General features: G+C 68.6%; 53 protein-coding genes and 2 pseudogenes (1 of these 55 only partly in view). 20 read left to right on the top strand and 35 right to left on the bottom strand.

The features are described from left to right. The 9 genes and pseudogenes from QFW81_RS13065 to QFW81_RS13025 form a co-directional block, all read left to right on the top strand. Nucleotides 1-295: pseudogene (locus QFW81_RS13065) on the top strand (PAS domain-containing protein); its annotated part reaches 80 nt to the left of the window's first position; the annotation flags it as partial. A gap of 24 nt (nt 296-319) precedes the next feature. Continuing rightward, nucleotides 320-1,258, top strand: coding sequence for a sensor histidine kinase (locus tag QFW81_RS13060; protein WP_280579446.1), 939 nt, complete (start codon nt 320-322; stop codon nt 1,256-1,258). Nucleotides 1,259-1,352: 94 nt separating this feature from the next. Then, the gene (locus QFW81_RS13055) at nt 1,353-1,721 is read left to right on the top strand and encodes a response regulator (protein ID WP_280579325.1); all 369 of its coding nucleotides are present in this window, start codon (nt 1,353-1,355) and stop codon (nt 1,719-1,721) included. A 234-nt stretch (nt 1,722-1,955) separates the two neighbouring features. Continuing rightward, nucleotides 1,956-2,360 carry a hypothetical protein gene (locus tag QFW81_RS13050; protein ID WP_280579323.1) on the top strand — a complete coding sequence of 135 codons (405 nt, stop codon included), beginning with the start codon at nt 1,956-1,958 and terminating at the stop codon, nt 2,358-2,360. Nucleotides 2,361-2,564: 204 nt separating this feature from the next. After that, entirely contained in the window at nt 2,565-2,843 is a 279-nt protein-coding gene (locus tag QFW81_RS13045; RefSeq protein WP_280579322.1) for a hypothetical protein, read from the top strand. Between the two features lie 142 nt (nt 2,844-2,985). Beyond that, the gene (locus QFW81_RS13040) at nt 2,986-3,180 is read left to right on the top strand and encodes a hypothetical protein (protein ID WP_280579320.1); all 195 of its coding nucleotides are present in this window, start codon (nt 2,986-2,988) and stop codon (nt 3,178-3,180) included. 196 nt (nt 3,181-3,376) lie between these two features. Then, nucleotides 3,377-3,871, top strand: coding sequence for a transporter substrate-binding domain-containing protein (locus QFW81_RS13035; protein WP_280579319.1), 495 nt, complete (start codon nt 3,377-3,379; stop codon nt 3,869-3,871). Between the two features lie 106 nt (nt 3,872-3,977). After that, complete coding sequence (locus QFW81_RS13030; protein WP_280579318.1) at nt 3,978-4,940, top strand: cation efflux transmembrane domain-containing protein; 963 nt, start codon at nt 3,978-3,980, stop codon at nt 4,938-4,940. A gap of 280 nt (nt 4,941-5,220) precedes the next feature. Continuing rightward, nucleotides 5,221-6,345, top strand: a complete 1,125-nt coding sequence (locus tag QFW81_RS13025; protein ID WP_280579317.1) for an ATP-binding protein — start codon at nt 5,221-5,223, stop codon at nt 6,343-6,345. A 233-nt stretch (nt 6,346-6,578) separates the two neighbouring features. Here QFW81_RS13025 and QFW81_RS13020 read toward each other — a convergent pair whose 3' ends face one another. Continuing rightward, nucleotides 6,579-7,907, bottom strand: a complete 1,329-nt coding sequence (locus tag QFW81_RS13020) for a DUF2254 domain-containing protein (protein ID WP_280579315.1) — start codon at nt 7,905-7,907, stop codon at nt 6,579-6,581. Nucleotides 7,908-8,076: 169 nt separating this feature from the next. Between QFW81_RS13020 and QFW81_RS13015 the strand changes: the two genes are divergently transcribed. From QFW81_RS13015 to QFW81_RS13000, 4 genes are all read left to right on the top strand, one after another. Continuing rightward, nucleotides 8,077-9,198: an ATP-binding protein gene (locus QFW81_RS13015; protein ID WP_280579314.1), complete on the top strand. Its 1,122-nt coding sequence runs from the start codon at nt 8,077-8,079 to the stop codon at nt 9,196-9,198. Nucleotides 9,199-9,227: 29 nt separating this feature from the next. Further along, nucleotides 9,228-9,374, top strand: a complete 147-nt coding sequence (locus tag QFW81_RS13010) for a hypothetical protein (protein WP_280579313.1) — start codon at nt 9,228-9,230, stop codon at nt 9,372-9,374. 301 nt (nt 9,375-9,675) lie between these two features. Beyond that, nucleotides 9,676-11,160: a SulP family inorganic anion transporter gene (locus QFW81_RS13005; protein WP_280579312.1), complete on the top strand. Its 1,485-nt coding sequence runs from the start codon at nt 9,676-9,678 to the stop codon at nt 11,158-11,160. 10 nt (nt 11,161-11,170) lie between these two features. Then, nucleotides 11,171-12,064 carry a universal stress protein gene (locus QFW81_RS13000; protein ID WP_280579311.1) on the top strand — a complete coding sequence of 298 codons (894 nt, stop codon included), beginning with the start codon at nt 11,171-11,173 and terminating at the stop codon, nt 12,062-12,064. Between the two features lie 69 nt (nt 12,065-12,133). On the opposite strand, the gene QFW81_RS12995 is transcribed toward QFW81_RS13000, so the two are convergent. The 5 genes from QFW81_RS12995 to QFW81_RS12975 form a co-directional block, all read right to left on the bottom strand. Beyond that, on the bottom strand, nt 12,134-12,442 hold the full coding sequence (locus QFW81_RS12995) for a hypothetical protein (protein ID WP_280579310.1): 309 nt from the start codon (nt 12,440-12,442) through the stop codon (nt 12,134-12,136). Nucleotides 12,443-12,535: 93 nt separating this feature from the next. After that, on the bottom strand, nt 12,536-13,042 hold the full coding sequence (locus tag QFW81_RS12990) for a YciE/YciF ferroxidase family protein (RefSeq protein WP_280579309.1): 507 nt from the start codon (nt 13,040-13,042) through the stop codon (nt 12,536-12,538). Nucleotides 13,043-13,203: 161 nt separating this feature from the next. After that, nucleotides 13,204-13,722, bottom strand: a complete 519-nt coding sequence (locus QFW81_RS12985) for a glycine zipper domain-containing protein (protein ID WP_280579308.1) — start codon at nt 13,720-13,722, stop codon at nt 13,204-13,206. Nucleotides 13,723-13,912: 190 nt separating this feature from the next. Next, a complete protein-coding gene (locus tag QFW81_RS12980; RefSeq protein WP_280579307.1) occupies nt 13,913-15,436 on the bottom strand; it encodes an XVIPCD domain-containing protein in 1,524 nt (507 codons plus the stop codon). A gap of 12 nt (nt 15,437-15,448) precedes the next feature. After that, nucleotides 15,449-15,928: a hypothetical protein gene (locus QFW81_RS12975; protein WP_280579306.1), complete on the bottom strand. Its 480-nt coding sequence runs from the start codon at nt 15,926-15,928 to the stop codon at nt 15,449-15,451. A 122-nt stretch (nt 15,929-16,050) separates the two neighbouring features. Between QFW81_RS12975 and QFW81_RS12970 the strand changes: the two genes are divergently transcribed. From QFW81_RS12970 to QFW81_RS12955, 4 genes are all read left to right on the top strand, one after another. Next, nucleotides 16,051-16,242, top strand: coding sequence for a hypothetical protein (locus QFW81_RS12970; protein ID WP_280579305.1), 192 nt, complete (start codon nt 16,051-16,053; stop codon nt 16,240-16,242). Between the two features lie 427 nt (nt 16,243-16,669). After that, nucleotides 16,670-18,463, top strand: coding sequence for a sensor domain-containing diguanylate cyclase (locus tag QFW81_RS12965; RefSeq protein WP_280579304.1), 1,794 nt, complete (start codon nt 16,670-16,672; stop codon nt 18,461-18,463). A gap of 371 nt (nt 18,464-18,834) precedes the next feature. After that, nucleotides 18,835-21,645, top strand: a complete 2,811-nt coding sequence (locus QFW81_RS12960) for a PAS domain-containing protein (RefSeq protein WP_280579302.1) — start codon at nt 18,835-18,837, stop codon at nt 21,643-21,645. 323 nt (nt 21,646-21,968) lie between these two features. Next, a complete protein-coding gene (locus QFW81_RS12955; protein WP_280579300.1) occupies nt 21,969-22,322 on the top strand; it encodes a response regulator in 354 nt (117 codons plus the stop codon). Nucleotides 22,323-22,488: 166 nt separating this feature from the next. On the opposite strand, the gene QFW81_RS12950 is transcribed toward QFW81_RS12955, so the two are convergent. From QFW81_RS12950 to QFW81_RS12940, 3 genes are read right to left on the bottom strand one after another with little or no spacing between them, the layout of a single operon-like run. Continuing rightward, entirely contained in the window at nt 22,489-23,073 is a 585-nt protein-coding gene (locus tag QFW81_RS12950) for a DNA-3-methyladenine glycosylase (protein ID WP_280579298.1), read from the bottom strand. Beyond that, the gene (locus tag QFW81_RS12945; RefSeq protein ID WP_280579295.1) at nt 23,054-23,269 is read right to left on the bottom strand and encodes a hypothetical protein; all 216 of its coding nucleotides are present in this window, start codon (nt 23,267-23,269) and stop codon (nt 23,054-23,056) included. Before QFW81_RS12945 ends, QFW81_RS12950 begins: the two co-directional genes overlap by 20 nt. Before the next feature lie 57 nt (nt 23,270-23,326). Then, nucleotides 23,327-23,647: a hypothetical protein gene (locus tag QFW81_RS12940; RefSeq protein WP_280579293.1), complete on the bottom strand. Its 321-nt coding sequence runs from the start codon at nt 23,645-23,647 to the stop codon at nt 23,327-23,329. A gap of 240 nt (nt 23,648-23,887) precedes the next feature. Here QFW81_RS12940 and QFW81_RS12935 point away from each other — a divergent pair, with 240 nt between their 5' ends. Beyond that, a complete protein-coding gene (locus tag QFW81_RS12935) occupies nt 23,888-24,676 on the top strand; it encodes an alpha/beta fold hydrolase (RefSeq protein ID WP_280579292.1) in 789 nt (262 codons plus the stop codon). A 279-nt stretch (nt 24,677-24,955) separates the two neighbouring features. Here QFW81_RS12935 and QFW81_RS12930 read toward each other — a convergent pair whose 3' ends face one another. The 13 genes from QFW81_RS12930 to QFW81_RS12870 all read right to left on the bottom strand — a co-directional run bounded on the left by QFW81_RS12930 (nt 24,956) and on the right by QFW81_RS12870 (nt 42,440). Next, on the bottom strand, nt 24,956-25,333 hold the full coding sequence (locus QFW81_RS12930) for a VOC family protein (protein WP_280579291.1): 378 nt from the start codon (nt 25,331-25,333) through the stop codon (nt 24,956-24,958). Nucleotides 25,334-25,452: 119 nt separating this feature from the next. Further along, nucleotides 25,453-25,851 carry a VOC family protein gene (locus QFW81_RS12925; protein WP_425604042.1) on the bottom strand — a complete coding sequence of 133 codons (399 nt, stop codon included), beginning with the start codon at nt 25,849-25,851 and terminating at the stop codon, nt 25,453-25,455. A gap of 184 nt (nt 25,852-26,035) precedes the next feature. After that, entirely contained in the window at nt 26,036-28,042 is a 2,007-nt protein-coding gene (locus tag QFW81_RS12920) for a BCCT family transporter (protein ID WP_280579289.1), read from the bottom strand. A gap of 320 nt (nt 28,043-28,362) precedes the next feature. After that, nucleotides 28,363-28,662, bottom strand: coding sequence for a type II toxin-antitoxin system RelE/ParE family toxin (locus QFW81_RS12915; RefSeq protein ID WP_280579288.1), 300 nt, complete (start codon nt 28,660-28,662; stop codon nt 28,363-28,365). A 1-nt stretch (nt 28,663) separates the two neighbouring features. Continuing rightward, entirely contained in the window at nt 28,664-28,948 is a 285-nt protein-coding gene (locus QFW81_RS12910) for a ribbon-helix-helix protein, CopG family (RefSeq protein WP_280579286.1), read from the bottom strand. Between the two features lie 264 nt (nt 28,949-29,212). Continuing rightward, nucleotides 29,213-29,701, bottom strand: a complete 489-nt coding sequence (locus tag QFW81_RS12905) for a hypothetical protein (RefSeq protein WP_280579284.1) — start codon at nt 29,699-29,701, stop codon at nt 29,213-29,215. Nucleotides 29,702-30,289: 588 nt separating this feature from the next. After that, entirely contained in the window at nt 30,290-33,073 is a 2,784-nt protein-coding gene (locus QFW81_RS12900) for a DEAD/DEAH box helicase (protein WP_280579283.1), read from the bottom strand. A gap of 10 nt (nt 33,074-33,083) precedes the next feature. Then, on the bottom strand, nt 33,084-33,581 hold the full coding sequence (locus QFW81_RS12895) for a hypothetical protein (protein ID WP_280579281.1): 498 nt from the start codon (nt 33,579-33,581) through the stop codon (nt 33,084-33,086). Then, complete coding sequence (locus QFW81_RS12890; RefSeq protein ID WP_280579280.1) at nt 33,578-36,802, bottom strand: DUF1156 domain-containing protein; 3,225 nt, start codon at nt 36,800-36,802, stop codon at nt 33,578-33,580. The genes QFW81_RS12895 and QFW81_RS12890 overlap by 4 nt, the downstream gene beginning before the upstream one ends. Further along, nucleotides 36,802-37,740, bottom strand: coding sequence for a hypothetical protein (locus QFW81_RS12885; RefSeq protein WP_280579278.1), 939 nt, complete (start codon nt 37,738-37,740; stop codon nt 36,802-36,804). Before QFW81_RS12885 ends, QFW81_RS12890 begins: the two co-directional genes overlap by 1 nt. Next, nucleotides 37,737-38,729 carry a hypothetical protein gene (locus tag QFW81_RS12880; RefSeq protein ID WP_280579277.1) on the bottom strand — a complete coding sequence of 331 codons (993 nt, stop codon included), beginning with the start codon at nt 38,727-38,729 and terminating at the stop codon, nt 37,737-37,739. Before QFW81_RS12880 ends, QFW81_RS12885 begins: the two co-directional genes overlap by 4 nt. Further along, nucleotides 38,729-41,440 carry a DUF499 family protein gene (locus QFW81_RS12875; protein ID WP_280579276.1) on the bottom strand — a complete coding sequence of 904 codons (2,712 nt, stop codon included), beginning with the start codon at nt 41,438-41,440 and terminating at the stop codon, nt 38,729-38,731. The genes QFW81_RS12880 and QFW81_RS12875 overlap by 1 nt, the downstream gene beginning before the upstream one ends. A gap of 103 nt (nt 41,441-41,543) precedes the next feature. Then, on the bottom strand, nt 41,544-42,440 hold the full coding sequence (locus tag QFW81_RS12870; RefSeq protein ID WP_280579275.1) for an AraC family transcriptional regulator: 897 nt from the start codon (nt 42,438-42,440) through the stop codon (nt 41,544-41,546). A gap of 86 nt (nt 42,441-42,526) precedes the next feature. On the opposite strand from QFW81_RS12870, the gene QFW81_RS12865 reads away from it, so the two are divergent. Next, on the top strand, nt 42,527-43,072 hold the full coding sequence (locus tag QFW81_RS12865) for a carboxymuconolactone decarboxylase family protein (RefSeq protein WP_280579274.1): 546 nt from the start codon (nt 42,527-42,529) through the stop codon (nt 43,070-43,072). Nucleotides 43,073-43,160: 88 nt separating this feature from the next. Here QFW81_RS12865 and QFW81_RS12860 read toward each other — a convergent pair whose 3' ends face one another. The 13 genes and pseudogenes from QFW81_RS12860 to miaA all read right to left on the bottom strand — a co-directional run bounded on the left by QFW81_RS12860 (nt 43,161) and on the right by miaA (nt 54,865). Continuing rightward, a complete protein-coding gene (locus tag QFW81_RS12860; protein WP_280579273.1) occupies nt 43,161-43,481 on the bottom strand; it encodes a type II toxin-antitoxin system RelE/ParE family toxin in 321 nt (106 codons plus the stop codon). Beyond that, complete coding sequence (locus QFW81_RS12855; RefSeq protein WP_280579271.1) at nt 43,478-43,717, bottom strand: type II toxin-antitoxin system ParD family antitoxin; 240 nt, start codon at nt 43,715-43,717, stop codon at nt 43,478-43,480. Before QFW81_RS12855 ends, QFW81_RS12860 begins: the two co-directional genes overlap by 4 nt. 141 nt (nt 43,718-43,858) lie before the next feature. Continuing rightward, nucleotides 43,859-44,368, bottom strand: coding sequence for a hypothetical protein (locus tag QFW81_RS12850; protein ID WP_280579270.1), 510 nt, complete (start codon nt 44,366-44,368; stop codon nt 43,859-43,861). A gap of 329 nt (nt 44,369-44,697) precedes the next feature. Then, nucleotides 44,698-46,050 (bottom strand): annotated as a pseudogene (locus QFW81_RS12845) (XVIPCD domain-containing protein); the annotation flags it as partial. Nucleotides 46,051-46,065: 15 nt separating this feature from the next. After that, nucleotides 46,066-46,749: a hypothetical protein gene (locus QFW81_RS12840; protein ID WP_280579267.1), complete on the bottom strand. Its 684-nt coding sequence runs from the start codon at nt 46,747-46,749 to the stop codon at nt 46,066-46,068. A gap of 79 nt (nt 46,750-46,828) precedes the next feature. Beyond that, complete coding sequence (locus QFW81_RS12835) at nt 46,829-47,560, bottom strand: hypothetical protein (RefSeq protein WP_280579265.1); 732 nt, start codon at nt 47,558-47,560, stop codon at nt 46,829-46,831. A 29-nt stretch (nt 47,561-47,589) separates the two neighbouring features. Beyond that, nucleotides 47,590-48,882, bottom strand: coding sequence for an adenylosuccinate synthase (locus QFW81_RS12830; RefSeq protein ID WP_280579263.1), 1,293 nt, complete (start codon nt 48,880-48,882; stop codon nt 47,590-47,592). A gap of 316 nt (nt 48,883-49,198) precedes the next feature. Continuing rightward, nucleotides 49,199-49,387, bottom strand: a complete 189-nt coding sequence (locus tag QFW81_RS12825; protein WP_280579261.1) for a DUF2065 domain-containing protein — start codon at nt 49,385-49,387, stop codon at nt 49,199-49,201. Between the two features lie 303 nt (nt 49,388-49,690). Continuing rightward, nucleotides 49,691-50,554, bottom strand: coding sequence for a protease modulator HflC (hflC, locus tag QFW81_RS12820; RefSeq protein ID WP_280579260.1), 864 nt, complete (start codon nt 50,552-50,554; stop codon nt 49,691-49,693). Then, nucleotides 50,551-51,696 carry an FtsH protease activity modulator HflK gene (gene hflK, locus QFW81_RS12815; protein ID WP_280579259.1) on the bottom strand — a complete coding sequence of 382 codons (1,146 nt, stop codon included), beginning with the start codon at nt 51,694-51,696 and terminating at the stop codon, nt 50,551-50,553. The genes hflC and hflK overlap by 4 nt, the downstream gene beginning before the upstream one ends. 148 nt (nt 51,697-51,844) lie before the next feature. Next, nucleotides 51,845-53,200: a ribosome rescue GTPase HflX gene (hflX, locus tag QFW81_RS12810; RefSeq protein WP_280579445.1), complete on the bottom strand. Its 1,356-nt coding sequence runs from the start codon at nt 53,198-53,200 to the stop codon at nt 51,845-51,847. A 97-nt stretch (nt 53,201-53,297) separates the two neighbouring features. Further along, the gene (gene hfq / locus QFW81_RS12805) at nt 53,298-53,573 is read right to left on the bottom strand and encodes an RNA chaperone Hfq (RefSeq protein ID WP_280579258.1); all 276 of its coding nucleotides are present in this window, start codon (nt 53,571-53,573) and stop codon (nt 53,298-53,300) included. A gap of 335 nt (nt 53,574-53,908) precedes the next feature. Continuing rightward, nucleotides 53,909-54,865, bottom strand: a complete 957-nt coding sequence (gene miaA / locus QFW81_RS12800; RefSeq protein WP_280579257.1) for a tRNA (adenosine(37)-N6)-dimethylallyltransferase MiaA — start codon at nt 54,863-54,865, stop codon at nt 53,909-53,911. Between the two features lie 115 nt (nt 54,866-54,980). Between miaA and QFW81_RS12795 the strand changes: the two genes are divergently transcribed. Continuing rightward, a partial coding sequence (locus tag QFW81_RS12795) for a vWA domain-containing protein (RefSeq protein WP_280579256.1) occupies nt 54,981-56,778 on the top strand: 1,798 nt, incomplete at its 3' end.

The following is a 56,778-nucleotide window of genomic DNA, read 5'->3' as shown; positions in this document are numbered from 1 at the left end:
CAACCAGGCCCTGCTCACGATGTGGGGCATGGAGGCCGAGCAGGCCATGGGGAAGACCTGCCTGGAGCTGGGGTATGCGCCCTGGCATGCGGCGATGCACGACGAGGAGATCGAACGCGTGGTCGCCACCCGGGCCCCGATCCGCGGCGACGTGCCGTTCCACCACGCCACGCTGGGAACCCGCGTCTACGACTACATCTTCGTGCCGGTACTCGGCCCGGATGGCGAGGTCGAGGCGATCGCCGGCACCACCCGCGACGTCACCGACCGCAAGCGCCAGGAAGAGGCGCTGCGCCACAGCGAGGAGCGGTTCCGGGCGATGGTGACCGCCAGCTCGGACCTGATCTACCGCATCACGCCGGACTGGCGCGAGGTCGAGGTGGTGGGGGGACGCGCGGTCAGCAAACTGCCGCGCGGCCAGCCGATCGACTGGTCGACCGAGCATATCCATCCCGAAGACCGTCCGGCCGTGCTCGACGCCATCCAGCGCGCGCGCGCCACCACGGAGTCCTACCAGGCCCAGCACCGGGTCCGGATCGACGGCGAGCAGTGGAACTGGATCAGTTCCCACGCCGTCCCGGTGCAGGATGCGGAGGGCCAGGTGCTGGAATGGTTCGGCGCGGCCACCGACATCACCGAGCGCGTGCACCACGAACAGCACCTGCACCTGCTGATCAACGAGCTCAACCATCGGGTCAAGAACACGCTGGCGATCGTGCAGTCGATGGTGCTGCAGACGCTGCGCACCTGCCCTGACGCCGGGCGCGCCGCCGAGCTGATCGAAGCGCGCCTGCAGGCTCTGGCCGGCACCCACGACATGCTCACGCGCAGCATGTGGACCGGTGCCACCGTGGACGAGATCGTGCGCATGGCGATGGGGCATTGCCTCGAGGTCGACCCCGACCGCTTCGACGTGCAGGGTCCGCAGGTGACGCTGGAGCCCAAGCGCGCGGTGGCGCTGGCGATGGCGCTGCACGAGCTGTGCACCAACGCGCTCAAGTACGGGTCGCTCTCCGTGCCCGGCGGGAGCGTGCGCATGCACTGGACGCGCAAGGACGGCGAGAACGCGCGCCTGGTCATCGACTGGGAGGAAACCGGTGGTCCGCCGGTCGAAGGCCAACCGGAGCGTCGTGGATTCGGCACGCGGCTGCTGCAGCGTGGACTCAAGCACGACCTGGGCGGTGACGTCTCGCTGGAATTCGCGCCAGCCGGTGCACGTTGCCACATCGAAACGCCGCTGCCGGCGCAGGTCTCGTGAGGCGCCCGCTTCCGCGCGCCCGGGGTCCGCGCTTGCATCCCGGACCGGGTCGCGCCGATGCTGTGCTCCGCCACCCCTGTCCATGAGGAACGCCATGCCACGCCGGGTACTCATCGTCGAAGACGAATCGCTCCTGGTCATGGTGCTCGAGGACGTGTTGCCCGCGCTGGGCTGCGAGGTCGCCGCCACCGCGCATTCGGTCGAGTCCGCGCTGGCGGCCCTGGCCGACGACGACGAGGTCGACCTCGCGATCCTCGACGTGAACCTCGCCGGGGACGATTCCTTTCCGATCGCCGATGCGCTGCACGCGCGGGGCATCCCGTTCTTCTTCGCCACCGGCTACGGCGCGTCGGTGCTGCCCGAACGCCATGCCGATGCTCCATTGATCAAGAAGCCCTACGGCCAGCGCGATCTCGAAACGGCCCTGGCCCGCGTGCCGCAGCGCAGTTCGCCGCCGAACTGAAGCGGCGCCCCGCGCGCCACGCCCACAGTGCGGACAGGCCAGCGGCTTTCGACGCGCGCCCTTGATCTCGTTCCCTTCGCGACGGTACCCCAGGCGTGCACCGCATCGCGATCGCGTGAGCCTGCTTCAGGCAGCTGAACCCGCTCGTCGTGCGTTTTCACGATGCCGTGGCGATGGCTGGGCCACATTGCATGCGTCGGGGACGCCCCTCCCCGCTCCACCGGAGCCAACGCAATGCCCGCCGTTTCCATGGAAGATTCCTTCGGCACTCCCACCCGGCCCACGGTGTGCGCCGTGCCGCGTCGCGCAACCACCCCGATGCGCCGCGGGCCGGACGTGCTCGAGGAGTGCGTGACCGAATTCACCCAGCGCCTGCGCGCCTGCGTGTCGCTGCCCGAGGACGACGAGCACTTCTGGGCCCGCGTCGCTGCCGACATCGATGCGCTGAAGTCCCGCTGCCAGCCGCAGGATGCGTTCGCATTCGAACTCAAGGCCGCGCGCATCCTGGCCGAATACGGCTTCACCGCGTGGCCGGAGGCGTTGAAATCCTCGGCCCACCAGGATTCGGTTCCGGAAGAATCGCCGGCGCCGGTGCCCTTCGTCGTCGGCGACGCCGCCGCCCCATCGAAGCGGTTCTAGCGCGCGGACCGAAGAGGGCGGTGTTCGCCCGCTTCCATCGTCTCCTGGCTGCGATCGGCTTCCGGCGCGGGAACGCTCTGCCACTGCCACCGCCCGACACGCGTCCACTCAGGCGCCTCGGCGCTGCATCGGCGCCCTGTATGCGGTCTTGACGAGGCCAAGCCTAGGCTGGCCCACACCGGTCCTCGCGGCTGGAGACACCCCATGCAGATGACATTCCTCGGCGGCCCGTGGGATGGGGCCTCGCGTCCCTGTCCTGCGACCCTGCCCGATCGCATCGAAGGCCCCGGCCTGACGATCTATGTACGCTGGCGCGACCACCCGGCGGTGGGCGGCCTGCTCGCCGATCCCTCGCCGGACACCTACACGTTCGCCGCGGTCGCGCTCGGTCCACGCGAACTGCTCGACCGCGCCGAAGACCTGCAGGACCGCGTCGACCGTGCGGCCTCGGCGCTGGCAGATTCCGGCGAGGGTCCGGATTGAGCGCACTCCACGGCCAGTGCGCGGCGCCGCGGCGCATGCACGCCACCCCGCCTCCGAGCCCTCCACGCCCCCGACCAGGCCCGATCGTTCCCTGGAACGGCGCGTGCACACACGTCTCCCATCGCTTCGCCGGGATCCGCCCATGACACCTCTCGACAAACCCCTGCGCCGCGAAGTCCTCATCGACGGCAAGCCCCATACGCTCACCCTCGACCCCGACGGGTTGAAGCTGGTGCCCAAGGGCCGGCGCAAAGGCCTCGAACTGCGCTGGCAGGACCTGGTCAGCGGCGATGCCGCGCTCGCCACCGCACTGCAGGCGTCGCTGGAAACACCGTGACGCGTCCCCCGCGGAGCGCACCTGCGCCGTTGGAACCGGCACCCTCGTCACCGCTCTACGTCGTCCGCGGCGCTCCTGACCCGGGCAGCTCGCCCGCAGCCCTGCCGTCTGCCGACACTGGTGTGGACGCGCCCCCGATCGACACGCGCGCGTGATCGCCCACGGTGCTTTCACACCCGTGCGTCCATAAGGCCGCATGCCCGCACGCACGCAACCGCATCCCTGGATCCGCACCGCCCTGTCGCTGGCGCTGACGCTCGTCCTGGCGGCCTGCAGCGGCTATCCGCGCGACGCCGACGACATGACGCAGCGCGCGGACGAACAGGGCATGCGCGTGGGCGCGAGCCACGATCCGCCGTGGGTGCTGGTCGCACCGGACGGGCGTGTATCCGGGCCGGAACCCGAGCTGCTGCAGCGCTACGCGGATGCGCGGGGCTATCGCCTGGAATGGGTACCCGGCGGGCACGATGCGCTGATGCGCGACCTGGAACGCGCCCACCTGCACGCCGTGGTCGGCGGTCACCATCGCACCTCGCCGTGGAAGCCGAGGGTCGGCTGGTCGCAGCCGCTGCGCGCACGCCCTGGCGGGGATGCCCCCCTGCCCGAGCGCCGCATCGCGCTGCCGCCGGGTCAGTCGGCCTGGCACCTCGCGTTCGACAGCTTCCTCGTGCAGCACGGGGACCGGCGATGAGCGGGTCGCCGCCGCTTCGCCCCCGCGACCCGCCGCCCGGCAGTCGGGCCGCGGGCGACCGCCGCGCGACCCGCCGGCCACGCGCTCCGCGGCGGAGCGACCTCCCGTGAGCGTCGCGCCCCGCCCTCCTTCGCGCGAACTTCCGGAGGAACAGCGCCAGGCGCTGCACCGCGCCGAGCGGCTGTGCGCCTGGACGCTGCTGTGGATGTCGCTGGTCTCGGTGCTGATGTTCCTGGCCATGGGCGGATCGCAGGCGATGAAGACCGCGCTGGTCGAGGACGTGCTGAGCCTGCTGCCGTCGGTCGCGTTCCTGGTGGCCAGCCACTTCCGCCGCAAGGGCGTGGACCACGAATACATCACCGGCCGCGAGCGCGCGTTCGACACCAACTTCCTGATCTCCGCGGTCGCGCTCACCGGCGTCGGCCTGGCGCTGGTGTACGAGAGCCTGCATACGCTGTTCACCGCCACGCGTCCGGTCGTGGGCAGCGTGGTCGTGGCCGGCCACGTGGTCTGGCAGGGCTGGATCATGATGGCGGCGCTCGCGGTGTCGGCGATCCCGCCGGTGATCCTGGGCCGCAAGAAGCTCGCGCTGGCGAAGGCGCTCTCGCTCAAGCCGCTGCATACCGATGCCGACGTGGGCAAGGCCGACTGGATGACCGCCGCCGCCGGCATCGTGGGCGTGGCGGGGATCGGCCTGGGCTGGTGGTGGGCCGACGCGGTGTCCGCGCTGGTGATCGCGGCCAGCATCCTGCACGACGGCGCCACCAACCTGCGCGGCGCGGTGCGCGACCTGCACGATGCACGCCCGCAGAAGCTCGACCGCAGCGAACCCGATCCCCTGCCCGCACGGCTGTGCCGTGAAATCGCCGCGCTGCCGTGGATGGAGGGGTGCGGCGTGCGCCTGCACGAGGAAGGATTCCATCTGTCCGGCATCGTGCTGATCGGCAACCGCACCCTGACTGCCGCGCAGGTGGAAGAGGTGCGCGCGATCGCCCACGCGCTGGACTGGCGCCTGGACCAGATCGACGTGTCGCTCTCGGGCGGCGTTCCGGATCGCCCCACCGTCTAGGCGATCACGCCCGGGCCGACGGGGCGCGCGGGCGCAGGTTCCACGGGGACCAAACAGACCTGGTCGCCCTCCGCGCGACGTGCGTCCGGCGCGTGGGCGCCGAAGGGGAGATGGCCGCTTTCACCACCCGATCACAAACCCGAACGCTGGTCCGGCGACGCCCGCCCGCCTAACGGATCCACCACGGCGCCCTTGGCAAGGTGAACAACCTGAACGGGCCAGCGCTTCCCCAAGCAACGCCCGGACACGTACAAGCAGCCCCAGTCAAAGGGACCCTTGCATGGACCAGAGCCTCGCGGACTTTCTCGAACACAACGCCGAAACCATCATCGCGGACGCCGTGGAATTCGCCCGCACCATCGACGTCGGGCGCACCCTGGACGACGTCACCCTGCGCGATCACCTGCCCGAGATCATCGCCTCCGTCGTGGCCGACCTGCGCCGGCCCCAGACCCGGAGCGAGGAGATCGAAAAATCCGAAGGCCGGGCCGTCCCGGTCGCGGGTGCACCGATATCCGCGGCCGGCACCCACGCCCTGCACCGCGCCCTGAGCGGCTACAGCATCTCGAACCTGGTGGCCGAGTACCGCGCCCTGCGCGCGTCGGTGCTGCGCAAGTGGATGGAAGTGCCCGAACGCGCCGCGCGCGCGCCGGGCGAGATCACGCGCTTCAACGAGGCCATCGACGAAGCGATCACCGAATCCGTGCGCCACTACGCCGACGAAGTCGAGCGCTGGCGCAACCTGTTCCTCGGTGTGCTGGGCCACGACCTGCGCAGTCCGCTCACGGCCATCCTGCTCACGTCCGAGAGCATCGCCCGCAGCGTGGCCGGGCAGCCGGTGGAGCGCGCAGCCCAGCGCCTGGTGCGCAGCACCGAGCACATGTGCGACCTGCTGGACAAGCTGCTGGTCTACAACCGCGCGCAGATGGGCATCGCCTTCGAGATCCGCCGCGAGCCCGTCGACCTGGGCGTCGCCTGTGCCGAGGAGATCGAACACCTGCGCTCGTCGTTCCCGATGGCAAGCATCCGCTTCGATGCCGAGGGCGACCTGCAGGGCCGCTTCGATGCCGCCCGCATCCGCGAGGTGCTCGACAACCTGGTGGTGAACGCCGACAAGTACGGCACGCGCGGGGAGGAGATCCAGGTGCGGCTGCGCGGGGACGGCGGCAAGGTGCACCTGTCGGTGCGCAACGCCGGGCAGGCGATCCCGCGCGAGAAGCTCGAGGTGCTGTTCGAACCGCTGATCCGCGGCGCAGTGGTCGCCTCCAGCGACGAGGAGGAACGCACCAGCCTGGGCCTGGGCCTGTTCATCGTGAGCGAGATCGTCAAGGCGCACGGTGGCCGCATCCACGCCGAATCGGACGACGGATTCACAGCGTTCCACATCGAACTGCCGCGCCACTGACGAGCGCGGGGCGCGCCGTTCCCGGATCGGCTTGCCGGGCACGAGGACATGCGTGCCTTGGCGACCGCATCCGGGTTGGCACATGCGGGGCGTATCGCCCCTGCACGCCATCACTTCGAACAGCACCATCTCGCCGCGCCGCACTGCGCCGTCGTCGCCTTCCCGGGCGCCGATCGCCTGCGTGCGCCCGAACGCGGTCCCGCCACAGCGGTTCGGGGCATCCCGACCGCAGACTAGGCACCGGTCGTGTCGTCCCCCGCGATCGCACCGGCCAGCTGCGCCTCGATCCGTCGACGTGCATCGCTGTCGGGAGCCGTCCGGCGCGCCACCTCCGCGACCACGTCGCGCCTGGCATCGAGCAACCGCTGCCGGGCGGGAGACGCGGTCCCGCCGCGCACCTCCTCGAGCGCCCGCAGCAGGCGCAGCAGTACGGTGGTATTGCCGTGCGCATTCTCGAGGATCTGGTCGAACGCCAGCGCCAGCAGGCGCTCGAACCCCGGGCCGGCGGGCAGCACGCGCAGTTTCTGCGCGTCGCGCAGGGGACGGGGTTGGACGCGCCGTCCGGCGAGGCGCCGCAACAGCAGCGACAGATAGTCCAGGCTGGTGACCGCGGTGGTGCTGTCGTTGATGGCGGGAGACAGCGCCTTCAGGGCCACGTCGACCAGCTGGCGGATGCCGAAGGCCACGTCCTGCTCGATGGTGCGGTAGGAATCGATGGCATACATCCCGGCCAGGCGGCGCGAGTCCCCGGCCCCGGGCGCACGCGCCGTGCCGATGCTCGCGATCGGCAGGTCGGGACTGGCGAAGTCGCCGAGGCTGGCCTTCATCCGCACCACCACGTCGCGTTCGCGGGCGAACGCCAGCAGGGCGTCGTAGTCCACCCGCTCGATGTAGCCCATCTGCGTCGCGATGACCGGATGCCAGTGCAGCCCGTCGCCGGCCTCGTTCCCGGGCACGACCTCGTCGCCCTCGAGCGGGTCGGGAAACAGCGTGTCGATCGTGCACAGGGTGTCGGCGGCAATGCCGTGGGCGATCGCGCCCGACTGGATCGATGCCGCCACGTGGTGGATGAAGAACACCAGGAACGCCACCGCCACCAGCGCCAGCCCCAGGCCCGAGGTCACCGCCACCTGCGGCACGAAGCCCTCGCTTTCGTTGCCGGTAATCGTGCGCATCACGCACAGGCAGTAGGCGAACACGCCGAGAAACACGCCGAGCACGACCTGGTTCCCCCGGTCGCGCATGAAGTTGCGCAGCACACGCGAGGTGTACTGCGTGGAAGCCTGCGCGAGCGCGACGATGGTGATCGAGAACACGACGCCGGCCACCGTGATCATCGATCCTGCGATCGTGGCCATCAGTTCGCGGGCCCCGTCGGCACCGACCGCCCACAGCGCGGCCCCGCGCGCGTCGGCGCCGTTCCCCGACTGCCGGTCGAGCGCCACCAGCCCGACGGCCAGGCCGATCGACGCCAGCACGATGCAGCCGGGCAGGAACCAGAAGCTCGACCGCAGGCTCACGGCGAGCTTGCCCAGCGCCCCGCTCGAGATCCGGTCGGCCATGCTTCGCCCCAGTGAGAGCGCGGAGTGTGGTCCGGTCCACGTGGAGGGCGCGAGAACGGTCGCTCGCCGGGTGGACGGGAATGCGCCGCCGTTACGGGAGGGTGACGGGAGGCGCGCCCACAGGGGCGTAGCATCGACCCCGGGGGATCCCCACGCAGGGGGACACGACATGGACAGCACGCTGGCGGACTTCATCGAGGAGAACGCCGAGACGGTCGTCGAGCAGGCCATCGCCTTCGCGCGCACCGTCGACGTGGGACGGCCGCTGGATGAAGCCACCTTGCGCGACCACCTGCCGCAGATCATCGAGACCGTGGTGCAGGACCTGCGCACGCCGCAGACGCGCGCGCAGGAGATCGAGAAATCCGAGGGCCGCACCCAGGGCGATCCGGACCAGGCCATGTCCGCGGCCGGGACCCACGCCCTCCACCGCGCGCGCAGCGGATACAGCATCGCCGACCTGGTCGCCGAGTACCGCGCCCTGCGGGCGTCCGTGCTGCGCGGCTGGGCCGACGCGCCCGACCGCTTCGCGCGCTCGACTGTCGAGATCGCGCGCTTCAACGAGGCCATCGACGAGGCCATCGCCGAATCGGTCAGCCACTATGCGAGCGAAACCGAACGCTGGCGCAACCTGTTCCTCGGCGTGCTGGGCCACGACCTGCGCAGCCCGCTGACCGCGATCCTGATCACGTCGGAGATGATCGGGCGGATGGCCGCCGGCGAGCCGCTCGCGCGGGCGGCGCAGCGCCTCCTGCGCAGCGGGGAGCACATGCGCGACCTGCTCGACAAGCTGCTGGTGTACAACCGCACGCAGATGGGCATCGGCTTCGAGGTCCGTCGCGAGGACACCGACCTCGCCGACGCCTGCGCCGAGGAAATCGAGTTGTTGCGGGACTCGATGCCTGAGGCGCGGATCCGCTACCAGGCCGACGGCCCGGTGCACGGACTGTTCGATGCCAGCCGCGTGCGCGAGGCGCTGGCCAACCTGGTGGTGAATGCCCACAAGTACGGGACTGCCGACTGCACGATCGACGTCGAACTGCGCACCCGGGGCGAGGACGCGCAGCTGTCGGTGCGCAACCCCGGGGCTCCGATCCCTCCCGAGACGCTGGAAAGACTGTTCGAGCCGCTCAAACGGGGCGGCGTGGCCGCCTGCGACCAGGCCGAGCGCGCGAGCCTGGGCCTGGGACTGTTCATCGTGAGCGAGATCGCCAAGGCGCACGGCGGCAGCATCCAGGCCGACTCGCGCGACGGATCGACCACCTTCCACCTGCAGCTGCCGCGCGGCTGATCGGCGGTGTTCGCCCGGGCCTCCAGCCCATGCGAACGAGGCCCCGGAACCGCGGCCTCGAAGTCGCGCTGGGTCCGTTCATCGTGAGCGGGATCGTCAAGGCCCACGATGGCCGCATCCGCGCCGGATCGGACGATGGCTTCACCGCGTTCCATATCGAACTGCCGCGTCACTGACGCAACGCTGGGCGTCGCCCCCCTGGTACGCGCCGCTCGGCGCGTCGGCGCATTCGGTTGCCGAGCGCAATGGCGGATCAAGCATCTGCGGCGCCCGCTGTCGCATGACGCAATGCAGCATGCCATGGTATGCTTCGCCGCCTCGCTGGCACGCCAGCCGCCGCCTCGCCCGACCTCCTCTGTGATCACGCCACCCTAGTCTCTCCGTTTCCGACCCGAGAGTGCCCTCGCTGCAGGGCAGGTGCCGCGCCATCCCGTCACAGACGTCCCGGCCCACGCCGGGTGCATCGGATCATCGACCTTGAACAGCTTGTCCAACCTGCGCCAGGAATGGCTCGGGAACATCCGCGGCGACCTGCTCGCCGGCCTCGTCGTCGCGCTGGCACTGATCCCGGAATCGATCGCGTTCTCCATCATCGCCGGCGTCGATCCCAAGGTCGGCCTGTACGCCTCGTTCTGCATCGCTGTGGTGATCTCGTTCACCGGTGGCCGCCCGGGCATGATCTCGGCCGCGACTGGCGCGATGGCCCTGGTCATGGTCGGCCTGGTCAAGGAACACGGCCTGCAGTACCTGCTGGCCGCCACCCTGCTCACCGGCGTGCTGCAGATCATCGCCGGCATGCTCAGGCTGGGTTCGCTGATGCGTTTCGTCTCGCGCTCGGTGGTCACCGGGTTCGTCAACGCGCTGGCGATCCTGATCTTCCTCGCCCAGCTGCCCGAACTGATCGACGTGCCGTGGACGGTCTATGCGATGACCGCCGCCGGCCTGGCCATCATCTACCTGTTTCCGCGCCTGACCCGCGCGGTGCCGTCGCCGCTGGTGGCGATCGTGGTGCTGACGGTGGTGGCGATCGCGCTCGAGCTCGATATCCGCACCGTGGGCGACATGGGCGAACTGCCCGACAGCCTGCCCGTGTTCCTGTTGCCCGACGTGCCGCTCAACCTCGAGACGCTGGCGATCATCTTCCCGGTCTCGGTCACGCTGGCGATCGTCGGCCTGCTCGAATCGCTGCTCACGGCGAAGATCGTGGACGAACTGACCGATACGCCCAGCAACAAGAACCGGGAATCCGTGGGCCAGGGCGTGGCCAACATCGCCTCAGGCTTCATCGGCGGCATGGCGGGCTGCGCGATGATCGGGCAGTCGGTGATCAACGTGAAATCCGGCGGCCGCGGCCGCCTCTCGGCGCTGGTGGCCGGCGTGTTCCTGCTGTTGCTGGTGGTGTTCGCCGGTCCGTGGGTGAAGCAGATTCCCATGGCTGCCCTTGTCGCGGTGATGATCATGGTCTCGATCGGGACCTTCAGCTGGGCCTCGCTCAAGGGGTTGAGGACCCATCCGAAAACCTCGAGCCTGGTGATGATCGCCACCGTGGCGGTCACGGTGATGACCCACGACCTGGCCAAGGGCGTGTTCACCGGCGTGCTGCTGTCGGGCCTGTTCTTCGCACGCAAGGTCGGCCAGGTGCTGCACATCGGGTCGACGTCCGAGGACGAGGGTCGCGCGCGCCACTACACCGTCACGGGCCAGGTGTTCTTCGCCTCGGCCGACCAGTTCGTGGCCGGGTTCGATTTCCGCGAAGCCATCGAGCGGGTGCGGATCGACGTCGGCCGCGCGCACTTCTGGGACCTCAGCGCGGTGGGTGCGCTGGATTCGGTGGTGCTGAAGTTCCGCCGCGAAGGTACCGAGGTCGAACTGCTGGGCATGAACGAGGCCAGCGCAACGCTGGTCGACCGGCTGGGCGTGCACGACAAGCCCGACGCCGTCGAACGGCTGATGGGTCACTGAGGAGAGGGCGATGACAGAGCAGACGATCGGACAGTCCCACCTGAACATCGGCGGACGCGTACTGGCGGCCATCGATCCATCGGTCTACAGCGAGAGCGTGGCGCACTACGCGGCATGGGCGGCGAAGCGGCTGGATGCACCGCTCGAGTACCTGCACGTGCTAGACCGCCATCCGGAACACGCCCCCAGCAGCGACCTGAGCGGCAACCTCGCGCTCGGCGCCCGGGAAACCCTGCTCCAGGAGCTGGCGGCGCTCGACGAATCCAGGAGCCGGCTGGCGCAGGACTGCGGGCGCGCGCTGCTCGGGCACGCGCAGGCGATCGCGGTCTCGTTCCACGGCGTGCAGGCCGAGAGCCGTCTGCGCCACGGCGCGCTGGTCGACACCCTGGCGGAGCACGAGGCGCAGGTGCGCCTGTTCGTGCTCGGCAAGCGCGGCGAACACGCCGATTTCGCCAGGGGCCACCTGGGTAGCGAGGTGGAGCGCGTGGTCCGCGCCATGCACCGGCCCATCCTGGTGGTGTCGCGCGCCTATGCCGAGATTACGCGGGTGCTGGTGGCGTTCGACGGCAGCGCCACCACGCGCAAGGGCGTCGAGATGGTCGCCGGCAGCCCGCTGTTCCGGGGCCTGAATATCGAGGTGGTCACGGTGGGTGCGCCATCCGATGCCAACCGCCGCAACCTCGAGTGGGCGCTGGCCACACTGGCCACCGCCGGAATCGACGGCCAGGGCGCCATCGTCGAAGGCGAGGCGGACGACGTGATCGCGCAGCAGGTGAAATCGCAGCAGATCGACCTGCTGGTGATGGGCGCCTACGGACATTCGCGCATCCGCCAGCTGATCGTCGGCAGCACCACCACCAGCGTGCTGCGGACCTGTCGCGTTCCCGTGCTGTTGCTCCGCTAGCCGGCGGCGACGTCATGTGCGCAGCCTCGACGGCCGCCGCGGTGCCTGCCACCGCCTGATCCAAGCCGTCTACAGCCGCTCCATCGCGCTCGCGCGGATCAGGATCTCGTCCTGACGGAAACGCCGTTCCAGTTCGTCCCGATACGTGGCCCACCAGCCATGGTCGACATGTGGCGTCATCACTTCGAACAGGACGACCTCGTCCCGACGCACCCGGCCGCCGTCATCCTCCCAGGCGCCGACGGCAGGCGACCTGGCGAATGCTGTCACGCCGCCGAAGCGATCGGCGAGTTCAACATGCACGGCAGCGAGCGCCGCCTTGGCGAACGGCTTGCCGTCGTTGTCGTACAGGGGAAGGAACAGCTGGATCAGGTGCATTGCAAAGTCGCGTCCGATCTGCACGCGGGACAGGCCAGCGCCACCCCGCCCGGAGGCGGAGCGGCACCGGCCCGAGCGCATGCTGTCGGACGGTCAGGCGGCCTTGCTGTCGGCCTGGGCGCGCTCGTTGCCGCCCTGCTCGGCCAGCATGGTGAGCTTCTCGTCGGTCGCCTTCTCTTCCTTGAGCGTCTCGAGCAGCAGCTTGAGCGCATCCCGCTGGCCCTGCTGCTTGGCGAGCGCCGCCAGCGTGCCGTAGGCCGCGATCTCGTAGTGCTCGACCTTCTGCGCGCCGCCGATCAGCGCCGCGTCGCGCAGCGGCCCCTTCTCGATCGAGTCGATGACGTCCTTGCTTTCCTCGACCAGCCCTTCCATCGCGGCGCACTTGATGCGCTTGAGCTTGATGCCCATCAGCTCGACGATCTGGTCGATGCGCTCGATCTGCACCTGGGTCTCCTCCAGGTGAGCCTCGAACGCCGCCGCGAGCTTCGGGTTGTCCGCGGCGCGTACCAGCCGGGGCAGTGCCTTGGACATCTGCTTCTCGGCGCTGTAGGTGTCCGAAAGCTCATGGATGAACAGTTCTTCGAAGTTCTTCACTGACATGTCGCTTGCTCCGTTACGGTAGTGGAGGATGCGCTCCGGAGCGCGGAGCGCCGATGGCCGGTCCGACGGCGGCGGTGCTTATGCGGCCACCGTCATACCGGGGAAGACAACCAGGCCCGGCGTGGGGCCTGGTTGTCGGGTTCACGCGAATGCGCGCGGGATCAGCGGCCGTCGCCGTCCGCATCGCCCGGCAGGGCGCGCTCGACGCGGTGCCAGGCGGCACGGGTGGCGTTGCGCGCATCGTCCCACTCGAGCCGCGAGTTGCCGCGGCCGCGCTCGTACTCCGCGCGCAGGTCGCCTTCAACCGCGTCGAAGTCGCGATCGCTGTAGCGCGCGCGGCCTTCGTAGCCGGTGCGGTACGCCGGTGCGTAGTCCTCGTAGCCGAATTCCGGCTTGTGGTAGCTCTCGGCGCTGTAGTTCTCGCGCCAGTAGGCCTCTTCCACGGTCGGGTTCACCCGCTCGCCCACGGCCTTGCCACCGAGGCCGCCAGCCACCGCGCCGACCGCAGCACCGACCATCGTGCCCACCGGACCTGCGACCGACCCGACCGCGGCGCCGGCCACGCCGCCTGCGGCAGCGCCGACACCCGTACCGACGGGATGCGCGCCGGGGGTGCCGGTGATGGGATCGCGGTTCGCGTCTTGCTTGTCGAGACGGCTGTCATCGTTGGGGTTCGTCATTGCCATGCTCCTGGAAGTGGGGTCGGCTGAATGCCGGCGCCAAAGGTGCGACTCGCCCTGTGAGAGGGGCGTGTTGCGGGCGCAGGCTTCACTGAACGCGGCGGTTCCCGAGTTCAGACACGTGGAGGAAACGTTGCGCGGTGGGCACACGGATTCCGGTTCGGTCGACCGGCCGCCCTCACCGGAGAACTCATCCGAGTGCGTGGACGTCCTGTCCCGGCGGCCCGATCGCGTGTTCGACCGCAGCGTTGCGCACGGCAGTGCGTTCGCGGTCGATGCGCTCGAGCTGCGCATAGTGCTGGTCGACCGGGATCGCGAGCGCATCGACGACGCGCACCCGGACGAGGTTCTCCGCGGGATCGGGCGAAGCCGTCGGGCCGTGACGCAGGAGACAGACGAATTCGCCGGCGGCGGACGCATCCGTCGGACGGCTGGCCGCGACGCGCACCGCGTCGCCGCCATCGAACCCCGACGCCTTCGCACGGACCAGCAGGCCCGCGCTCAGACGCTCGCTATACGTGTCCCAGGGCTTGCCGGCATCCGCGTCGAACGCACGCACGCCGTCGCGGATGCGCTCGAGCAGGACGTGGTCCGGATGACCGGGTGCGTCGGGCTTGCGCGGGCGTTCGAGCGGCGGAGTGGGATCGTGGAAGGGATGGGCATGGTGGCGGGGAGCGCGCTGCGTACGCGCCGGGTCGGCAGGATGGCCGGCATCGGGCGCGGGTTCGCCGTGGCGCGGCGTGAACCGTGGATCGAGTCCGAGCCCGATCTCGCGCAGTGGGGATGGCAAGGCGTCGATCGCAGGAAGCGGCGTCCGCCCCGCCGGTCCCAATGGCCGGTCCAGATTCACCCGCAGCGCCACCTGCACCGTCGCCGGATCGACATCGCCGGTCTGCGGGATCCGATGGTCCTGCTGGAACGCGAGCAGCGCACCCTGCATGTCGGCGCGATAGACGCCATCGACGGTGATGGGGCGTTCGCCGGTGGCGCGATAGCCGTCGGCGGCCAGGGCGCGCTGGACGGTGGCGATGCGGTCGCTGGAGGTGCCGATACGGAACGTGCCGTCGCTGTCGAGCGGTCCCGGTGGGACGTTGGAACGGTGCCGCGCCTCCACTGTGAGCCTTCCGCTCGCCAGATCATCGACGTAGCGCCCAAACTGTTGGTAATGCTTCGTGTCCATCTCGATATGGACGTGGACACGCGACCCACGGGGAAGTCGCAGACCCTGGTTGTTCTGCGTGCCGAGCGTATCGCCATACGACACGTGATCGCCGCTGGCCACTGCAATCGGATTCAGATGTCGAACGCGTGCGACGACATCTCCGCCTTCGCGATCAAGCACCTCGACCATCCCGTTTGGCGCATCGACCCTACCTACAACACCTGAGATGGGGGCGGGTACGTCCAGCGCCCTGCGTCCATTCTGCTCAAGAATGAAGTCCTTGATCAGCAGGACCTGGTCGGGTTTCAACGTCCGGTACTCATCGGTCCTGGCCGTTTCCACTTCCTGATAGGCACCGCCGATGAACGCATGCGAGCGCCTGGAGGGCCGTTCCACCTCGATGATCCGGCCATCTTCCATCTGGGCGTCGGCATTTGCGCGCGGATGGTGGGTGACCAGGTCTTCGAACCGCCTGACATCTTCATTGCGCTCCCCACGCGCGTCGAACACGTACTGTCGTACCGTATAAGCCGTCCCTGGCTGATTCGACATGGCCGCTCTCCGTTACTGGCACTTCCGGTATTGCTGTGTCTCTGCCCCGCTCGTGATCACGAGCCTGTCACCATCGGCCACAAAGATCCGCACGTCGTCGGTGACCTGGCTTCCCAGATAAGTTTCCGACGTCGTGATGCGCCAGGCGGTGGGCATGTCTGAAATGCGCTCCACCCTGACGGGCGTTTCGAAATGCTCGTATCCCTGTATCAACTCCGCTTCGATCCGGATCGGCGAATCGCTGTCTTCGTTGACCGGAAGGCGGCAGGGCCTCGGGCCAAGATCCCAGGTTCCGAACAACTGGGATGGAAAACGATCGATCGATTGGGCCGCCGGGACGTCACCCGCACGTGCCGCGACCCGCTCCGCAATGGACCGCGATTCATCCTTCGCAGTTCTGCCCGTTTCGGATTCACCGGGTGGGGTGCCATGGACGGAATCCGGCACGATCAGGATGGCGGCCAGAAACAACACGGTGCCTAGACGTTCCATCGCCTTTCTCCATCCCCGCGCTGGGCCATGCGGGCTGATGGATCGATGTTATTCAGAACCGGGCCCGTTCACAACCAGCCGACGCCCACCCGCGCAGGCTTGGGGCATTCGAGTCAGGACACATGCCGATGACCACTCCAGACAAGCCCAACGCGCAGGAATTCCGCCGGCCGGACCGGCGTCTCGGCAAACTCATCGGTTACGGGTTTCTGGTGTTGTTCGCGCTGGCGATCACGGCCGCCGTACTGCAGGCCACGCTCGGGACGCCGAAGAACGGCACGCCGGAGATTCCGCCGCCGGCGGGGATGCGCTAGGCGCCAAGGGCGCGGTGTGGGATGAAGCCGGACGTGCGCGGGCGACAGCGGCGTCTTGATGCGTTGCCCGCCCCAGCGTCCTCGTACACCCTCGTCCATCCTTGACTGTGCTTCGCTCCCTTCTACCGTGAAGCGGCAGGAGCACGCGCCAGGACGCGTGATTGCGCCTGCAGGTGGCTCGCATGGTGGTCGCCTGGAAAGCGCGGCGCATCCCGGGCGCCGTGAGATCCCGGATGCGCTGCGCTTATCCGGGCTACGCGACCGGGCTACGCGACCGGGATACGCGTCCGGAATACGCGTGCAGATGCGCGATTGCCTTCGTCGAGCGGGCATCGATGGATCCGACTGCGGCGCCGTGACGCGACCGCGGCATGACATCGCGCCGTCATCTGCCTACAGTGCACGCGATCCCGCACGCGAGGCCCGCATGGCCACTCGCCCGACCTGGTCGCGCACCTACTGGTTCGACCGCTGCATCCTGGCGGCGCTTATCGCCTCCACTGCATGGCTGTCGCTCACGCTGGCACGCGGACCGGGCGAACTCGCGGCGATCTGGGTCGGCAACGGCATCCTCGCCGGGTGGCTGCTCTCGCGACGCACCGCGAGCTGGCCGGGCTATCTCGCGGTCGCGTTCGTCGCCGAACTGCCCGCGCGCATGCTGGCGGGGGACGAACCCCTGTATGCCGTCGCCATCGCGGCGTGCAACCTGATCGAAGCGCTGGGCGTGGCCGGCGCGGTGCGGCGACTGGTGCCGGATACGCGCGATCCGCGCAACTGGATGCGCATGGGCGGCATCGCCATCGCCGCCACCCTGCTGGCCTGCGCCACCTCGGGCGTGCTGGCCGCGGGCGTGGCGCATGCGCTGCACGCGCAACCCTTCCTGCCCGCGGTGGGCCGCTGGTTCTCCGCGCACGTGCTGGGCATGGTGGTGGTGGCCACGATGACGCTGGTCGCACAGCGCGAACGCTCGCGCCTGTTCGTCGCACCCGGGCGCACCACCAGCCTGGTCGCCACGCTGGCGCTGCTGGTGGCGGTCACCGCCGGCGCGTTTCTCACCGAGTACGCGGTGCTGTTCCTCGCGTATCCGCCACTGCTGCTGGTGGCGATGCGGCACCGGTTCGTGGGCGCGGGCGTGGGCGTGATCGCGATGGCGCTGGTGGCCGCCACGCTGACCACGCTCGGCCACGGCCCGCTGTGGCAGCAGGGGCTGGACGACACCGGCCGCATCGCGCTGATCCAGCTGTACATCGCCGGCGGTTGCCTGATGGCCATCCCGGTGTGCCTGGCCCTGGCCGAGCGGGACCGGCTCGCCAGCCGCCTGCGCGACAGCGAACGGCGCTACCGCATGCTGGCCGATCACTCGCACGATGCGATCACCCGCCTGCGTGCCGACGGCCAGCGCATCTACGTCTCGCCCGCGGCGATGGACATGCTCGGCTGGGAGGCCGGGGAACTGCTCGGATCGCGCTGGGAGATCGTGCACCCCGACGACCGCCAGCCCTTGGAGCTGGCGATGGCCGACGCCCTGGCTTCGGGCGAGCCGCGCACCGACACGTACCGCCTGCGCCACCGCGACGGCCACTACGTCTGGGTCGAAGCCGTCAGCCGCGCGATCCCGGCAGACGACGGCAGCGGCCGCACCGACCTGATGATCACCGCGCGCAACATCAGCCGCCGTGTCGCCGCCGAACAGGCGCTGGAGGAGAGCCGGCGCGAGCTGGAGCGACAGTCGCGCGTGGATGCGCTCACCGATCTCGCCAACCGCCGCCAGTTCGACGAACGGCTTTCGCTGGCGTGCAAGCGCCTGCAGCGCCACGGCACGCCGGTCGCGCTGCTGGGCATGGACATCGACCGGTTCAAGACCATCAACGACGACCACGGCCACGCCGCCGGCGATGCCGTGCTGCAGGCCTTCGCCAGTCGCCTGTGCGAGAGCGTGCGCGAGACGGACCTGGTCGCGCGCCTGGGCGGCGACGAGTTCGTGATCCTGCTCGAAGACGGCTCCGCCGACGGTGCCGAGGCGGTGGCGCGCAAGGTGATCGAGGCCATGGGCCGGCCGATCGTCGCCGGCGGGCTCACGCTCGAGGTCACCACCAGCATCGGCGTGGCGCATGCGCAGCAGCCGGTGGACGCCGCCACACTCATGGCCCGCGCCGATGCCGCGCTGTACGTGGCGAAGAAGGCGGGCCGCAACCGCTACCACGTCGCGACGACCGGCTGATACGCCGCCGGCACACACGCGCCCGGTGCGCCCCCGGCGCAGACCACGACGGGCACCCTGCGCTGCGGAGCGCGCAGGTGGCCGGTCGAGACGACACCGCCCCGCTCGCGCCGCACGGCCACGCGCCCGGCACGCGACCGGCACGTGGGCTTTCTCCGTTGCCTTCCGGCTGTCCTCGGCCGCAGCGGCCCTCTCCGTGCAGGCCTCCCCACGCATGCGAACCGGTCCGTTGCGCCGCCGATCGCCCGCTCCATGCGCGCCGCCACCATCGCCTCCGGCATGCTGGTCTAGACTTCCGGCTCGGCCCCGCCGCAGGTGTGCGCCGGTGCGCTGCGGCATGGCGCGTCCCTCCCCATCCAGCGAGCACCCCAGTGCCCCCTTCGTACGACCGCGACACACCCGCCTTCCGCGACGCCGAGCGCGTGCAGATGGCCATGGCCGCCGGTGCCATCGTCGGCACCTGGTTCTGGGACGTCGTTCGGGACCGGCTGAGCATCGACGAGCCGCTGGCCCAGGCCTTCGGCCTCGATCCGGCGCTGCCGCGCGAGAACCTGCGCGTGGAGCAGGTGGTCGCCACCGTGCATCCGGACGACCAGGCCGGCCTGGCCGAAGCGATCAACGCCGCGCTCGCGCACGGCGGCCGCTACGTACACCAGTACCGCGCCCTGAGCGCGGACGGCGGATACCGCTGGCTCGAGGCGGTCGGTCGGGTCGACCTCGACGCCGACGGCCGCGCCCTGCGCTTTCCCGGCGTGCTGATCGACATCGGCGAGCGGCGGCGGCTCGAATCCGAGCGCGACCAGGCCCGCAGCCTGCTGGACTCGTTCACCGAAGCCGTGCCCGGCGTGGTCTACGCCAAGGATCGCCAGGGCCGGCTGCTGATCGGCAACCGTGGCACCACCGAGCTGATCGGACGGCCGCCGGAAGCCTACATCGGCCGCACCGATGCCGAAGTGCTGGCCGATCCGGCGCAGGCCGCCGCGGTCATGGCCGCCGACGCGCGGGTGATGGCCAGCGGGCAGACCGAACAACTGGAAGAAGAGGTGAGTTTCCCCGACGGCCGTCGGGCGTGGTGGCTGTCCACCAAGGCCCCGCTGCGCGACGAAAGCGGCGCCGTGGTCGGCCTGGTCGGCACCTCGCTCGACATCACTTCGCGCAAGACCGCCGAGCAGCGACATCGCGAGATCGAGGAGCGCTACCGCCTCGCGGCGCAGGCCACCAACGACGCCATCTGGGACTGGCGCATGGTCGACGGTCACGTGATCTGGAACGAAGCGCTGCGCGCCCTGTTCGGCCACGACATCACCCAGACCAGCGCGCAGTGGTGGATCGAGCACATCCATCCCGACGACCGCGCGCGCATCGATGCGGCGATCCACGCCGTGATCGAGGGCGGTGGCAGCGCGTGGACCGGCGAATACCGCTTCCGTCGCGCCGACGGCAGCTACGCCTCGGTGTTCGACCGCGGCACCGTGCTGCGCGACGCCGCCGGCGCACCGGTGCGCATGATCGGCGCGATGCTCGACCTCACCGCGCGCAAGCGCGCCGAGGCGGCGCTTGCCGAGCGCGAGGAGCGCCTGCGCCTGGCCACCGACGCCGGCGACCTGGGCTTCTGGGATGTCGACCTGGCGCACGACCAGCTGATCTGGCCGGCGCGCACCAAGGCCATGTTCGGCATCCCGGCCGACGCGCCGGTGTCGCTGCGCGACTTCTACGACGGCCTGCATCCGGACGACCGCGAGGCGACCAGCGCCGCCTTCGCCGCCGCCGCCGATCCGGCCCGGCGCGCGCTCTACGACGTCGAGTACCGCACCGTCGGCAAGGAAGACGGCGTGGTGCGCTGGGTCGCGGCCAAGGGCCGCGGCCTGTTCGACGAGGACCGCTGCGTGCGCGTGGTCGGCGTGGCGATCGACATCACTGCGCGCAAGGCCGCCGAGGCGCAGCTCAAGGAGCTCAACGAACGGCTCGAAGCCCGCGTGGCCGAGGAAGTGGCCGGCCGCCTGCAGGTGGAGGAAGCGCTGCGCCAGGCGCAGAAGATGGAAGCGGTGGGCCAGCTCACCGGCGGCATTGCGCACGACTTCAACAACATGCTGGCCACCGTCATCGGCCCGCTCGACGCGCTGGCCAGGCGCCTGGGCGACGCCGATCCGCGCAACAAGCGCTACGTCGATCTCGCCCTGGACGGCGCCACCCGCGCCGCGCAGCTCACCCAGCGCCTGCTGGCGTTCTCGCGCCAGCAGCCGCTGCAACCGGTGGCGCTGGATCCCAACAGGCTGGTGTCCGGCATGTCCGGCCTGCTGGCGCATTCGCTGGGCAGCAGCGTGCGGCTGGAGACGGTGCTGGCCGGCGGCATCTGGTGGATCAGCGCCGACGAGAACCAGCTCGAGAACGTGATCCTCAACCTCGCCGTCAACGCGCGCGACGCCATGCCCGATGGCGGCCGGCTCACCGTGGAGACCGCCAACTGCGACCTGGACCATCGTTACGCCGCCGACAACCTCGGCGTGCAGGCGGGCCAGTACGTGCTGATCGCCGTGACCGACACCGGCGCCGGCATGCCGCCGGAGGTGATGGCCAAGGCCTTCGATCCGTTCTTCACCACCAAGGAAGTGGGCCGCGGCACCGGGCTCGGGCTGTCGCAGGTGTACGGCTTCGTCAAGCAGTCCGCCGGCCACGTCAAGATCTATTCCGAGGTGGGCCAGGGGACCACGGTCAAGGTGTACCTGCCGCGCCTGCTGCGGCGTCCGCTGCAGGTGTCGACCGAGCCAGTGCGCGCGGCGCACGCGCTGCCGCTCGGCGAATCGCAGGACGTGGTGCTGGTGGTGGAAGACGAACCGGCGGTGCGCGAATTCTCGGTCCAGGTGCTCACCGACCTGGGTTACCGCGTGCTGGAGGCCGACGGCGCCGACGCCGCGCTGCAGTTGCTCGCGGCGCATCCGGACATCAGCCTGCTCTTCACCGACGTGATCATGCCCGGCCTCAACGGCCGCCAGCTCGCCGACCGCGCGCGCGAATCGCGCCCCGACCTCAAGGTGCTGTTCACCACCGGCTACAGCCGCAACGCCGTGGTCCACAACGGCGTGCTGGATCCCGGCGTGCACCTGATCGGCAAGCCGTTCACCGCCGAGGAACTGGCGCAGCGCGTGCGCGCGGTGATCGACGGACTCGCGCCGCTGCGGTAAGTGCGCCCCCGGGTGCGCTTCGCTTACCCGGGCTACGGGCTCGCTTGGATCAGGCAGCGGCGGACGGCCGACCGGTTGGGAGGGGCCCGGGTAGCCCGGGTAAGCGAAGCGCACCCGGGAGCGACGTCACTTTGAACCGCGTCGCCGACCTCGCGCGTAATTCCCCAACGCTCCGCCCACCTCGTGGCGACGCGCTGCGCGCTCGCGTTGACGGAATCATCACATCGGCGTGCGAGATTCTGCGGCCCCGCGGCGCGTGCCCGGGAAGCACCGCCCGTCCGGGCATGCGGCACGCACCCGACCTCCGGCAACGAGTGGACACGATGCGCAATCAGGCGGTGCTGTTGGTCGACGACGAATTCGCGATCGTGGAACTGGTGGGCGACGAACTCTCGGACATGGGCTTCGAGGTGGTCACCGCGCGCACCGGCGCGGAAGCCCTGGGCCACATGGCGACGGACAAGGTGTTCGACTTCATCGTCAGCGACGTGAGCATGCCCGAGGGCGTGTCGGGCGTGGACGTCGCCCGCAAGGCGCGCGAACTGCAGCCGCGGGCACGCGTGATCCTGTCCTCGGGCCGCACCCGCGCGCAGCTGCCCGACATTCCCGATGACGCGGAGTTCCTGGCCAAACCCTACCGGCTGGCGCAGCTGCTGCAGCTGCTGGAGCCTGTGTAGCGTTTTCGTTCACCTCCCAGGTGCCCCGGGTGCGCTTCGCTTACCCGGGCTACGCGACTGGAGCCTGTCTAGCGTTTTCGTCACCTCCACGTGCCCCGGGTGCGCTTCGCTTACCCGGGCTACGCGATGGCGACGCGACTGCACATCCCCAACACGACCCACACCGCTACCCCAGCGGCGTACGCCACCGCCACGGAAAATCGATCGCCTTCGAAATCCCCACGCGGGGCCCGATGCGGGGATGCGATGGCGGCGGCATGCCATCGCTGACGATCCGCACGCCGCGATCGCCGGTGACCAGGTCGGCGCCGTCGTGCGCGCGGGTGAGGCCCATCGCCTGCGACAGCTTGCCGGGGCCATTGGCGAGGTCGCGGTCGCGGCGCGCGGCCGGGCGCAACGCGCGCATGCGCTCGATGCCGGCAAGCGGCTCGAGCGCACGCAGCAGCACGCCGGCGCCCTCGCCCACCTCGCCGCACACGGCGTTGCTGCCCCAGTGCAGGCCGTAGATGAAATACACGTACAGGTGGCCGGGCTCTCCGAACATCGTGGCGTTGCGCGGCGTGCGGCCGCGGAACGAATGCGCGGCGGGATCCTCGGCACCCGCATAGGCCTCGACCTCGACGATGCGGCCCGCGCGGCCGTCGTCGTGCACGAGGATCTTGTTCAACAGCTCCGGTGCCACTTTCGCCGGATGCCGGCGGTAGAACCCGCGCGGCAGCGCCGTCCAGGGTTCAGCGGTCGAGGCCGGCACGTTCGACCATGTCCTGCACGCGGCCGCGCACCTCGTCGCGCTCGGACGGTTCGACTTCACGGCACAGCGCGTCGGCGCGGTCCTGGAGTTCGCTGAAGAACGTGTTCATGTCCCGGCGCAGCAGCGGAAGTTCGGCCTCGATGTCGGCCAGGCGCCGTTCGATCGCGGGGCGGTCGAGCTTGGGAGTCGGCTTCATGCCGACATGGTCGCGCCCGCGGCGTCGGGCGCGCGTCAACGGCGCGGCCCGGAGCCGTCAGCCGCGCAGCTTCAGCGTCGGCTGCTCGTCCAGCGTGCCGTCCTCGCGGATCACCACGTGGCGGGTGTCGTCGGCGTCGAACAGCACCGGGATCGGCGGCTGGAACAGCGGCCGGCGCACGAAGGCCAGGCGCCAGCGGAAGATCTCCATCGCCTCCAGCGTGACCAGCTGCGGCGGCGTGAGGCTTTCGCGCAGGGCCTCGGCGGCGAGCGATGGCGCGGGCTTGCGGCGCTCGGGCGTGCGGCGGGCCGGTGCGGCAGGCCTGGCGGGCTGCCAGGGACCGGCGACGACGTTGGCAAGGGCGGGACCGGGTGGCATGGCAGGAACTCGCAGCGGATGCGTGGACGGGGCCTGCGCCTGCCCCGGCTCGACCGGTCCAAGGCGCATGCGGGACCGTATGCAAACCACGTGCCAGACCCGCGGAGACGGCGCCCGGACGCCAGATCCATACGAACGATCAAGTTTTCCGGACGATGTCGCACCCATCGTGCGCCCCGCCCCGGCACAGTGACCTCACGGCCCCACTGGCCGCCCACCACCCCGACCGAGGCCACCACCATGCGCATCCTGCTCCCCACCCTCCTGGCCGCCGCCATGGCCACCACCGTCGCCGCGCCGGCCCGGGCCGCCACGCCCGCCAACGCCGCCGAGCCCGTCCGCAACATCGTGCTGGTGCACGGCGCCTTTGCCGACGGTTCGGGCTGGCGCGGCGTGTACGACGACCTCACCGCCCGCGGCTACCGCGTGAGCATCGTGCAGAACCCGCTGACCTCGCTGGCCGACGACGTCGCCGCCACCCGCCGCGTGCTCGACCGCCAGGACGGCCCCGCGATCCTGGTCGGCCATTCCTGGGGCGGCACCGTGATCACGGAAGCCGGCGTGCACGACAAGGTGGCCGGCCTGGTCTACGTGTCCGCGCTGGCCCCCGACGCCGGCGAGAACACCGCGCAGCAGTACCAGGGCTTCGCCGCCACGCCCGAGTTCGTGATCGACGTGCATCCCGACGGCATCGGCTACCTCAACGGCGCGAGGTTCAAGGCCGGCTTCGCACACGACGCCAGCGATGAAGATGCCGCCTTCCTGCGCGATTCGCAGGTGCCGATCACCATGGCGGAGTTCGAGACTCCGGTGCAGCACGCCGCGTGGCGCAGCAGGCCCAGCTGGGCGGTGATCGCCACCGAAGACAAGGCCTTCGACCAGGCGATGCTGGTGCACATGGCGCAGCGGATTGGCGCGGAGGTCAGCTACGTCAAGGCGAGCCATGCGCTGTACTTCACCCAGCCGAAGGCGGTGGCGGATGTGATCGACACTGCGGCGAAGGGAGCGGCGTCAGCGCAAGGACAATAAGCCCGCGTACCAGGCGGTCAGCCGGCATGCCCACTTTGCGGGGCCTCGGTCCCCTTCAAGGGGGGAAGGTGGCCCGAAGGGCCGGATGGGGAGGCGACGCAGCGCCGGACACGCCCCCATCCGCCTTCGGCACCTTCCCCCGCCAAGCGGGGGAAGGGACAGCTACGCGCGACGCGGGGGAAAGACCAGCTTCGCGCGAAGCGGGGGGAAGGAACAGCTTCGGGCGAAGCGGGGGAAGGAACAGCTTCGCGCGAAGCGGCAAGGAACGGCATTGCGTTCCTACAGACTGTTGACGTGCAGGACGTTGCCGTCCGGGTCCTTGAACCAGATCGCCGCGAAGCCGTCGTCCAGGTGCACGCCGTCCTCGATGCGCATGCCCATGTCCGGATATTCCTCCAGGCGTAAGCCCTTGCCGCGCAGATCCTCCGCGATGGCCGCGACGTCGTCGCCGCCGCTCCAGACCACCGCGTTCCCGGTCCCCGGCCGGAGGCCCTTGGACGGATACACCACCAGCCAGGTGTCGCCGGTGCGGAAGGTCAGCACCTCGCCGCTGCCGTCGCCGTCCAGTTGCAGCCCGAGGGTGCCTTCGTAGAAGTCGCGTGCGCGGGCGAGGTCGCTCACCGCGACGATGGCCGACGAGGTCTTGTGCTTGAGCATGATGGCGCTCCAGTGGTGTGGGAAAACGATGCGGGCCAATCGCGGGGGCTGCGGTGGCGCGCGGTGGCGTCCGTCCAGTGGGCCCCGATTGCCCGGCGCAGCCCGGCGGGTCTTGCGCCTCACTCGGTGGGCACGGCCGCCGGGTCCATCCAGAAGGCTTCCCACACATGCCCGTCCGGGTCGGCCAGGGCGCGGCTGTACATGAAGCCGTGGTCCTGCGCCGGGTTGATGTCGCCGGTACCGCCATTCGCGGCGGCGGTGGCATTCAGGGCATCCACCGCCTCGCGGTCGTCGAGCGAGATGGCCAGCAGCACCTCGCTGGAGTCGCTCGGCGGAATCGGCCGGATCGTGAACGTGCACCACTTGTCGTGGGTGAGCAGCATCACGTGGATCGCCTCGCTCCAGACCATGCAGGCCCCGGTGGCGTCGCTGAAGTGCGGGTTGTTGCGGAAGCCCAGGGCCTCGTAGAAGGCGATCGAGGCGGCCAGGTCGGCGACGGGCAGGTTGACGAAGATCATGCGGGGCACGGGGTGGTCCTTCGGTGAGTGGATGCAGTGGCGACGAACCGCGGGGGAGTAAATCGACAGGGCGCCCGGTTGCGTGCACCGCCTAGCGATCCTGTCCGTGCACGTTGGCTGCCGCCGCGTGGCCGGGACGTCCACGGGGCCACGCCTGCGGCAGACGGGTGGACCACGCGCGCACTCAGCGCACGGCGTTGAGGAAGTGGAGGTGGCGCTCGTACTGGTCCAGCACGTCGTGCAGCAGTTCGTCGCGGCTCCAGCCCATCACGTCGTAGTCCTGACCGCCTTCGCGCAGGTGGACCTCGGCTCGGAACACCCGGTCGGCATCGGTCGAGTGCCGGCGTGGATCGGTCAGCATGAACTCGGCGGCCTCGTGCGACACCGGGCGCACGGAGTAGAAGAAATCCATCTCCGCGCCGTGCCCCACCTCGAGCCAGGCGCGGCCGTCCTCGCCGCCGTCCACCCGGACCTCCAGGCCCTGCCGGCGCAGTTCGGCGGCGACGGCGTCGAGCGCCGGGCGCACCGTGCCCTGCAGGTAGGCGAGCACCTCGGCCCGCGTCGGGCTCTGCATCAGCGCGCGGATGCGCATCTTCCAGTCCGCCGCCGCACTGCCCGGCGCCGAGATGCGCGCGGAGCGGATGCTCTGGCGCTTGGTCACGTCCAGCTGCATCGCGCGCAGCAGGCCCCAGGCCATCAGCAGCATGACGAAGGTGAAGGGAAACGCGCTGGCGATGGTGCCCGCCTGCAGCGCGTCCAGGCCGCCCGCGATCAGCAGCGCGATCGCGATCGCCCCCACCATCAGCGCCCAGAAGATGCGCTGCCACACCGGCGATTCGGCCTCGCCCTTCGAGGAGAGCATGTCGATCACCAGCGCGCCGGAATCGGCCGAGGTCACGAAGAAGATCACCACCAGCAGGGTGGCGACGGCCGAGGTGAGCAGCGGCAGCGGATAGGCCTCCAGGAACTGGAACAGGGCCACCGAGGTATCCGCGCGCACCGCCGCCACCAGTTCGGGCGCCGCGCCCGACATCACCTGGTACAGCGCGCTGTTGCCGTAGATCGTCATCCACAGGAAGGTGAAGCCCAGCGGCACCAGCAGCACGCCGACCACGAACTCGCGCACCGTGCGCCCGCGCGAGATGCGCGCGATGAACATGCCCACGAACGGCGACCAGGCGATCCACCAGCCCCAGTAGAACAGCGTCCAGCCGCCGAGCCAGCTGGTGGGCTCGTAGGCGTAGAGGTTGAACGTCATCGCGAACACGTTCGACACGTACATGCCGGTGTTCTGCACGAAGGCCTGCAGCAGGTGCACCGTGGGGCCCATCACCAGCACGAAGGCGAGCAGGGATATCGCCAGCACCATGTTGAACTCCGACAGCCGCCGCACGCCGCGGTCGAGCCCGGTGAACACCGACACGGTGGCCACCAGGGTGATCGTCGCGATCAGCGCCACCTGCACCCCGACGCCCACCGGCGCGTCGAACAGGTAGCGCAGCCCCGAGTTGATCTGGATCACCCCCAGACCCAGCGACGTCGCCAGGCCGAAGATGGTGCCCAGCACCGCGAAGGTGTCCACCGCATGGCCGATGGGGCCGTGGATGCGCTCGCCGATCAGCGGATAGAGCGAGGAGCGGATGCGCAGCGGCAACCCGTGCCGGTAGGCGAAGTAGGCCAGCGACAGCGCCACCACCGCATAGATCGCCCAGGCATGGATGCCCCAGTGGAAGAAGGTGATGCGCATCGCCTGGCGCGCCGCGGCCACCGTGCCCGGATCGCCCACCGGCGGATCGGCGAAATGCATGATCGGCTCGGCCACGCCGAAGAACATCAGGCCGATGCCCATGCCCGCGGCGAACAGCATCGCGAACCAGGTGGGATAGCTGTAGTCGGGCCGGCTGTGGTCCGGCCCCAGGCGGATGCGTCCCAGCCCGCTCACGCCCAGGCCCACGATGAACACCAGGAAGCCCGCCACCATCAGGATGGTGAACCAGCCCGCATCCTGCGCCACCCACATCTTGGCGCGGCCGAACACCATCGCCGCCGCCGCAGGCGCGGCGAACGAGAACGCCACCAGCAGCGCGATCAGCAGCGCCGTCGGGTAGAAGACCGGGCCGAGGATGGCGGAGTGCCAGCGGCGCACGGGCGGCTGCGTATCGGGCGATGGCGGGTGTTGCGACTGCGTCATGTCGGGCTCCAGTTGGTGGATGGGCGCGCCCCAGGGCGCTCGCGGTCTGGATCCAGCACCGCCCAACCTGAAGCCCCGCGTGCAACCGTCGCGTGAAGGGCATGGTGTCTCGCCGAGCACGATCGCGTCCTCCGGGACCCGGCGAAACGCATCGAAGGTGCCCGCCTTCCCTTCCCCCGTTTCACGGGGCATTGCGCCCTTCACGGGTGGAAGGTGCCCCGTAGGGGCGGATGGGGGCGCTCTCCCCGCGCCAATCACTGTTGCGGTGACTTTCTCAACCGCTGGTTCCCGCTGCATCGTCCATGAGACCCCGCCATCGCTCATTCCTCGCGCGCATATCCCGCCTCGCGTTGCGCGCGGATCGCCAGGACGAATACGGCATCCAGCGCACCGACATACCGGTAGAGGGCAATGTACCCGTGAGCGCCTTGGCCGATGACCAGTTCGCGCAGACCATCGCGCGTGGGGCGTCCGATCAACGGATTGTGCGTGAGCACATCGCAGGCGCTGACGATCTCGCCAAGCCGATCCTGGAGGTGCCCGGCCTCGTGCTGCTGCAGATGGTGGATGACGCGCTGCAGATCCTCGTACACGCCGGGCAGGAACTCGACGCGCGCCATGCTATTTGGCGAACTTGCGAGCGACTGGGCGCGGACCGGCCTCGCCGTGGATGCGGTCCGTCAGATAACGGCGCATCTCTTCCCACGGAATGCTCTCGCCGGTTTCGAGGAACTCCGCCCAGCGCTGATCGGCCTGGGCATGGAAGTCGCCGCGCCGTTCGGCGAGCTCGGCCTTCTCGGCGATCGCCTCGAGGATGAAATTGTGCGACGTGGTCCCGGCCGCTTCCGCCGCCTTGGCGACACGGGCCTTGAGATCTTCGGGCAGGCGGATGGTGGTGGTGCTCATGGGGACCTCCAAAAACGCTGCGTCCGGATCAATGTAGCACACGTGTGTCACATCCAATTCGCGCCTCCCGCCTTCCTCTTTGACAGGAAGGTGCCCTGCCTTCCCTTCCCCGTTCCACGGGGCATTGCGCCCTTCACGGGTGGAAGGTGCCCCGAAGGGGCGGATGAGGGCGCTCTTCCCCGCGCCACCCAATCCCCCTCCCCCCAACACAAAAAAGCCCCGCCGAAGCGGGGCCCCCACAGCCGATCGCGGAGCCAGTCGCGATCAACCCGCAGGTACGGATTCCGGGCTCCCATCCGCCACCGCACCCCGCGGCGAGCGGTTGAACCGCTGCGACAGCAAGCGCTTCAGTGCCTCCATCCCCTCCCCCTTGCCCGACACCTTCAGCACCGCATAGCCCTCCAGCGCCGCGTTCATCAGGTCGCTGCCCAGCGCGATCTCCGCGCCCGACATGCGCTCGTGCATGCGCGTGAGCCGCTGCAGCCGCGGGCGCAGCGCGTCGAGCGCGGCCAGATCGCGCTGGAAGCCTTCCAGGTCGAAGTTGCGCGGCAGCACGCCCGGGTTCTCGCCGAAGGCCACCGTGCTCTGGCGCACGAAGGCCTCGGACTTGGCGCCCATCTTGGTCAGCTCGCGGATCTGGTCCGGGCCCAGCGCGGCCATCCCGGCCAGCTCGGCCTCCACCGCCGCCAGCGCGGCATCCAGGCGTCCCAGCCGCTCGGCATCCAGGCTCAGGTCGATCAGGTTCTGCGACATCACGTGTCTCCTTGGTCCATGTGAAGGTAGGCCGGCGCATCCCCGTCCGGCCAGTGCATTACAGCGGGCGGCTGCCCGCCCCGCCGCCGGGCAAGTCCGCATTCCGCTGTAGGACAACGCCCCGGCAGCGGGTAGGACTGGGTCTACGACGGCGGGCGGCGGGGCTGGCGCGAGCGGCCAGCGGTCGCGCGCTAGCGGAAATGGGCCGCCCGCAATCGGAAAACAGCGGGTCGCGAGCGGAGATGGCTTGCGCGCAAGCGTTTGGCGGTTGCGCGCAAGCGAATCCGGCTTGCACGCAAGGCGCCAGCAGTCGCGCGCAAGCGAACTTGGCTTGCGCGCAAGCCAATCCCGGCCACACGCCGGCACTCGACCACCAACCGCAAGCCGCGAAGGCTTGCGCGCAAGCGACTTCCGGTTGCGCGCAACTGGATTTCAGTCGCGCGCAAGGCGCGACGGCCCGGTGCTGATGCGAACCCGGTCGCGGACCGCGTCTGGACGGCCCGACGCGGCAATGCTTGCGAAATCCATGGGACGTAAAGGAGGAAAGTGAACCTGAACCGGACCGCCCGCTCTCTTCCACCCTCATCGTTACGGCGTCAGGTGCTGCGCAACGATCTCAACGTACCCGATCAACTCCGCCGAATAGCTGCCATCGCCATTCGCAGCACCCTTATGCTTCAGTTCCCGCTGCAGGGTCGGCTCGACGGCATGGGTGAACAGATCTCTCCGCTGCTCGGGCCGGAACAGCGGTGCGGCGGGCGGTGCTTGCAGGTACTTCTCGCACAGGCGCTCGACCGCCGGAACGCGTGTGCCGTCCTGCTTGACGGCGATAGGCTGCACCACCACGCGGCGTTCGCCCTTGCCAGCCGATGCCTCGACCATCCACAGCGACAGCAGCACCGGCTCGTCCAAGTCACCCAAAACCGCGATGCCGATGTCCTCCGGCGGCACGCTGCGCCAACGCCCCAGCTCCTCTTGCACCATCGGGTGATCCAAGCCCATCAATTGCAGCGCATCCTGATTCGTCGCCGCTTCGCGGCTTAAGGTGAAGCGGGCGCGGCGCGTGCCCTCGCCAGTGACGAGGTCGTAGGTCGCATCGTCCACCTTGACCAGCTTCTGCTGGCGATCCGCGACCGCCGCCGAGAGGAAGCGCATCAGCCGATCCAGACTGGACGACACATCCGAGAAGGGCTTGTAGTCGTCGAGGCTGAAGCCGTCGAGGTCTTGGAACAGGTCGAACACCACCTGCCGCGCCTCACGCGAGTTTGACAACGCCGCCTCCAGTTCGACCTGCGTGCGCTTCAGCTCCGGGTCGGACAAGGCTTCCTGATACAGCCGGTCGTAGTTCAAGCGTTCGGACAACTGGCCAAGGATCTGTGAGCGCAGGTCTTCGGCCACGTTGCCTTGTTCATCCACCTTGCCCACCGTGCGCGCGATCTCGGTCAGCTTCTCGTCGAGCAGCAGGAAGATGCGGCCTTCGATGGTGTCCGACAGCACAAGGTTGTAGACCTGCGCGGTGTGGGTCTGACCGTAGCGATGGATGCGCCCAATGCGCTGCTCCATGTCCATCGGATTCCATGGCAGGTCGAAATTGAACAGGATGCGCGCGAACTGCAGGTTGATGCCCTCGCGCCCGGCCGCCGTGCAGACCAGTACGCGCGGGCCATCCTTCAGGCGGAAACGCCGCTCCGCCGCCACCTTCGCACCGTGGTCGCCGCCGCGCAGCACCACCACGCCCTGGCCGGGAAAGGTCTGCTCGATCTCGCGCGCTATCATGTCCACCGTACCGAGGTAGGTGGCAAAGATCACAATCTTCTCGTCCGAGTTCTGCCGCCACAGCGTGCCCAAACCATCGAGCAGCTTCTGCATCTTGGTCTCGCGCTCCGCCGGAAACACGCGCAGCAGGTCGCCGATACGCAAACGCTCCTCGGGCAGATGCAGGTTCACCACCGCCGACGCGGCCTCCTCGGCGTGCGAAGACGAATATTCGCTGGCGTAGGGGTCGGAGGCCCTTTCCAGCGCCTCCTCATCCAGCTTCTTCACCAGCCGGTACTTCAGATCGGCCAGCACGCGGTCTACCTCGCTGCGCCCCACGCTGTCGCGCGGCAGGCCGAACTCCTCGTGGATCAGCTCGCGCGCCTCCTCGGTCAGGCGCTCGCGGCCTTCGATATCCAGCTCCTTGTCGCGCAGAAACGCCTCGTGCAGCGTCAACATCAGCAGACGGCGCTTGAGCGTGCGCCGGACGGCGGCGAAGCTCGAGGCCGCGATTTTCTGGAAGATCGCCATCAGAAAGCCCAGCGCGCGCCCCTGGTTGCCCTGGCGGCGCGCAAGATCGAAGCCGTCCTCCAGGTATTCGCGCAGCTTCTCGTAGAACAGCCGTTCCGGTTGCACCATCACGAAGGATTCGGTGTGAACCCAGCGGCGCGCGAACAGCGGTGAACCGTCAGGCTGGCAGGCATCGGCCTTGGTGCGGCGGAACATCACCGTGTTGAGCCGGTGGCGTTCTTCCAGCATCTCCTCGGGGCTGCGAAACAGCGTCGGGTTCAGCAATTGCGCGAGCATCCAGAACTGGAAGTGGTCGCCCTGGTGCGGCGTAGCCGACAGCAGCAGAAGGTCGCGCGAGTGATCCTTCAGCGCCTCGGCCAGCTTGTAGTTCTCGGTCTTTCGCACCTTGCCGCCCGTCTTGTAGGCGGTCAGATGGTGCGCTTCGTCGAACACCACCAGATCCCAGCGCGGCGCGTCCAGCAGGCGCTTGATGCGTGCTGGGCGCTTCAGCGTGTCGATGCTGGCGATCAGCCGGTCGTGCTTGGCGAAGGCATTGGTCTTGCGGTCGGTAATGTCGCCCTCGGATCCGAACACCTCGAACTCGAGGTTGAACACCTCATTCAGCTCTCGGTGCCAGTTGTTCACGAGGCCCGCAGGCACCACCATCAAGGCGCGGACCAGTTCGCCCCGGCTGGCCAGCTCACGCAGGATCAGCGCGGTTTCGATGGTCTTGCCCAAGCCCACCTCATCGGCGATCAGGTAGCGCCGGGGTGATGCGGTGGCGATGCGGTGCGTCAGCACCACTTGATGCGGCAGCAGATCGATCTTGGCCGAGGTCAGTGCCGAGGCGCTTTCCATCACCGGCAGTGCGTGCGCCTCATAGGCCAGCCATGCCTTGCGCCCCCGCTCTGCGCTGCCGTCCACGGCGCGCAGGATGCGCTCGGTGCGAGTGAGTTCGCGCCGCAGAGACGCCACCGGCACCCGGCGCTCGCCGACGCCAAAGAACGCACGCAGATAGCCGTCACGCGCCGGATCGACAACGACACCCTGTCCGTACTCGTGGTGATTGATGCGTTCGCCGGGCTGAAACTCAATCTCTGCCGTCACTCAGCCGCCCTCATGTAATCCGCAGGTGGAACAGACCAGCGGGCTTGCCGCCGTCCCGCAGCAATATTTCCTGGGGGTACTCGTTGGCTTGGCCCCACAAGATGCGACCGAGGTCGATCTGATGCCCGTGGGGTGCGTGACAAAGCCAGGCCACCTCATCGGTGGCCGGGCGCGCCTTGATGCGGTTGTGACTACCGGGCAGCCAAAACACCAGCGCGCCGTCGCTTCCCCAATCGTCCTGGAAGGACAGGATGGCGGGCTTGATGGCATCGCCCAGCCACGCTTCGGCATCCGTCGGCGTCAGCAGATCGAGGCTGCCATCCAGCCCGGCCACCACCAGCGTCTTGCCGCCATTGCTCGGCAGATCGCCCGGCCAGTTTCCTTTCGCGCGCAGGAACTGACGCAAGCTCCACACCTCACTGGCCGCGCAGATCTGGTTACGCGCTTCTTCGTCCCACACCCAACTGGTGCCGCGCCGTTGCCACACCGTGTCGCGCAGTTGTCTCATCGCTCGTACTCCCCCTCGTCATCGAACAAGGAAGCCTGCGCGGGCTGGGGTGCCTGGCTGGCGTGCCATGCGTTGTAGATCGACACCGCCCGTGACGCGCCGTTGCGGGTGGTCTGATCCGGGCCGTTGCGGTGCAGCCATTCCAGTAAGGGCTTCAGCGCGACGTGGGGTCTGAAGTTGTCGTTCTTCAGCGTGTCCGAGGCATTGATGCCGCTGCCGTCGACGCACGCGCCGATCAGCACCAGCGCCTGATCCAGATCGGACGTGAGGCGGCGGCGGTGCTTGCCTGACCACTCGCGTGCGAAATCCAGCGCATCTGTGCGTGTGAAGACCTTGCTCTTCTCCGCGCACCAGCCACGCTGCACGAACTCGTCCGGCGTGGTGATCGAGCCTTTGAGAAACTTCTGCAACTGGTCGCGTTTCAGTTCGGCGGCATGGCCGAAGGTGCGAAGGAACTGCCGCGAGATCGGCTCAGCGTTGACCGGTGGCGCTTCCTTGCCCTTGTCGGCGTCCTCGTCGATGAGCTGGTTGATACCAATCAGGGCATCGCGTACGGAGATGGGGCGGCCCTCATCGACATAGACCCTGCCGTAGTGGCGCGAAAAGTATTCCAGCGCCTTGCCGCGTCGGATCACCTGGATGTCGGCGGCGGGTAACCCATCTTTCGCGTGATTCTCCAACATGGACTGCAGCTGACGCACGTCGGCCATCACTTCGCGGCGCATGCGGCCCCAGCTTACCGGCTTGGGTTCTTCGGTGCGTTTGCGACAGACATGGATGATGTCGTACTCGATTGTCTGTGAGCCAAACGTTCCCGGCTTCGAGCCTTCGCCCTTGGTCTCATCGGAGCGGATAGGATACGTCGCCTCGAGGTAGTAGCCCGCGTCGAACAGCGATTCCAGTACCGCCACCCACGGCTCGTCCGCGCTGTGATGAAAGGTAAAAGCGAGGATGCCGCCAGGTTTGAGCGCTCGATGCGCCTCGCGCCAGCACTGTGTGAGCAGGCGCTGGTAGAAGCCATCCGGATCTTCCGGCTCGCGCGCGCGGTTGGCTACCGCCTCCAGAGCCTTGGGTGTGTGGTCCGCGGTGAACTGGTCTGGATACTTGTCCTTAAGCGCGAGGCGCAACCAAACGTAGAAGAAATCTGAAAGCTCTGAGTAATGCAGAAGGCCGCCGAAAGGCGGGTCGGTAATGACCATATCAAGGCTGGCTGTAGGGGCGTACGCGAGCTCAGTGGACGAGCTACAGTGTGTCGTCGCGCCTATCACAGGATCGCCTGGAAAAGCTTTGTCTCCCTTTGAGGAGAAATTATCCGCCAGGGCCGGATTGACTCTAGCTAGATTTGCGATGCTAACCGTATCCCAAGGGCTCCCTCTCCATTTGGCAGCCTCAAACAATGGTTCCGTACAAGAGTGCCAGTTGCCCATGCCGGTCGGCGGAAAGACGGAGTTTTCAACAATCGTGCTTTTGGGGTGGTAGTTGTTGTTACTCATGTGCGGAACAATGTGATCCTTTCCGACATGCCAGAAGCAGAAGCTGTTCTGATAGCGGACGTAGTTTTGAAACACTGCGAGCACGTATTCACGAACAGATACGTCGTATTGCCCAAGAGTCACAATGGCTTTCAGTATCTGAGCGACAATCAACAATTGCTTGGCACTGAACATCGTCCACCAGTGCGTATAACCGTGATTCGGAATGCCGCCGTTATTCATGGAAGTCATGAAACCGAACGGTACTTCGGAGCGCGGCCAGTAGTCCTTCAGGTCTGTGTCCTTGCGTGCATCCCATTCCGCGATTGCGGTGTCGTATTGCCGCGCATGTACTGCGTCATGGGTAGCGAAGAAGCGCCCCCCATAAGGCTTGCCCGCCGCATCACGCTTTGGCGCGTAACAAAGCACCGCATAAGCGGCCATAGGCCCAGTCTTGCCCGTGGCCCTGATGGTTGTAAGCACATCCTGCACCGTGCCGCAGGCCGAGCATGTGTAGTGCGACTTCTTCGGCACCGTGCCTTTCTCGGACGCGAACGTAATGCCCGTTTCCGGGTCGGTGACTTCATCCGGCAAAGCGCCGCGAACTTCCACGAGTCGAATCCTCTCGGCGCGCGCTGCGTCCCACCGCGTCGTTGCCGCCACGTCGTCCTGCGCCGAGCCCCCGTAGGGCTGGCCGCTAGCATTCTGCTTGGCTTCGCCCGCCAGCCATTGCGGATGCACCAGCAGGCTCAGTTCCACCTTCTTGTTCTTGCCCTTGCCCAGATTCACCATCGCGGTGTGGCCGCAGTGCGGGCAGATCACGCCCTTCTTGCGGTCGAGCACGGAGTACGCAGGCTCGCTCGGCGCAACGTAGAACGGCGCGTCGGGGGCCATGCGCGCGGCTTCTTCCTCAACATCGAAGGGTTCGCCGCATTTGCCGCAGCTGTGTTCCCAATGCTTGACGGTAAGCGTCTTTACCGCCATCACCGGGCTGGTCATGATCGGCGTGCGGTGGCCGCAACCCGTCACCTGACACGGCCCGTGCTTGGCCCAGAAGGTGTAAATGATCTCCGGGCCCGCATAGCTATAGTCCTTGCGCACGTTGCGTGGAATGGCGAGCGGGTCGAAGTCGGCGGGCATCGCCTTGCGCGTGGGCAGATGCGTCCACGTGCCTCTTTCACCTTGCGGGCCACCGCAATAGTAGTACGGCATGATCTGCGGCTTGACCTCGGCCTCGATGTCGGCGAGCAGCTTCTCTACTTCCTCCAGATCGACATTCGCCAGCTCCTGCTTGACCACGAACCACGCGACCGGGTTGAGGTCATTGCCGACCATCTGCATGCCCAGACGAGAGCCTTCCACGAGCGTGGTGCCGCCGCCCATGAAGATATCTGCCACCTTCAGGTGCTTGAACGCGCCGCGCTTCTGGTGGTTGGCGTAGTAGTTGTCCCACACCAGCTTGGCCGCGTGCGAAGGGTCGTCGGGCGCTTTGGTGGCCGCGGCAATCAGCATCGAGCGGAACACGCTGGAACGCCGCCGCGCCCACCACTTGGACATCTGGTAGATCGGCTTGCCCGCGTTACCCTCGATGATCGCCACCTGATTGACGGGCAGGATCGGGAAGTCCACCTCCAGACAAGTCTTGGGGCGATTCGGGTCGTTGAAATCCACGGCTTCCAGTGCGACGGTCTTGCCTGCGCCAACTGCCTTGGCGACCTCTTGTGCTAGTCGTTGCTTCTTGGTGGCCATTAGGTCGTTCTATCAATAGTGAGCATCATCTCAATGCCTGATAATTTCTTAACTGTTCGCGCCAGCGCTCGCATACTGCGCATCATTTGGTTCGTGTCCTCCGCCGGAACGTTATCCAAGTGCGCTTCAAAAAACCTGCGCACTGTGCTGCGCGACTCTGGATTTATCGATTCACCGGCTAAAGCTACGATGACTCCGGCAACGAAGCCTTCGTAATTTTCCCGACTGACAACCCCGACCTGTTGGCGAACTAGCCCTATTTGGTCAACTAATAGCTCGCGGAGATTCAACGCTTCAACCTGCGCGGCTTCACTATGCAGGCTGACTTCGTGATGTCGGTTGAAATAGAACTGATGATCCTCAGGCTTGCCATCCACATTTTGATGCGGAGGAATGCAAATGAGATCCCTGAAAACAGGGACATCTACCCTTTCAAGAATGCTCCAGCCCAAAAGGCTTATGTGCGACGATACCCACGGAGATTCGTTGATTAGTTCACCGCCAAAGCGAAGCCGCTTAAAATCAATAAACGAAGGCGAAACATAGAAGACCCGCGCTCCTTGGTCTTGCAGATCGACCAATAACTCATGCTGTGATCGAGGTTCGTTGGCAGCTTTGGCACGTAACCTGAAGTGGAAAAGACCATCGGCATCATTGAATTTCCATTCTTGCCGCCGAGCGTGTGCTGCAGCCTGTGTGCTTTGTGGTCTCGAAGTGAAGTCTGGCAATTTGTACTGAAAGAATAGCGGTACCACCTGCTTGACAGCTGCGTCCCAACCCCGCTTGGCTTCTGCGCCCGGAGAGATCGGAATGATCTCGACACCCCTGTCGCGTGGCGACATCCTGAAGATGGAGACGATGTAGTCATGGATCGACTGCTCGATGACGGGAGCATCGCTAGGGTTGCTCCAGGGGGCCCTCACTTTCTTTGTAGTCATGTCTTAGTCAACTCGACGAATGGCGACAACACCTCCAGCAGCGACAGGCCACCATGAGTGAGCGTGGGGTATCCGCCTTGGCTGCGCCACTTCCTGCGGCCCAGGGCCAACAGGTGCGCGCCGTGCGGGCTGGTGATCTGCAAGGCCACGGGCGGCACGAAGGGGCCGGTGTCGCCGGTGCCTGATCTGTTGCGCCCACTGGAGAAGGCCTGCTTGAGGTAGGCTGCGACTTCGCCATCGGCATCGGGGAAGTAGCCGGTGGCCGCGTAGCCGTGGTCGGAGGTGATGACCAGCCGCCGCCCGGTGGCCAGACGTTCGACGAAGGCCCAGAAGTCGTCGCTCGTCAGTTGCTCAGCCACGGCCCTTGTCAGTGGCTCCAGCCCTTGGCCCTGACCCGCAATGTCGTGCAGCTTGGCGTCGGGCCAGTGGTGCCAGAAAATCTGGTGCGGTGCGCTGCCGACCAGGGCCGCGCAGTCCTTCCACGGCAAATCCACCGACTCGGTCGTGGCGGCTTGCAGCTTGTGCGCAAGGCCGCCGCCGTTGTTCTGCAGCTTGCTGCGGCTGGCGAAGCCGAGCGCACGGGCGAACTCATCCGTTTCGCCGGGCAGTTCGGAGGCGCAGGCCGCGACCCCATGCGTGACGAAGCCGCGCTCCTCCGCGCCCTGCAACAGCCAAGGCAGTTCACGTAGCGAGAGGCCGTCGAGGATGAGCACCGCCTTGGCGCTGTAGGGTTCGGCCCACCAGCGCAGCAGGCGATCGGAGGTGCGCTCCACGCTGCCGCCGAATGCCTGCCACAGATCCCAGCCGCTTGAGGAGAGGAACAAATCCAGCTCGCCGATTTCGCGGTCGCGCCGGACGACCTCGCTGGGCGCGTTGCCTGCGGCCAGCGGCTTGGTGGCGATCCCGACCGCGTGGTCGACGATAACGCGCCAAGCGTCGGTGTCTGAGCCCTGCGCCAGGGCCTGTAGTGCACTGGCGTCCAAGGCCATCAGTCGTCCTCCCTCTCAAGGTTCAGCTGGAAGCTCATGCCTTCGGGCAGCTTCTTGAGCAGTTCTTTGAGCTGCGCGCCGGTGGCGGCGGAGACCTTGATAGAAACTTCGGTTACCTTTGTGGCGGGGCCGATGTCCCAACCTTCGATCTTGCCGATGAGGTTGAGCGGCGACGTGGCCGGATTCGACAGCGGCGTGCGCGGCTTGGTGGCTGTTTCACCGCTGAAGATGCCGCCCGGCGTGGGCGCTGGCGTGGGAGCGGAAGAACCGTCTGGTGTGGGTTCGGCCACGCGTGGCGTGGGCGCAGCGCCACCACCCGGCGGGACACCCCCCGGCGACGGGGCGGGCGGAGTGGAGCCACCGGTCGCGGGCACCGCGGAAGGCAGCATCAAGAACACCTCATCGAGGTGGCGGCCCGTGAGCGAAAGCTTGGGGCGCAAGCGCCGCCACGCACTGTCCTCGTCCTCGGCCGGATGGGTTTGCAGATACTCCATGCCGCGCACGTTGATGGCGACCTTGCCCTTGCCGCACAGTCGCAGCAGGCGTTCCTTCATCGCCGTTTCGCCCAGCCAGGGGATGCAGTCCTGGCCGGCGGGGCGCGGTTCCTGGAGCTCGCGCAGCAGCTTGCCGACGGAGTCGCTGTTGGTGGCGGATTCAAGCACCAGATCCTCGAGATCCTCGGGCACGAACAGATCGCTGGTCAGCGCCTCTTCGATGGCCTCGGGAATCTGCGACCCCTGCTTGTCGAGGCGCTCGACACTGAACCTGCATTGCGCCGGATCGGCGAAGTTCCAGCGTTGCAGCACGGCGAAGCGGTCGAAGCGCTTCTTCAAGTTGTCGCGCAGGGTGTTCTCGAATTCCTTGTGCAGCTTCTTGTACTCGGGGCTCTGGCTGCTCCATTCCTGCGCCTTCATCTCGGCGCGGGCGAGGATGAGCAGATCGCGATCCAGAAAGGCGTTGGTGCTGCCCGCGCGCGGTAACAGGAAGCGAACGGTGTTGCGACGCTTCTGCAACTGGTCTTTGAGCCAGCGGCCCAGCGTGACTTCCAGCTTGTCAGGCTCCTCGGGCAACATGAGGATGGGTAGGCGGTCGTCCCAATTGTCGGGCTGCTCGGCTTCGTCGAGCAATGTCCACGGATCGGTGGCCCATGACTTGGGCAGAGCTATCACACGAAAATTCTTGGCGACCTCGTCGCTGCCGCCTATGACGTATCGCATCTGTTTGGCGAGCTGCGCCTGATCCGCGCCGTCGGTGAATAGTTTGTCGTTGCGCGCATAGGCCATGAGCTTGGCGCGCGGGTTCTCTTCCTCGCGGAACAGCAGCTTGGTGCCTTCCTGATGGATGTTGAAGCTGTTCTCGACGACGGTCGCCAGCTCGACCTGGAAAGCGTTGTCGTCCACCGGCTTGTCGCGGGTGATGTCCAGTTGCAGGATGGACGGCTCGGCACCGGCAAGGTTGCCCACGGCAATCGAGCGCAGCCACAGCGCGCCGATGATTTCCTGCAGGTGCGGCGCAATGCTGGCGTGATCGTGCCGCGCTTCCTGCACGGAGATGATGTTCTGCTGCGCCTTCTCGCGCAGCGTGCGGTGGTGCTGATTGGCGACGGCCTCCAGCAGCGCGCCGATGCCGGAGGCATCGTCATCCAGCCGGAAGTCGGCGGCGGTGAGCACCGGCACGGCGTCGCCACGGCTCTTGTAGATGTTGGCGAGGATGCGGATCAGGTCGCGGGTTTCTTGCGCGTCCGTGGCGATCAGCACCTGTTCTTCGAGCAGGCGCAGCAGGTGGGGTGCGTAAGGCCACGATTCGGTGAATTCGCGGCGCTTACGCTCCTGCTCGGCGGGCGGCACGTCGAGCAGACGGAAGGATTCGGCGACGTGCTGCGCGACAAGCGATTCGATAGTGCCGCTGGCGATCTGTAAGCGGTTGTCGAACAGGCGATGCAGCAGCATCCGGCGGCGATCCTGCTGGATGCGCTCGGCGCTGCCGCCCGCCTTGAAGTCGATGGCGACCGGGTTGACGCGATGTACCTGCTGATAGGCGTCGCTGCCGCCGTTGCGCACCGAGATCACCAGCACCAACAGGTCGGGGCGCTCTTTGGCGATCTCCGAAAGAATCTGGATGAAGGTGAATGCCCAGTTTCTCCACGGATACTGCTTGGAGTTGGTGAGGCCGTCGTACCAAGTCTGGAACTCGTCCAGCAGCAGCATCGTCGGCTTGTTCTCAAGCAGTTCGATGATGAGCTTGTCGGACGGGATTTCTGTCTTGGACGCGCCTTGGCCGTCCCATTTGCCTTTGATAAAGGTGCCGTGCGGATGGTTCTCGAACAGCACGTCCCACAAGAACTTGTAGCGATGGCGATGCAGGCTTTCACCGATGACGTGCATCCCTTCGCGCAGCGCGATCTTGCCGATGCTGGGCGCGGCTAGCGTGGCGGCCCAAGCATTGAGCCACGCGCCAGTCGAGGTGGGGTCCGTGACCGCATGGTAGAGCGCGGCCATCAAGTGCGATTTGCCGAGGCCGCGTTCGCCAATCACAACCACAGGGCGGCCTTGGCTGGGGCCGACCGCCTCGATGCCCTTCAGCAGGTCGTGCGTGGGATAGGTGATCTCCAGGAACTGCTGGGCCGCGATCTGGGTAGCGCCCGTGTGCTGGTCGTTGGACAGCTCAATAGCTGTGCCTTTGAGGCGCTTGCCTCGAAACTCTTCACGCAAAGTTAGACCTAGCACGCTGATATCCCCTTGAAGAACTCACAAAGAATAGGGCAACTCAACGAAGTGATCGACGGTTGTTCGCGACACGCCCTTCGACACGCGGTCATTTGCGACCCGCAGCAACACGCCGCCACCCCACCAGCGACACCCCATACCGCCTCCGAAACGCCTTCGACAACGCCCCCGCCCCCGCGAACCCCAGCTCGTGCGCCACCTGCTTCACCGCCCTGCCCTCGCGCAGGCGGGTGGCGGCCAGGCCCAGGCGCCAGTCGAGCACGTAGGCAGCGGGCGTGGTGCCCACGGCGTGCTTGAACGCGGCGGCGAAGGCGCTACGCGACTTGCCGGCCTGCGCGGCCAGGCGTTCGAGCGGCCAGGGCTCGCCGGGGCGCGCGTGCAGGGCGTTGAGCGCCTTCGCCAGCTGCGGGTGCGACAGGCCGGCGAGCGTGCCGTGGTGCACGCCGGACTCGGCAGGATTGTCCAGCGCCCAGCGCAGCACCTGCACCAGCAGCACCTCGAACAGGCGGCCGGCGAGCAGGCGCGAGCCGCAGCGCACGCGGTCGGCTTCGGCGAACAGCAGGTCGAGCGTGGGGCCCAGGCCCTCCACCGCGGTCAGCGGCACGGCCAGCATGGCGGGCAGCGACTGCACGATGGGGTTGCGCTCGCCGCCGTCGAAATCGAGCGTGGCGCAGGTGAAGTCCGGGCCGTCCACCGGGGCGTTGCGGAACACGTGGTGCACCGGGCGCGGGAACAGCAGCAGGGTGGGCTCGGCGAGTGCGGTGCGCACCAGGCCGTGGTCGCCCTGGTGTTCGACGTCCATCGTGCCCCGGCGCAGCACGTGCAGGAAGGCGCGCCCGGGCACGGCGTCGAACACGTGCAGGCCGCACAGCGGGCCGGTGTGGAACAGCTCGGCGCGGACGTGGAAGCGGTCGAGGATGGGGGCGAGGCGGTCGACCGGGGCGGGTTCGGGGGCCTCGGGCTTGGACGAATCGGCAGGTTTCATGGACGAATCGGCGCCTTGCGTCCAGAGCGGGCGCCTAGTCTAGCCGCAGCCGCCACTCCGGCGGCATCGAGGCCAAGGAGCCCACCATGTCCCGCATTCCCCTGATCGACCCGGCCGCCACCACCCCCGACCGCCGGGCCCTGCTGTCCGAGATCCACGCCGCCTTCGGTGCTACGCCGAACATGTTCCGCGCGGTGGCCAACTCCCCCGCCGCGCTGCGCGCGATGTGGGGCGCGTTCGGCGCGCTGGCCGGCGGCGTGCTGCCCGCGCGGCTGGGCGAGCAGGTGGCGGTGGCGATTGCCGACCGCAACGCCTGCGAGTACTGCCTGGCCGCGCACACCGCCCTGGGCCGCAAGGCCGGCGCGAGTGCGCAGGAGATGAGCGAGGCGCAGGAAGGGCGTTCGAGCGACCCGAAGACGGCCGCGGCGCTGCGCTTCGCGCTGGCGGTGGTGGAGCGGCGTGGGCAGGTGGAGGCGGACGAGGTGGAGGCGTTGCGGGCAGCGGGGTTCGACGACGGCGAGATCGTCGAGCTGCTGGCGCATGTGGCGCTGAGCCTGTTCACCAACTACGTGAACGTGGCGCTGGGGGTGCCGGTGGATTTTCCGGGGGTGCGGTTGCGGAGGGCGGCTTGAGCCTTGCGACTTTCGGATCCCCGGTCCCGGATGCTGAGCTTTCCCTTCCCCCGCTGGGCGGGGGAAGGTGCCGGACACGGATAGGGGTTCACCGGGGAGTTGGATCCATCCAGGCGGGAATATCGCGATGCGCGTGCAGGACACGCCAAACATCCAGGTGCGCGTCGCGTTCGACGTAGAAGACCAGGTAGGGGAAATTCTTCACCGGCCAGCAGCGGAGACCATCGATTCGCAGCGGCCCCGCATATCGCGGTGAACCTGCGGCGGGATGCCTGCCCAGGTACGCCAGGGCGGTCTCGACCGCATCGAGGAAGCGGTCGCCTGTGCGTAGATCGGCAGTCTCGACATACCAGGCGGCGGCATCGGCTACGTCGCGTCGTGCGGCCCGGCGCCATATCAGCGGTTTCACTTCGCAGCGGGCTTCCGCAACGCCGCGCGCATCCTCTCGAAGGTCTGTGCGGTGGCCGGTTCGGCAGGCCCCGAGTCGGGGCCCTCGAGCAGCATGCCGCGAAGCGCCTCGACGTCGCGCTGCTTGCGGATCAGTTCGCGAAGGTACTCGCTGCTGGAGCCGTAGGCGTGTGCGGCAACTTGCTCGTCCACGAACGCTTTGAGTTCGTCCGGCAGTGAGATGTTCATGGTGGCCACGGCGGGCTCCTATGGCAAACATTGCCAAGAGTGTGCCTGTGTCCCTGCTGGCCCGCAAGTGTTCCGCACGGGCCCGGTCCAGCCCCGATCACGGATGACCGGGACGGCTCCGACCGTGGATCTGCGTGCCGATCCCCATGGCTAGTCACCCGTGTCTTCCACCAGCACGTATTCGCGGTCGCCGCTCTTCCAGACCGGGGCGTTGGCGTCGAGACGGATGCAGGGGCGGCCGCCGCAGGAGGTGATCTCGACCTGCTGGGCGGCGCGCTGCACTTCGGCCGACACCTCGGCGGCGTCGGCGCGGGCGCGCGCGTCCTGCAGCCGCGTGTACTCGTGGCCGAGCAGCAGCAGGAAGCCGAACACCAGCAGCGCGAGGCCGACGCTGATGGCCGCCAGCCACTGCCAGGCGCGGCGCACGGCTGGGCGCAGGGCGAGTTCGGTGCGGGCCTGGTGGTCCTGGAACAGGCGCGCCATGGCGTGGCGGAACTGCGCTTCTTCGGCGCTGCGGATGGCGGCGAGGTCGCCAGCGGCCGCCTGCGCGTGCTGCGCGCGCTCGGCCGCGTGTTGCGCCTGCGTGGCCTGATGGTCGGCGACTCGCTCGAGCCGTTCCACCGCCAGCATCAGCCGGCGGATGACGTCGGTGTCGTTCATGGCCCCTGCTCCGTCTAGCGTTCCATCGCGTGTTGCGGTCCCTGCGGGGCGGGTTGCGCGAACTCCGCCATGACGTGGCGCGCCTGCGTGGCAGGTTCGTCCGGTGACCATTCCGCAGCCCGCGACGGATGCAGTGGCGGACGCGCTTCGGCTTCCTGCGCGCGGTGGGGTGCCCCGTCAAGGCCGCCCGGCCACAGCTGCTGGCCTGCTTCGGAGCGCAGGAAGGCCCGCTGCACGGCCCGCGCTGCAGCGTCATCGCGCGCCTGCAGCGCATCGATCCAGGCATCCACGACGCAGTCGCCGCTGGCACCGATGCGCGCCTGATCGGCGACCGGCACGTGACGGTGGTCGTGGCCCATGCTGCCGTCCTGGGTGTGGTGGAACCGGCCCTGCATCGTCGGCGCGCGGCTGGTATCGAGGTACGGGCGCGGCGACCGGTTCGCGCCGAGGTCCAGCCCTTCGCGTTCGATCAGGTCTTCCTTCAGGCCGAGGCCGGCCATGTCGATCGCGATGTGCGGCCTTGCGCCCTGGATGCGCACGTTGGCGCGATCCTCGGCAGCGACGATCCGCTCCAGGGCCCAGGTGCCGTAGTAGTTGGTGTAGTCCGCGGTCGGCGTGGGCCGCCCTTCGCCGAGTGCTACCGGACGCTGGCCGGCCTGGGCGTACAGGTGGGAGGGCCGGTCGAAGTAGTGCCGACCCATGGCGGCGATGTTGGCGGGTGTCGCGCTCAGGCTGCCGTCGGGGTTGAAGGTGAGGCCGGGGTTGATGATCGCTTTCGAAGGATCGGACGGATTGCGTCGGATGAAATCCAGCACGCGATCATTACGGGTGTCGAGCATCAGCGCGAGCCCGTCGTCATGAGGACGTGCCTGCCTTTGCCTGTCCAGCAATGCATTCCAGCCCGCGATCTCCGCCTTGGCTTCGTCCGCCCGGCCAGCTCCGATGTATGCGCGGAGCTCATCGGTGTAATCATGGATCGCGCTGCGCTCGATCGCCTGTCGACGCACCTGATCCAGGAATGTCAGCGTCGCCTGGCTTTTCGCCGCATTGTTGAAACCATGCTGGATCTCATGGCCCAGCACGAAGGTGAGGTCGTGAGCGTTGTACGTGCCGCCGGGATTACCGGGTGTGCGGCTCTGCAACGCCGCCGGCGGGAGATTGATGCCCTTGGGAGTGCCGTCGGCCGTGCTTCCGTCATAGGTGGCTCCGGCGGCCATGCCGTTTCCCAGCAGGCTGAAGTGCTGCACATGCGACTGTGCGACGGCGGACTTGATCTGCGCTGCAAGCGCAGGCGAACCGTTGAAGGTTGCCTGGAGGTTGTCGACCATGTCTTGCGTCACGACATGGCGCTGCCCCGCCGTATCCTGCCACGCCTTGCGCGCGAAATCGGCGATGAGTGCCTGGACACCCACCACTGTATCGAGATCACGATCGCGAAAGCTGGCGGCAGGCAGTTCGATCAAGCCAGCGCGCTTGTCGTAACTGCCAATGAGCGTTCCATTGTTCGAGTCGACTGCGAAACTTCGAAGTCGTCCGGAAGCGGCCAGCCCATTGAGAAGGTCCAGACGATCCGAGTCGGCCATCACTGCCGCGCGCAAGTGAATGTCCTGAGCAGAGGTGAGGCCGCCCTGCGCACGTGATTGCCTGAAGACTGCTTTGAGATGTGGATTCGGCACGGCCATCCTTGGCCTCCTGTGTCAGCTCAGTGTTCCGATGGATTCCACGCAAAGGCGGCCGGAATTTCCGTTCTCGAGTCTTGGAATGATCGAGAGGGTGATATCGCCCTTGTAATAGCGCACCGAACGCAGCTCACCGATCTCACCGGGAACCGGGGCGTCGCGGTACCCCATCGACAGCAAGGCTTTGTGGTAGGCATCGAAGTCGAGCCTGCACACCCCCGCCATGCCGGCCCAGCGCTCATGCTCATTGACGAAGGACAGGTCGATCCCCCGGGCGTTGGCCGATGATCCGGGTATGTAGCTGACGACATAGCGCCATCCGCCGCCCAGATCATCGCTGGAGACGCCTCCCCGCGTCCCTTCGGACTTGGGGACGATGCGGACCCCCATCACCTCGTTGATACGCTCCAGGGTGAGCTGTTCGCGCGACTCCAAGCTCCCGATGAGTTTCAGGAAGCGCTGCCCGATCTCTTCGGGGGAGTAGCTCAACCTGTCCCCGGGGCGTGATTCAGGCGCATCCATGGCCTCGGCCTCCTGTGCCGTCGTGGAAGCGGGTGCGGGCGTGGAATGGGCGCAGGCGGCGGTGGCGAGGGTGAGCATCGCGGCCGCCAGTACGGGCCGGAGGCGGCGGATGCCGAAGCCATCGGGGCGGTTCCATCGCGTCATCGTCATGCGTTCCGTCGCAAGGCTGGGCTCCAGCATACCTGCGCCCGGGCGCGAGGCAAACCCGGCGGTCGTGACGCTGCGCCGTGGCCCCATTCGCGGCGGAGCGCGTCGCGCGTCAGGGCGCGAGCGCGGGTTCGAACGCGAAGCCGTCGCCGATGGCGTCCAGGCAGACCGGCGTACGGTCCCGCAGGCGCATGGGCTGCGTCGGGCCCGGCGCGTCGTCCTCGATGCTGCCGCTGCGCGTCCAGGCGCGGCCGGTGAGGTAGTTCACGCTCATGGCATCGGTCTCGCCCGAGCCGCGATGCAGGCCGGCGCGGTCGAAGCCGATCAGGCGGAAGCATCCGTCCTGCCAGCGGACGGTGAACGTGCGCTCGTGCGTGGACCAGCTGCCCGCGCTGGCCCAGCTGTGCAGGGTGATCGAGACCGCGCGGCTGTCGGCGATGCGCAGTGCGTTGGCGGGATCGTCCTGCAGCACGTCGTCCAGCACCGGCGATTCCGCGCGCGGGATCAGCGCGTGGTCCACCAGCGCGCGACGGTAGCCGCCGGCGGCGTCGGCGAGCGCGAACACCAGCATTCGCGGGTTGGTGTCGAACGGCGAGACGCCCAGGCCATCGTGCGCGACGACGTTGGCCGGGTCTTCCATGCGGAGCAGGAGCAACAGGTCGGGCTGCGCGTTGTCGTCCAGGCGCCCGGCGACGGCATGCTCGAGCCGCCAGCCGTCGGGCACGAAGCCCTGTGCGGAGGTCGCCTGGGCCGGGATCGCTGGGATCTCGACCACCGGGACTTCCAGCGCCTGCGCGAACGCAGGCAGGGCCGCGCTGGCCGCCGCCAGCGCGGCGGCGGCCACCTGCGCGCGCAGCGCGCGCAGGCGCGCGATCAGGCGAACGGATCCTGCAGCACGATGGTGTGGTCGCGGTCCGGACCGGTGCTCACGATCGCCAGCGGGCAGCCGGCCAGTTCCTCCAGCGCGCGCAGGTAGGCGCGGGCGGCGGGGGGCAGCTTGTCCCAGTCGGTGATGCCGTGGGTGTTCTCTTCCCAGCCGGGGAATTCGAGGTACACGGGCGTGCACTCGTCCCAGCCCTGGGCGTCGAGCGGGGCGTACTCGGTGCGCTTGCCGCGGTATTCGTAGGCGATGCACATCTTCAGCGACTCCATGCCGTCGAGCACGTCGAGCTTGGTGATGCACAGGCCGCTGATGCCGTTGATGGCCACGGCGCGCTTGAGCGCGACGATGTCGATCCAGCCGCAGCGGCGCGGGCGGCCGGTGGTGGCGCCGAATTCCTGGCCCTTGCTGCGGATCGCCTCGCCCACTTCGTCGTCGAGCTCGGTCGGGAACGGGCCGCCGCCCACGCGGGTGGCGTAGGCCTTGCAGATGCCCAGCACGTAGTCGATCGCGTCCGCGCCCACGCCGGTGCCGGCGAGCGCGCCGCCGACGGTGGTGTTGGAGCTGGTGACGTAGGGATAGGTGCCGTGGTCGATGTCGAGCAGCGAGCCCTGCGCGCCTTCGAACAGCACCTTCTTGCCCTGCTTGCGCAGGTCGTGGAGGATGCCGGCCACGTCGGACTTCATCGGCTGCACGTAGTCGCCGAATTCCAGCGCCTCGTCGAGCATCTTCTGGAAGTCGACGGCTTCGGCGTTGAGGTATTTGGTCAACACGAAGTTGTGGTAGTCGAGCGCGGTGCGCAGCAGTTCGGCCAGCTGGTCGGGGTAATGCAGGTCGGCCACGCGCACGCCGCGGCGCGCCACCTTGTCTTCGTAGGCCGGGCCGATGCCGCGGCCGGTGGTGCCGATGGCCTTGCCGCCGGCGGCCTTCTCGCGCGCCTGGTCGAGCGCGATGTGGTACGGCATGATCAGCGGCGTGGCCGGGGAGATCTTGAGGCGCGAACGCACCTCCACCCCGTTGGCCTCGAGCTCGTCGATCTCCTTGCGCAGCGCGGCCGGGCTGAGCACCACGCCGTTGCCGATCAGGCACAGCGCGTCGGCGCGCAGGATGCCCGAGGGGATCAGGTGCAGCACGGTCTTCTTGCCGCCGATGACCAGGGTGTGGCCGGCGTTGTGGCCGCCCTGGAAGCGCACGACCGCGCCGATCTCCTCGGTCAGCAGGTCGACGATCTTGCCCTTGCCTTCGTCGCCCCACTGGGCACCCAACACTACGACTGACTGACCCATTACCGCACTCCTGGATTCGCATGGATGCGCGGCATCCGCCGCGGCAGCACCTGGTGACCGGGCCGGTTCTCGCGCCCTTCGGCGCATCAACGCGACACCCGCACAAGGAAAAAGCCGGGGACCGTCTCTCGAGGAAATCGGCCCATCCGGCTTTTGCGCATTATCCGGGTTTTGGGGGGCGGGGGCCAGTTGAGGGGGGCACGCACCGATGCGCTACGGCGGCGTGACGGCCCGGCACTGCACACCGTCGAGCGCTCCCCGGCCTGCGGCACTGCTTCCCGTAGGCCCTGAGCGGCGGGGAACGACCGGCGGGTGGCTATCCGCCGCGCACGAAGTACAGGGCGATCAGACCAAGCGCGAGGAACACGGCACCGAAGCGGCGAAGCTGGGGATCGGGCATCGCCAGCAGCTGGGCGGCGGCGCGCTTCCAGCCGCCCGGGGCGACGAACAGGATCAGGCCTTCCAGCACGGCGACGAGACAGAGGGCGGCCCAGAGGTCGTGCATGGCGGAGTTCCTGACGCGCACGCGCGCTTGGGGATGGAAGGGGTATCTCGGGGGAGATCTCGGGGGCCGCAGGCGTCCGATGCAGGCGATGCCGATCCGGCGGGGCGTTGCGACCTGGCAACCTCCATCCGCCTTCGGCACCTTCCACCCCGTGAAGGGACCGATGCCCCGTCAAGCTAGGGAAGCAACAGCTCGGCGGGAGGGACGTTGCGATCTGACAGGCCCCATCCGCCCTGGGCACCTTCCCCCGCTCAGACGGGGGAAGGCAACAGCCCGGCGGCGGGATGGTGGGGAGCCACCGGCTCAGCGGTCGCTGCGCAGGTACTGCAGGAACGGGTCGTCGCGCTCGAGCACGATCACGCCGTTGCCGTCGGCGAACGAGGCGCGGTAGGCCTCGAGGCTGCGCTGGAAGGCGTAGAACGCGGGGTCGCGCTGCGCGGCTTCGCCGTAGATGCGGGTGGCTTCGGCATCGCCCTCGCCTCGCAGCTTCTGCGCGTCGCGCTCGGCCTCGGCCACCAGCACGGTGCGCTCGCGGTCGGCCTGGGCGCGGATGATCCGGGCCTGCTCCTCGCCCTCGGCGCGCAGGCGGCTGGCCACCTGGCGGCGTTCGGCGCGCATGCGGTCGTAGACCTGGGCGATGACGTCGCTGTCGGTGGGCAGGTCGATCTGCTTGAGGCGGATGTCGATCACGCGCATGCCGAGCGTGGCCGCAGCCTCGTTCACCCCTTCCAGCTGCCTGGCGATGATCTCGGCGCGCTCGCCCGAGACCAGCTGCTGCAGGGTGCGGGCGTTGATCTCGTTGCGCATCGAGTCCTTGATGATCGGCGCGAGGCGGTCGTTGGCCACTTCCATCTCGCCGCCGGTGGCGCGGTAGAAATCCGCCACGTCGCTGATCAGGCCGATGGCCACGAAGTCCACGCTCACGTCCTTGCGTTCGGAGGTGAGGTAGCGCTCGGGCGAGAACTCGGAGGCGTAGAAGCGGCGGTCGAACACCCGCGCTGTCTCGATCAGCGGGACCTTGAAGTGCAGCCCGGGACCGATGTCGGTGCGCGCGACGCGGCCGAGGTTGAGCACCAGGGCGGTCTGGCCCTCGCGCACGACGTAGACCGAGCCGAGCAGGCCCAGCAGCACGATCACCGCGATCGGGATGATCAGGTTGAGCCTCATCGGGCACCTCCTTCGGCGCGCTCACCGCGGGTGGGGCGCGGCAGGCTGGAATCGGGCGTGGCGCTGACCGGAGGCGTGATCACCTCCTGCGGCAGCACCGGTGGCTGGCTGGCGTCCTGGCGGCCGCTGCCGGACTGGGGCGTCATCGGCACGTAGATCAGCTGGCGGCCGTCGCCGCCGATGATCTTGCGGTTGTCGGCCAGCACGTCCTGCACGGTTTCCAGCCACAGGCGCTTGCGGGTCACGTCGGGCGCGTTGCGGTAGGCGTCGAGCAGCAGGGTGAAGCGTTCGGCGTCACCGGTGGCGCGGGCGACCGAGGCGGTCTTGTAGCCCTCGGCGGTGGTGCGCGCGCGCTGGGCGTCGCCGCGGGCCTCGGGTACCACACGCGCGGCGTAGGCACGGGCCTCGTTGACCAGGCGCTCGTTGGTCTGCTGGGCGCTGTTGACCTCGTCGAACGCGGGCTTGACCTGTTCCGGCGGACGCGCGTCCTGCAGGTTGAGCTCGGTCACCACCAGGCCGGTGCGGTAGGCATCGAGCGAGGCCTGCAGCGCGGTGGAGGCGGCGATCGAGAGCGGGCCGCGGGCGTTGAGTGCCGTGTCCAGGTCGGCGCGGCCGATCACCTCGCGCACGGCGCTCTGCGACACTTGCTCGAGCACGCGCGTCGCGTTCTGGGTGCCGAACAGGAACAGCTCGGGATCGCTGACGCGGTACTGCACGTTGAACGAGATGGTCACGATGTTCTCGTCGCGGGTCAGCACCGGCAGGCTGTTGCTGAAGGTGCGCACGCTGGTGGCGTCGACCTTGACCACGCGCTCCACCGGCCACGGCAGCTTGAAGTTCGGGCCGGGCTGCATGATCCGGGCGACCTCGCCGAAGCGCAGGACCACGCCGCGCTGCTGTTCGCCGATCAGGGTGAAGCAGTTGAACACCAGCCACACCACCAGGGCGATGGCGACCCAGCGCAGCGGATTGCCGCCGCCACCGCCACCGCCGAACAGGTCGCGCAGGCGGTTGCCGATGTCGCCCAGTCCGTTGCCTCCCCGACGGCGCTTGGGCGGCCAGGGATTGCGGCCATCGTTGCCGGGGCGATCGCGCTCGGGTGGGCGGTCGTCGTTGTTCTTGCCGGGGATGTTCCAGGCCATGCCTGCTCCAGTCGGGACGGGGCACGCCGGCCCGGACAGCCGGGTGGCGCGAAGCGGCCGTCGCATCGGAACGCGGTCCATGGGCGGCGGACGCAGGGCGTCCGGTCGCGCGCATGGCCCGGGGTCCGCGGGCGGCGGGCCGGCTAGTTTACAGGGTGGGGTCGGCCTCGACCTCGGGCAAGAGCGGACGCAGCACCGCGCCGTCCGGCTGCGCGGCCAGGCGCGCGGCATCGGCCTCGGACAGGTCCACCTGCAGGCGCCAGCCGTGCTCGTCCTGCGACTCGCCGCGCACCGCGTCGAGCGCGTGCAGGCGCGCGCGCAGGCGGCCGGCGCCCGACGGCAGGTCGATCTCGGCCACCACCCGCCGCTGGGCCACGCGCGCGGCCAGCGCCGCCTGCAGCAGGTCCAGGCCGAGGCCGTCGCGGGCCGAGATCCAGACCCGTTCGCGGGCCACGCCCAGGGTGCCGCCCGGCAGCGGCGCCCCGGAGGCATCGGCAGCGGCCGGCTCGGGCGCGTCGCGGCGGGCCTGCGCGCCCTCGATCCGGTCGATCTTGTTGTAGACCAGCAATTGCGGGATGTCGCCGGCGCCGATCTCGGCCAGCACCGCGTCCACCTGGCCGATGCGCTCCTCGCGCAGCGGATCGGCGGCGTCGATCACGTGCAGCAGCAGGTCGGCCTCGCGCGCCTCGCTCAGGGTCGAGCGGAACGCGGCCACCAGTTCGTGCGGCAGGTCGCGTACGAAGCCGACGGTGTCGGCCAGCACCACCGGCGTGCCCTGCAGCACGATGCGGCGCACGGTGGGGTCCAGCGTGGCGAACAGCTGGTCGGCGGCATACGCGTCGGCGCCGCTGAGGGCATTGAACAGGGTCGACTTGCCGGCGTTGGTGTAGCCGACCAGCGCGATCCTCGGCATCTCGCTGCGCACCCGTGCGCGCCGCATCTGGGTGCGCTGCACCTCGACCTTCTCCAGCCGCTTCTGCAGCATGTCCACGCGCTTCTGCAGCAGCCGTCGGTCGGTCTCGAGCTGGGTCTCGCCTGGTCCCCGCAGGCCGATCGAACCGCCGCGCTGGCGCTCCAGGTGGGTCCAGCCGCGGACCAGGCGCGTGGCCATGTGCTTGAGCTGGGCCAGTTCGACCTGCAGCTTGCCGTCGGCGCTGCGCGCGCGCTGGGCGAAGATGTCGAGGATCAGCCCGGTCCGGTCGACGACCCGCCGCTCCAGCGCCTTTTCGAGGTTGCGCTCCTGGCCGGGGGTCAGCGGGTGGTTGACCAGGACCAGGTCGGCGCCGGAGGCCTCGCAGGCGGCCTTGACCTCTTCGAGCTTGCCGCTGCCGATCAGGGTGGCGGGATTGGGCCGGTCGAGCCGCGCGGTGACGAGCGTGGCGACGGTCGCGCCCGCGGAACGCGCCAGTTCGGCGAATTCCTCCAGCTCGGCCTCGTCCGGCGGGCCGCCGGAATGGGGCTGGATCAGCAGCGCGTGCTCGCCCTTGCGGGAGCGTTCGAACAGTTGGGTCGGCATCGGGGCTCGGCGGTGGGCTCAGCCCCCGGACATGGTGGCCGCGGGGGCGGACTTCAACCGTGCCGTCCCCGCACCGGTGCCATCCTCAGGCGGGATCGACCGTCGCTTCCTCGACCCCGTCGGCGGCCTGCACCACGCCACCGCCCGGCCCCACGCGCACGTTGCGCGCCGGCACCACGGTGGAAATGGCGTGCTTGTAGACCATCTGGCTCACGGTGTTGCGCAGCAGGACCACGAACTGGTCGAAAGACTCGATCACGCCCTGGAGCTTGATGCCGTTGACCAGATAGATGGAGACCGGCACGCGTTCACGACGCAGCGCATTCAGGAAAGGATCCTGCAAGGATTGTCCCTTGGACATGGTGTTTCCCCAGCTTGGTTATTGTTGTGTCCGGCCGGCGCCCACGGGGGGCCTCCCCCGACCGCATCGCCCGACCCGCAGTTTCCCCGGCGGCGGCGACCGTCCGATGGTACACAACCGGCGCCCACGCGCGGCGCGCGGGGGCGCATCCGGTCACAGAAGCGGCGCGGCGGCGGCGTCCAGCCGACAGGCGGGTCGAAAAGGGCGGGGCCAGCGTCGACCTCCACCGGAGGGGCGTGCGGGCCACGCGTGCGGAAAATCGGCTGTCCCGCGCTGTCGTCGGCCCCGCGGCGGCGGGGGCGCGGCGACAGGCCGGACGGACGCTGCGCCTCGACTCAGCGTCCCAGGAAGCGGTCGACGGCCTCGTCGAGCTCGGCGCGCTGATGGGCCGGATCGAACCAGCGCGCGTCGAGCTGCCCCCGCAGCCAGGTGAGCTGGCGCTTGGCGAGCTGGCGGGTGGCGAAGATGGCGCGGTCGCGGAACTGCGCGGCGTCGGTCATGCCGTCCAGGTGTTCCCAGGCCTGGCGATAGCCGACCGCGCGGATCGCAGGCAGGTCGAGCGGCGCGGGATGCGCGCGCAGCGGCGCCAATGCACGCAACGCGCGCACCTCGTCGAGGAAGCCGGCGGCGAGCATGGCGTCGAAGCGGGCTTCGATCCGGGCATGCAGCACCGCACGGTCGCGCGGCGCCACCACGAGTTTAAGCACCCGCACCGGCAGCCGCGGAGCGGTCGGTCGTTCGCGCTGCCACTCGCTGATCGGGCGTCCGCTGAGTTGGAACACTTCCAGCGCGCGCTGGATGCGCTGCGGATCGCCGGGCTGGATGCGGGCAGCGGCGGCCGGGTCGACGCGCGCCAGTTCCGCATGCAGCGCCGGCCAGCCGCGTGCCTGCGCCTGGGCGGCGATCGCGGCGCGGAAGTCCGCATCGGCGGCGGGCATCGGCGAGAGCCCGTGCAGCAGGGCGTGGAAGTACAGGCCGGTGCCGCCGGCGAGGATCGGCAGGCGGCCACGGGCGAGGATGTCGTCGATCGCCTCGCGCGCGGACGTCGCGAAATCAGCCGCCGAGCAGATCTCCCAGGGATCGTGCAGGTCGAGCATGTGGTGCGGCGCGCGCGCGCGTTCGCTCGCATCGGGCTTGGCGGCGCCGATGTCCAGGCCGCGGTAGACCAGGGCCGAATCGATGCTGACGATCTCGCCGCCGGACCGCTGCGCCCAGTCCAGCGCCAGTGCGGTCTTGCCCGCGGCGGTGGGGCCCATCAGGGCGATGGCGGGGGGACGGGTGTCGGCAGGCATGCGGGGATTATCGACGCCTTCCCCTGCCGGGCGGGGGAACGGGACCGGCATCGACGCCAACCCCACCGGGACGGCTCGCGCGTTCACTCCCCGCGCCCACCACCGGAGTCCCGCCATGCAACGCACCGCCCTCGCTGCCGCCCTGTTCGCCGCCATCGCACTGTCCGCCTGCAGTTCCGCGCCGGAAGAGCGGGACGCACTGTCTCCCTCATCCGCACCCTCCTCTACGCCCACCGACGATCCGGCACCCCAGCCAGCGATGCCGCCGCCTTCCCCGCCCGCGCCTCCCGCCCCGGCATCCGAAGTGCGCGATGCCGGTTCGGCAGGGGCGACGCTCGACCAGGTGGTGGTCACCGGCGCGCGGGCGCGCGCCGAGCAGGAAATGTCCGCGCGCATGCTCGCCGCGCCCGCGCCTGCTTCCGCGCCGCTGTCGTACGAAATGGTCGCGCCGCCGCCACATGCGCAGCCGACGAATACGGAGAACTACGCCGAACGCGACGACAACCCGGCGCAGCGCGTGGCCGAGCAGCCGGTGTCGACGTTCTCGATCGATGTCGACACCGGCAGCTACAGCAACGTCCGGCGCATGGTCCGCCAGGGCGTGCGCCCGCCGGCCGACGCGGTGCGCGCGGAGGAATTCATCAACTACTTCGACTACGGCCATCCCGGCCCGGAGTCGCTGGACACGCCGTTCCGCGCCACCACCGAAGTGGCGCCCGCACCGTGGGATCAGCGCCGCCATCTGCTGATGATCGGCATCAAGGGTTTCGACGTGCCCAAGCCGCAGTTGCCGCCGGCCAACCTGGTGTTCCTGCTCGACACCTCCGGCTCGATGAATTCGCCCGACAAGCTTCCGCTGCTCAAGCAGTCGTTCGCCGAACTCACCGGGCAGCTGCGCGCGCAGGACCGGGTGTCGATCGTCGTCTACGCCGGCTCCGCGGGCCTGGTGCTGCCGCCGACGCCCGGCGACCGCAAGGACGAGATCATCGCCGCGCTCGACCGGCTGGAAGCCGGCGGCAGCACCAACGGCGGCGACGGCATCCGCCTGGCCTATGCGATGGCGCGGCGCGGGTTCGTCGAGGACGGGGTCAACCGCGTGATCCTGGCCACCGATGGGGACTTCAACGTCGGCACCGTCGACGGCGGCTCGCTGGAGACGATGGTGGCCGACCAGCGCAAGTCCGGCATCGCCCTGACCACGCTCGGCTTCGGCACCGGCAACTACAACGACCACCTCGCCGAGCGCCTGGCCGATGCCGGCGACGGCAACCACGCCTACATCGACACCCTGCAGGAGGCGCGCAAGGTGCTGGTGGAAGAGATGTCCTCGACCCTGCTCACGATCGCGCAGGACGTCAAGATCCAGGTCGAGTTCAATCCGGCGCAGGTGGCCGAGTACCGCCTGATCGGCTACGAGAACCGGATGCTGGCGCGCGAGGACTTCGCCAACGATCGCGTCGACGCCGGCGACATCGGCGCCGGTCACGAGGTCACGGCGCTCTACGAGATCACGCTGGCCGGCTCCGGCGCCGAACGGCTGCCGCTGCTGCGCTACGGCGGCGCGCAGGCAGCCGTCCCGGCCGCGGGCAGCGACGAACTGGCGCACCTGCGCCTGCGCTACAAGCGTCCGGGCGAAAGCGACAGTCGGCTGATCGAGGCGCCGGTCCTGCGCAGTGCGATCCGCGCGCAGCCGGGCGAGGCGATGCGCTTCGCCGCGAGCGTGGCGGCCTACGCCGATGCGCTGCGCGGCGGCACCCATCTGGGGGCATGGGACTGGACCGCGATCGCAGATGGCGCGCGCGCCGCGCGCGGCGCGGATCGCTGGCAGCTGCGCGCGGAGTTCCTCGACCTGGTGCAGGCTTCGCGCGCCCTGGTCGCCGACGCCGGGGACGTCGAGGAACCGGCCCTCAGCG

Source organism: Luteimonas kalidii (assembly GCF_029887935.1).
GTDB lineage: Bacteria > Pseudomonadota > Gammaproteobacteria > Xanthomonadales > Xanthomonadaceae > Luteimonas > Luteimonas kalidii.
Note: the sequence above shows the minus strand (reverse complement) of the source record. Positions and strands in the feature narration are given on the sequence as shown.

Coding starts and splice junctions, on each gene's coding strand:
- QFW81_RS13060 (WP_280579446.1), top strand. CDS start 320: ATGGTGACCGCCAGCTCGGACCTGATCTACCGCATCACGCCGGACTGG.
- QFW81_RS13055 (WP_280579325.1), top strand. CDS start 1,353: ATGCCACGCCGGGTACTCATCGTCGAAGACGAATCGCTCCTGGTCATG.
- QFW81_RS13050 (WP_280579323.1), top strand. CDS start 1,956: ATGCCCGCCGTTTCCATGGAAGATTCCTTCGGCACTCCCACCCGGCCC.
- QFW81_RS13045 (WP_280579322.1), top strand. CDS start 2,565: ATGCAGATGACATTCCTCGGCGGCCCGTGGGATGGGGCCTCGCGTCCC.
- QFW81_RS13040 (WP_280579320.1), top strand. CDS start 2,986: ATGACACCTCTCGACAAACCCCTGCGCCGCGAAGTCCTCATCGACGGC.
- QFW81_RS13035 (WP_280579319.1), top strand. CDS start 3,377: ATGCCCGCACGCACGCAACCGCATCCCTGGATCCGCACCGCCCTGTCG.
- QFW81_RS13025 (WP_280579317.1), top strand. CDS start 5,221: ATGGACCAGAGCCTCGCGGACTTTCTCGAACACAACGCCGAAACCATC.
- QFW81_RS13020 (WP_280579315.1), bottom strand. CDS start 7,907: ATGGCCGACCGGATCTCGAGCGGGGCGCTGGGCAAGCTCGCCGTGAGC.
- QFW81_RS13015 (WP_280579314.1), top strand. CDS start 8,077: ATGGACAGCACGCTGGCGGACTTCATCGAGGAGAACGCCGAGACGGTC.
- QFW81_RS13010 (WP_280579313.1), top strand. CDS start 9,228: ATGCGAACGAGGCCCCGGAACCGCGGCCTCGAAGTCGCGCTGGGTCCG.
- QFW81_RS13000 (WP_280579311.1), top strand. CDS start 11,171: ATGACAGAGCAGACGATCGGACAGTCCCACCTGAACATCGGCGGACGC.
- QFW81_RS12995 (WP_280579310.1), bottom strand. CDS start 12,442: ATGCACCTGATCCAGCTGTTCCTTCCCCTGTACGACAACGACGGCAAG.
- QFW81_RS12990 (WP_280579309.1), bottom strand. CDS start 13,042: ATGTCAGTGAAGAACTTCGAAGAACTGTTCATCCATGAGCTTTCGGAC.
- QFW81_RS12985 (WP_280579308.1), bottom strand. CDS start 13,722: ATGACGAACCCCAACGATGACAGCCGTCTCGACAAGCAAGACGCGAAC.
- QFW81_RS12980 (WP_280579307.1), bottom strand. CDS start 15,436: ATGTCGAATCAGCCAGGGACGGCTTATACGGTACGACAGTACGTGTTC.
- QFW81_RS12975 (WP_280579306.1), bottom strand. CDS start 15,928: ATGGAACGTCTAGGCACCGTGTTGTTTCTGGCCGCCATCCTGATCGTG.
- QFW81_RS12970 (WP_280579305.1), top strand. CDS start 16,051: ATGCCGATGACCACTCCAGACAAGCCCAACGCGCAGGAATTCCGCCGG.
- QFW81_RS12965 (WP_280579304.1), top strand. CDS start 16,670: ATGGCCACTCGCCCGACCTGGTCGCGCACCTACTGGTTCGACCGCTGC.
- QFW81_RS12955 (WP_280579300.1), top strand. CDS start 21,969: ATGCGCAATCAGGCGGTGCTGTTGGTCGACGACGAATTCGCGATCGTG.
- QFW81_RS12945 (WP_280579295.1), bottom strand. CDS start 23,269: ATGAAGCCGACTCCCAAGCTCGACCGCCCCGCGATCGAACGGCGCCTG.
- QFW81_RS12940 (WP_280579293.1), bottom strand. CDS start 23,647: ATGCCACCCGGTCCCGCCCTTGCCAACGTCGTCGCCGGTCCCTGGCAG.
- QFW81_RS12935 (WP_280579292.1), top strand. CDS start 23,888: ATGCGCATCCTGCTCCCCACCCTCCTGGCCGCCGCCATGGCCACCACC.
- QFW81_RS12930 (WP_280579291.1), bottom strand. CDS start 25,333: ATGCTCAAGCACAAGACCTCGTCGGCCATCGTCGCGGTGAGCGACCTC.
- QFW81_RS12925 (WP_425604042.1), bottom strand. CDS start 25,851: ATGATCTTCGTCAACCTGCCCGTCGCCGACCTGGCCGCCTCGATCGCC.
- QFW81_RS12920 (WP_280579289.1), bottom strand. CDS start 28,042: ATGACGCAGTCGCAACACCCGCCATCGCCCGATACGCAGCCGCCCGTG.
- QFW81_RS12915 (WP_280579288.1), bottom strand. CDS start 28,662: ATGGCGCGCGTCGAGTTCCTGCCCGGCGTGTACGAGGATCTGCAGCGC.
- QFW81_RS12910 (WP_280579286.1), bottom strand. CDS start 28,948: ATGAGCACCACCACCATCCGCCTGCCCGAAGATCTCAAGGCCCGTGTC.
- QFW81_RS12905 (WP_280579284.1), bottom strand. CDS start 29,701: ATGTCGCAGAACCTGATCGACCTGAGCCTGGATGCCGAGCGGCTGGGA.
- QFW81_RS12895 (WP_280579281.1), bottom strand. CDS start 33,581: ATGAGACAACTGCGCGACACGGTGTGGCAACGGCGCGGCACCAGTTGG.
- QFW81_RS12890 (WP_280579280.1), bottom strand. CDS start 36,802: ATGGCCACCAAGAAGCAACGACTAGCACAAGAGGTCGCCAAGGCAGTT.
- QFW81_RS12885 (WP_280579278.1), bottom strand. CDS start 37,740: ATGACTACAAAGAAAGTGAGGGCCCCCTGGAGCAACCCTAGCGATGCT.
- QFW81_RS12880 (WP_280579277.1), bottom strand. CDS start 38,729: ATGGCCTTGGACGCCAGTGCACTACAGGCCCTGGCGCAGGGCTCAGAC.
- QFW81_RS12870 (WP_280579275.1), bottom strand. CDS start 42,440: ATGAAACCTGCCGATTCGTCCAAGCCCGAGGCCCCCGAACCCGCCCCG.
- QFW81_RS12865 (WP_280579274.1), top strand. CDS start 42,527: ATGTCCCGCATTCCCCTGATCGACCCGGCCGCCACCACCCCCGACCGC.
- QFW81_RS12850 (WP_280579270.1), bottom strand. CDS start 44,368: ATGAACGACACCGACGTCATCCGCCGGCTGATGCTGGCGGTGGAACGG.
- QFW81_RS12840 (WP_280579267.1), bottom strand. CDS start 46,749: ATGCTGGAGCCCAGCCTTGCGACGGAACGCATGACGATGACGCGATGG.
- QFW81_RS12830 (WP_280579263.1), bottom strand. CDS start 48,882: ATGGGTCAGTCAGTCGTAGTGTTGGGTGCCCAGTGGGGCGACGAAGGC.
- QFW81_RS12825 (WP_280579261.1), bottom strand. CDS start 49,387: ATGCACGACCTCTGGGCCGCCCTCTGTCTCGTCGCCGTGCTGGAAGGC.
- hflC (WP_280579260.1), bottom strand. CDS start 50,554: ATGAGGCTCAACCTGATCATCCCGATCGCGGTGATCGTGCTGCTGGGC.
- hflK (WP_280579259.1), bottom strand. CDS start 51,696: ATGGCCTGGAACATCCCCGGCAAGAACAACGACGACCGCCCACCCGAG.
- hfq (WP_280579258.1), bottom strand. CDS start 53,573: ATGTCCAAGGGACAATCCTTGCAGGATCCTTTCCTGAATGCGCTGCGT.
- miaA (WP_280579257.1), bottom strand. CDS start 54,865: ATGCCTGCCGACACCCGTCCCCCCGCCATCGCCCTGATGGGCCCCACC.